This is a genomic window from Phenylobacterium sp. (assembly GCF_036677185.1).
In the GTDB taxonomy this organism is placed as follows: Bacteria; Pseudomonadota; Alphaproteobacteria; order Caulobacterales; family Caulobacteraceae; genus Phenylobacterium.
Genome location: NZ_JAKFEN010000012.1, coordinates 276538 through 332523, shown reverse-complemented (window position 1 = coordinate 332523; position 55986 = coordinate 276538). Strand labels below are relative to the sequence as shown.

Here is a 55986-nt window from a genome sequence, read left to right as displayed (position 1 = left end):
CCTCAAGGAAGCCGGGCTGGGCGAAGGCCTCGAGTTCGAGCTGATCACCACGGGGCAGTTCCCCTCGATCGAACTGGCGCAGCAGTTCCAGGCCGCCGCAGCCTCGATCGGCGTACGCGTCACGCTTCGCCAATACACCGGCAAGCACCTATCGACCCTGCACAGGTCGCGTCGCTACACGGCGGTCGTGAACGATTTCGGTTTCGGTGCGCCGGATGGCTTCTTCGTCCTGTTCTTCTTCGCGACCAATCCCGACAATCGACCGGAGGCCGGCGCCGCCCACCTGCTGAGCTGGCGCGCGAACTGGGAGCCGCCCGCCGAGTTGCAGAAGACAGTCGCAACGCTGGCGGCTCCCGCGCCGTCGACTGCGCGCGAGAGGCTGTTCGCGGAAGCCCAAGATCGGCTGGCGGCGGAATCGCCATTCGTCCCGATCGTCCAGGGCTACAGCACGCTCGCGGCGGGTCGCGACATCGTCGGCCTACGTTCCACCTTCATCGGACCCTGGTACCGTGAGATCGAAAGACGGCCGACCCGCTGATGTGCAAAGGTCTCAGGAGACCCTGACGAGGGCGTCGACCTCGACCGAGCAGTTGAGCGGCAGTCGGTACACGCCCACCGCCGACCGTGCGTGCCGCCCGGCCTCTCCCAGCACCTCGGCCAACAGGTCCGAGCAGCCGTTGGCGACCTTCGGGATGTCCACGAAGTCCGAGCCGGCCTGCACAAAGACGTTCAGCTTCAGGATCTGCTCGACCCGACCCAGATCGCCCAGCTCGCGCACCAGTTGGGCAAGGATATTGAGGCCGCAGAGCCGGGCGCCGGCCGTCGCCGCCGAAAGGTCGACCTCGATCCCGACAACGCCCTTCACCGATCTCTCCGCGGTGGCGGAAAGCTGGCCGGAGATGTGCGCCAGGTTTCCGTCACGCACGCAGGGCTGATAGCTTGCGATCGGTACACTCGGCGTTGGTAGGGTTAGACCCAAAGCCAGAAGTCGGTCGGCCGGCGTCGCCATTCTCAATTTCCCTATGCGCAGACCAGCGGCACGGCCGTGGTTTCCTTGAGGCATTCCATCGCGAAGCTCGAATTCACGTCGGACAGGCCGATCTCATGGATCAGGGCCTGGTAGACCCGGTCGAACTCGCGGATGTCGGCGACGATGACCTTGAGCAGGTAGTCGACATCGCCCGACATTCGGTAGGCTTCGACGACCTGAGGCACGCGTCCGACCGCCCGGATGAACTTCGTCGTCCATTCCTCGGAGTGGTCGTTTGTCCGGATGGAGACGAAGACGGTGCCGCTCCTCCCGAGGCGATCCCGATCGAGCAACGCTACCCGCTTTCGGATGATGCCCTCGGCCTCCAGCCTCTGGACACGTCGCCAGCAGGCGTTCCTCGATAAGCAGATCGCGTCGGCCAACTCGGTCAGCGTGACGGAGGAGTCCGACTGAAGGTGCGCAAGGATCTTTAGGTCGAAGGGATCGAGTTCCACGAAAGCACTCTGGCTTGGGACGGCGTCACCGGCTTCAACGCGCCGCCACCGCAAATTGGGAACTCAGTCCGCACGGACCTCCGTAGCTTCAGGCACGCAGAGGCTTGGAGCTCCAGATGTTAGAGCGCGTGTTCACCGACCATCCGCGGTCAGTGGGGGAAACCTATCGTCAGCATCAGCGGGTGGCCCTTGGCTTCGCCTGGCGGCTGGCCGGCGCCGCCGCCGCCTGCGCGATCCACGCGCTAATTCCCGCGCTTCTTCAGACGCACGCCAGCCGGACGATCACTGACCTGCACAGCAGGATGGTCGCTCATCGGCGAGGCCCGCAGGGCAGCGTGTGACCCACATCGCGTCCCCCCACGCCACAACGCTGGCCCGCTTGAAGTGGGTGCAAGCCGCCACGCCGGGGATTCTCCTCTGCGTCGCCCTCGCTGCTGTCGCGGACTGGCTTGGCGCGGCGACCGGCCTCCCCGGCATGCTGCTGGCGCTTGCGATGGGCTTCCTCGCGTCGGCCGTCGCGGATCGGCCGGCGCTCGCGCCGGGCATCGCCCTTGCGGCCAAGACGCTGCTGCGGCTGGGCGTCGCCTGCCTTGGCGCCAAGCTGACATGGGCGCAACTCGACCAACTGGGGCCCGGCGTCGGCCTGCTGGTCATCCTCGCCGTCGCGGCCACCATCGTCCTGGGCGCCGCTGTGGGCCGGTCGCTCAAGCTGGGTTGGGGCTTCTCGGTCCTCTGCGCCGGCGCCGTCGCGATTTGCGGTGCGTCGGCCGCGCTCGCCATCGCCGCCGCCCTTCCCGAGCGGGAGGATGTCCGCCGCGGCTTGCCGCTGGTAGTCGCCGGGGTCACCGTCCTCAGCACCCTGGCGATGCTCGCCTACCCGCTGCTCGCTGTCCTGCTGAACTACACGCCTCAACAGACGGCCGTGTTCCTGGGCGCGACCATCCACGACGTCGCGCAGGTCGCCGGCGCCGGTTTCGCGGTCTCCGACCCGGTGGGGCAGTCAGCGGTCGCGGTCAAACTGGCGCGTGTCGCTTGCCTGCTGCCGGCCGTCTACTTGATCGGGCTGCTGTTTCGCGATGATCGCACCAGCAGCAGGGCCGCAGCACTGCCCTGGTTTCTCATCGCCTTCGCCGCACTCGCCGCGGCGCGGTCCGTCGGTTGGATCGGTGACGCGGCGGGCGAGGCGATTGGTGGAGCAGGCCGGACGCTCCTGCTTGTGGCCATCGTCGCCCTGGGCTTGCGGACCCGACCCAGGGACCTCCTGAGCGCCGGGTGGCGGCCACTCTCCCTTCTCATCGTCACGAGCGGCCTGCTGGCGGGCGGCGTCGCGGCGGCCCTCTCGCTGGGAATTCCATGACGCCTCGAAGTCCTTTTTCCGCCCTTTCTCAGGGACGGGACGCGTTCCAGTCGCGGATCAGCAACGAACTTGAGGAGCTCGAGGCACAAGGCCTGCTGAAGCCGGAGCGCGTGCTCGCCTCGCCACAAGGCCCCCGCATCCGCGTGGAAGGCCGCGATGGCCTCCTTGAAGTCGTCAACCTCTGCGCCAACAACTATCTCGGGCTGGCGTCCCACCCGGCCGTCTTGGAGGCGGCGACGATAGCGACCGCACAATGGGGTGCCGGCCTCGCCTCGGTGCGCTTCATCTGCGGGACGAACCGTCTTCACAAGGACCTAGAGGAATCCCTCGCCCGGTACCTCGGCTACGAAGATTCCATCCTGTTCCCGGCCGCCTTCGACGCCAACGGCGGATTGTTCGAAACGCTGCTGGGTCCGGAGGACGCCGTCGTCTCGGACGCGCTGAACCACGCTTCGATCATCGACGGCGTCAGGCTTTCGAAGGCCCGGCGCTTCCGGTTCGCGAACCGCGACCTGAATGAGCTGGAGCTTCGCCTCAAGGAAGCGCGGGCGGCGGGCGCGCGGACCATCCTCATCGCGACCGACGGCGTCTTCTCCATGGACGGCTACCTCGCCGACCTCGCGGGCATGTCGGCGCTGGCCGCGCGGTACGGCGCCCTGTTGATGGTCGACGACTGCCACGCCACCGGCTTTGTCGGCCCGGCGGGGCGGGGAACACCCGTCCATGCCGGGGTGCATCCGGTCGACATCCTCACCGGTACGTTCGGGAAGGCTCTCGGCGGAGCGATGGGCGGGTTCGTCGCGGCGGCAAAGCCAGTGGTCGATCTGCTGCGCCAGCGATCGCGCCCCTACCTGTTCTCGAACGCCCTATCGCCATCGATCTGCGGCGCGGCGATGGCCGCGATCGAAATCGCGGGCGGCGAGGATGGTGATCTCCTGCGACAGCGCCTCGGCGAGAACGCGGTGGCGCTTCGCCAAGGGCTCCAAGGCCTCGGGTTCTCGCTGCTCCCGGGCGCCCATCCGATCGCGCCGGTGATGCTGGGCGATGCGAGGCTCGCGCAGCAGATGGCCGCCGCGCTGCTGGACGAGGGCCTCCTGGCGACGGGCTTTTCCTTTCCCGTCGTCCCCCTGGGCCAGGCGCGAATCCGTACGCAGGTATCAGCGGCGCATAGCCACGATGACATCGCCCAGGCCCTGACCGCCTTCGCGAACGCCGGCCGTAGACTTGGAGTCATCCCATGACGCTCTCCCAGACGGACAATGGATCCGCCGGCATGCGCGCGCTGTCGAAACTCGAGGCGCGCAGAGGCGTCTGGATGACTAATACGCCGATACCAGAGCCTGGGCCGGAGGACGTGCTGATCAAGGTGCGCAGCAACGCCATCTGCGGAACCGACATGCACATCTACGGCTGGGATGACTGGGCGGCTGCGAACGTGCGGCCACCGATGGTGTTCGGCCATGAGTTTGGCGGCGAGGTTGTCGAGGTTGGCTCACGTGTGACCCGGCGGGTCGCGGTGGGCGATCGCGTGACCGCGGAGGGCCATATCATCGACCTTGACAGCGACGCCGCCCGCGCCGGCCTGTTCCATCTCGACCCCAATACCGTGGGCCTGGGCGTCAACCGACAGGGCGCGTTCGCGGAGTATGTCTGCGTGCCCGCGTTCAACGTCGTCGCATTGCCTGAAGCCGTATCGATGGACGCCGCCGCGCTACTGGACCCGTTCGGCAACGCCGTGCACACCGCCCAGCAGTACGATCTGGTTGGGATGGACGTCCTGGTCACCGGCGCGGGCCCGATCGGGATCATGGCGGCGGCGGTCGCACGACGCTGCGGAGCCCGAAGTGTCGTGGTCACCGACGTCAACCCTTACCGCCTCGACCTCGCTTCGCGGCTGGCGGATGTCCGGCCGGTGAACGTCGCCACGCAATCCCTTTGCGAGGCGATGACGCTGGAGAAAATGCAAGGCGGCTTCGACGTCGCCCTGGAGATGTCGGGCGCCGCGAGTGCGTTCGGCCAGGCCGTTGACGCGCTCAAGATGGGCGGCCGTCTCGCCTTGCTCGGCCTGCCGAGCCAATCGATCGACACGAACTGGTCGACGATCATCATGAAGGCTCTGACCATCCGCGGCGTCTACGGACGCGAGATGTTCGGCACCTGGCGACGCATGCTCGGACTCCTGCACCAAGGTTTCGACCTTGAGGCATTCATCACTCATCGACTGCCCATCGAGAGGTTCCAGGAGGGCTTCGACATCATGGGGTCGGGACAGTCGGGCAAGGTGGTCCTGCGCTGGTAGGGCGAGCGGCGGTGGCGCTGTCGTGGCAATTTGGGAGCCGTGGCAAGATGGGCGATCCGTTCCAATTTTCCGGACGGCCGCAGCTTCGGTCAAACCCGGAGCACACTCACCCCAAGCCGGAGAGCTACATGCACCCGCTGCAAGGCGGCCTGAAGGTCCAGGCGAACCGGTACGCGGGTGTCACCCGGCCGGTGTCGTTCCAAGCCTAGGGCCCAGTGGGACGAACTCCCGCCGGTCCTCCGAGGCTCGGGGGGGCTGATGTGAAGGCAGCAGCGTTCAGAATCCGCACGAGCGATGAATGGAGCTTCGACACCCACGATCCGGAAATCTGGAGCTGGCGGATTGCCGTGAGCCCGGAGCGCTAGCGGGGCCATGACCAGGGCGGAAGACTTCGGCTGTGGTGACTCCCTGCTTTCCCAGGCCTTCACTGTGCTTGTGGTGGTCGCGCGCACCGGCAGTTTCAGCGCCGCCGCCCGGACCCTGGGCGTCCACCAGTCGACCGTAAGCCGGCAAGTTCGCGACCTTGAGGATCGCGTCGGCGTCTCGCTGTTCGAAAGGCATGGATCCGGGGTGCGGGCGACCGACGCCGGCCGGCAGCTGCTAGCGCGCATGTCCCAGGTCCAGGCCCTTGTACGGACCGCCGTCAGCGAAGCCCGGGATTTTGGCGTGGTTCGCACGGGTTGCTTGCGACTGGGTTTCGTCGGCTCGTTTGCGGCCCCACCGGCGAGGAGCATCCTGGGCCGGCTGCGCGACCTGCACCCCGGCGTGAAGGTTCAGCTGGCTGAGCTTGGGACTACCGAGCTGGTCCACAAGGTGATCGGCCACGAACTGGATTGCGCCTGGGTCGCGAGCTGGCGATCCCCCGATCCTGCGCTGGTGTTCGAGCCGCTCTGGTCCGAGGCTCTCTATTTGGCGGTCCCGGAGGGCCAGGCCAGCAGCGATACCGCGACCTGGGCGGCGCTCTCAGGCCAGATTCTCCTGGCGCGGCCGGAAGCCGAGCTCGACCTGCTCTTTCCGGTCCTCGAGAAGGCGGGAATCCCGCCTCCCGAGGTCCAGTTCCACGACTGCTCGCGCGAGAGCCTCGTCGCCCTGGTCGCCGAAGGCGAGGGCGTCGCCATCGTGCCAGAGAGCCTCGCGCGCATGGGGCGCACCGGCGTGCGGTTCGTCCGCATCGGCGAGCCGACCGCCGAGGTCGCCGTGGCCGCCATATACCGGCGCGATCGGGACAATCCGGCGCTCCGACGCCTGCTGGCGATCGCCCGGGACTGGCTGCGGGTCAACCAGGCGAGGCCGGCGTCGCCTTCCGCCCCCGGGTGAAGGCGCGATCGGTTTCCATGAACCGCGCGAGCATCGGCGCCACGAGCCGGTTCGGCTCGACAGACTGGCCGCTCTCGCGCGCCAGCGCCTCGGCGTAGGCCACCAGCATTCGGTGGGTGTCGGCTGGCAGGTCGACGGCGATGCGGACCGGCTTGTCGTCAAGGACGACGGAGAGTTTGAGCTTGGCCATGTCTCAGTTCCGGGTGGGCTCGAGCACCAGGTCTCGCGTCAGCAGCACCCGCACCGGGAAGCCCGGCCGGATGGTGAGGGTGGGCTGGACGTCGAGGCTCCTGCCCACGACTTGCTGGCCGGTCTGGCTGACCGAGTTGGCCGCGCCTTGCCGAAGCGCGCGGACGACATCGCTGTCGTCGCTTCCGGACCCGAGCTCCGTCCCCACGCCGAGCAGGGTGGAGATCATCGCCGCCGAAACAAGCTGCTTCCAATGTCGGTCGACGCGGTCCTCAAGGCCGGCGAAGCCTTGCGCGTCGCCTGCGGGCTGGCGGTCGAGGATGATCGATCGGCCGCCCGGCAGGATCAGGCGCGTCCAGGCGAGCAGCACCCGGCCCTGGCCGAATTCGACCTGGCTGTCGTAGGTCCCGACCAGCTTTGCCCCCTGCGGGATCAGCAGGATCCGGCCGGTCGGGCTGTCGTAGACGTTCTCGGTCACCTGGGCGGTCACCTGCCCCGGCAGGTCGGACCGGATGCCGGTGACAAGCGCGGCCGGGATGACCGCCCCGGCCTGGAGCACATTGGGTGAGACCGGCGGCTCCAGCCGATGGCTGCTCGCGGTTCGGAGATCGGCCGACGCGTCGAGGAAGGCCTGCTTGCGATCGACCTGGGCGGCCGCTGCGGCCGTCGGGGTCGGCGCTGTCGCGAGGCCCAGGCTGGTCGCGCCCTCCCCCACCGGGGCGCTCTGATCGCTCGTCGCGAACAGGCGGCTGGTGCGCGCGGCCTGCCGCTCCTGGTCGCGTTGCTGGCGCACCGGATCCGGGGGCGAGGCCGCGCTGGCCGGGGGACTACCGATCATCGGCGCGACACCGCCGCCGGCCTGCGCATTGAGGATCGGCCGCCCCAGGTCGCCGGGCAGCGGCGGGCCCAGGCGGGGCGTGTCCTTCGCCAGGCCGGCATAGTCCTTCGGCAGCGCCGCGAGCGCGTCGGCCGGCGGCTTGGCGTCGGTGGCGAAGAGTTCGGCCTTCGGCCCCTTCCCGGACTGGCCTTGCATCGCCACCGCGACGGCGCCGGCGACCGCAAGCACCGCGCCGGTGCTCAACACCATCAGCGCCTTGCGGGACAGGCGCGTAACCCGCGGCGGGTCGCCACGCAGGCGCAGCTCGGCTGCAATGGCCTTCTCTGAGTCATGATCCTGGGTCATGCCGACTACCGAGGCTCGGCGCGGACAATGCGGACGCTCTGCTTGTCGCCCTTGCTGCCCAGGCGAAGCTCCGCGGCGGCGAACAGCCGGTCGACGATCATGCGCCGGCCGCGGACTCGGTAGTTGACGAGTTCGGCCGAACCGCCCTTGGCGCCGAGGACGAAGAGCGGCGGCATCTCCCCCTGTCCTACCTGCGGCGGGAACTCGATGAACACCTGCTGGCCATCGTCGAACACCCTCACCGGCCGCCACGGGGCCTTGCCCTCGATCCGGTAGCCGAAGTTCAGCCTGTCGAGGTCGACGCCCTGGGCGACCGGCGCGGCTTGCTCACTCGCCCGCGCCGACGCCGTCAGCGCGATCAGCTCGTCCTGTGGATAGCGCCAGGACACCGAGGCCATGTAGGTCTCCGGCGTCGCCCGCAGCTCCAGGTGATAGGTCCGCCGATCGGTGTTGATCACCAGGTTGGTGACGAGCTTCGGGTCGGTCGGCTTAACCAGGATGTGGACGCGCCTGGCCACGCCTTCGCCGCTCTCGGTGTCGCCGATGATCCAGCGCACCGTGTCGCCGGCCGCCACCGGCCCGGAGCCGGCGAGTTGCTCGCCAGGCTGCAGGGCGATGTCGGTCACCCGGCCCGGCGACGCATAGACCTGGTAGAGCGCGCCCTCGGCCCAGGGATAGACCTGCACCGCATTGATGTAGCCGGACTGGCTGGGCTCCACCCGCGCCGCCGCGTTCGCAGCAGCCACGCGCACAGCGGGAGCACGGGCATCCGGCGGCGACTTGGGCGTCGGCGCCAGGGGCTTGAGTTGGCCGGGCAGCGGCAGAGGCATCGGGATCGGCACGACCATCAAGCGCCGGGGCGGATCCGGCTGCAACACCGCCGGGGCCTCAGCTGCGAGCGTCGGCTGGGGATGCAGCGCTGCGCAGGCCGACAAGCCGGGAAGCGCCACGGACACGAGAAGCAGGGAGGATAGTCGGCGCATCAGTTGAGCTCCTTGGACCAGTCGAGGGCGTGGACGAAGACGCCGAGCGGGTTCTTGCGCAGGCCGTCGGCGTCGTGAGGGGGTTGCAGGACGATGGTGAGAATGGCGGTCCAGCGCTCCGTGGCGGCGAGGTTGCCCTCCTCGTAGCGGCGCTCGGTCCAGGCCACGCGGAAGCTGGTCGGTGAGGCGCGGATCACGCTGGAGACGTCGACCGCGACCTGAGTGCGGCCGATCTTGCCGAACGGGTCGGCGGCGCGCGCATAGTCGTTGAGCGCCACGGCGCCCCTGTCGGTGGTGTAGTCGTAGGCGCGCAGCCAGTCCTGGCGCAGCACCACGGGGTCCGCCGGGATTCCGCGGACGTCCTGGATGAACTGGGCCAGGTGCCAGGCGATCTGCGGGTCGGCCGGCCGATAGCCATAGGCGGCGGGCTCCACCGCCTGGGCGCGGCCCAGCCGATCCACCTGCACGACCCAGGGCGTCACCGTGCCGCGCGCCGACTGCCAGAGAAGCCCGCCGGTCGTGGCGCTGGCCAGGGCCAGGCAACCGAACGCCATGAGCCGCCAGTTGCGGGCCTGCACGCGGGCCGAGCCGATGCGCTCGTCCCAGGCCTGGCCGGCCCGCTGGTAGGGTGTCTCGGGCGCGGGGGTGCGGCCGTAGCGCACGTCGCTTCGCTTGAAGGGGATCATGGATTTTCCTCGGACAGGGAGACGGAAGTCGCGCCGCCGGCGGTGTCGCCGGAACGGACGGCGTGGGCTGCGGTCCCGACGCCGTGGGTCACGCCCCGCAACGCTTCCAGGCGGCGGGCCCAGGCCGGGACGCCGCGCTCGGAGGCGGTGTCGGATGATGCCGCGCCACCAGCCGGCGCGGACGTTGCTGCACCTTGCGACCGTGGGGCGCCGCCTGAGGACGGAGCTGACCCCGCGGGGCCACCGCCGGGACTGCCCGAAGGCGGACCTGGCGGCGGCGGACGCTGGCTGCCTCCACCGGAGCCGCCTGGCCCGGGACGAACGGCCGACGCGCCGGCGGCGGCCGCGCGGAGGGAGCCAGCGGCGCCGACAGCGGCTCGCACGCCCATGGCGCCGGCCATGCCCAGGCCGCCGACCGTCAGCGCCGTGCCGACCGCGGCGCCGGCGCCCAGTTGCGGCGCGCCGGAGACCAGGCCCGTGGCGATGCCGGGCCCGAAGATGCCGAGTCCCAGGAGACAGATGGCCGCCAGCGCGGTGGCCAGCACCTGCTCGAGGCTGGGCTGGGTCCCGGAGAAAGTTTGCACGAACTGGCTGAACAGGGTCGAGCCGATGCCGACGATGATCGCCAGCACCAGCACCTTGACGCCGGAGGCCACGACATTGCCCAGCACCCGCTCGGCCAGGAAGGCGGTCCGGCCGAAGAGGCCGAAGGGCACCAGCACGAAGCCGGCCAGGGTGGTGAGCTTGAACTCGATGAGCGTGACGAAGAGCTGTACCGCCAGGATGAAGAAGGCGATCAGCACGATGACGAACGCCAGCAGCAGCACGGCGATCTGGACGAAGTTCTCGAAGAACCCCGGAAAGCCCGAAAGTTGCCCGGCGGCTTCGAGCATCGGCTTGCCGGCGTCGATGCCGGCCTGGGCGATCTTGCCGGGGTGGAGGAAGTCCGACGCCGACATGCCGGCGCCGGCGGCCTTCAGGCCGAGACCCGAGAAACTCAAGTAGATGATCTTCGCGAGGCCGTTGAAGTTGCCGATCAGGAAGGCGAAGAACCCGACATAGAGGGTCTTCTTGACCAGCCTGGCCAAGATGTCCTCGCCCGGCGCCCAGGCCCAGAAGAGCGCGGCCAGGACCACGTCTATGGCGACCAGGATCTGGGCCAGCGACGCCACGTCCCCGCGAATGAGCCCGAAGCCCGAGTCGATGTAGCGGGTGAAGACCGCCAGGAACTGGTCGACGACGCCGGTGTCGGTCATGGCCGTCCTCCCGGCACGCTCAGAAACTGCTCGCGGCTCGTCCGCCAAGCCTCTCGGCACAGGCGGTCGCCCTGCGCCGCCGCGCCCAGCGCCCGGCAGCGGTCGAGTTCGGCCGAAAGCGAGGTCGTGGACGCCACGGCGGGGCGGACGCCGGCCGGCGGGGCCTTGCCGCCGACGGCCAGGGCCGCCGCCAGCGCGGCCCCGATGGCGAACGCCAACGCGCCCAGGCGAGCCAGCTTCAAGGGGTCGAGCGGGCTCATGGGTAGAACATCTTCACGGGCTGGGGCTGATAGCCCTGGCCGGTTCCCAGGAAGCGGCGCATGCGCTCTTTGGCTTCCGCCGCGCTCTCGGCCTGCCGCGCCTGCTCCAGAGCTTCGGCCCGCCCCTGCGCGGCCAGCAGGGCCGTCAGGTCGGCCAGTTGCTTGGACTGCAGCGCCAACAACTGATTGCCGGCCTGGGTCGCCTGCAGCGCGCCGACCGCGCCCTGGCTCTCGCCGACCAGGTCGCCCGCCTGGCCCTGGGTCGAGGCCAGCGTTCCGACGACGCCGGCCTGGACGTCGAGGACGTGCTGGAAGGCCTCGATCGAGTTGAGCCAACGGGCCTGAGCCGAAACGGTCAGGGACTGGTCGGTGGCGCTGGCGCTGAAGGCCGTGGGGTAGTTCTGCTGGAACTCGCGCTTGATCGCCTGGACGTCGTAGGCGACGCGGGACGCCTGGCCGAGGAGCCCGGTGATCTGGCTCATGTCCTGCTGGAGAGCCTGCAGGGCCGAGAACGGCAACGTCTGGAGGTTCTTCGCCTCGTTGAGCAGCATGGTGGCTTCGTTCTGCAGCGAGCGGATCTGGTTCTGGATCTGCTCGAAGGCGTGGGCCGCCTGCAGAAGGTTCTGCGCGAAGTTGGTCGGGTCGTAGACGATGCCGGTGACCGCCATCGCCGGTGGGGCGGCGACACCCAAAGATAGGACGACGACGCCTGCCAGGAGGAGGCGGCGAAGAGGACGGTGGGTCATGGCTGAAGCTCCCGGGTTGGATCGGATGGAATGAGGGGGACAGGCGGCAGCAGGTCGGCCGCCCAGGGCAGGCCGCGCCGGCGCAGCCAGGCGGCCGCAAAGCCCACGGCGCCGTGCTCGGCGAGCGTGGCGGCGATGGCGGCTTGGTCGGTCTTGGAAGACGCGGCGCAGAAGGCGAGCGCCACTGGGCCGAGGCCCAGCTCGAACAGCCGATTGCCGCGGCGGGACTGGCAGTAGTAGTCGCGCTTGGGCGTCGCCCGGCTGAGGATCTCGATCTGCCGGTCGTTCAGCCCGAAGCGGCGATAGATGGCGGCGATCTGCGGCTCGAGGGCGCGCTCGTTGGGCAGGAAGAGCCGGGTCGGACAGCTCTCGATGATGGCCGGCGCGATGGCGCTGGCCTCGATGTCGGCCAGGGACTGGGTGGCGAAGACCACCGAAGCGTTCTTCTTGCGCAGGGTCTTCAACCACTCGCGCAACTGCGCACCGAAGGTGGCATCGTCCAGGGCAAGCCAGCCCTCGTCGACGATCACCAGGCTGGGCCGGCCGTCGAGGCGGCCTTCGATGCGGTGGAAGAGATAGGCCAGCACCGCCGGGGCGGCCGCGGAGCCGACCAGCCCCTCGGTCTCGAAGGCCTGGACGTCGGCCTCCCCTACCCGCTCCGTCTCGGCATCCAGCAGCCGGCCCCAGGGGCCGGCCACGGTGTAGGGCTGCAAGGCGCGCTTCAACGCCACGGACTGCAGCAGGACCGAAAGGCCGGTTAGCGTGCGTTCGGTCGCCGGCGCGGAGGCCAGGCTGCCGAGCGCCGACCAGAGGTGATCCTTGGCCTCCGGCGTGACGGCGACGCCTTCGCGGGCCAGCAAGGCAGCGAGCCATTCCGCCGCCCAGTTGCGCTCGGCCGGGCCGTCAATCCCGGCCAGCGGCTGCAGAGCTACGCCAGCCTCGCCCGTATCGGCGAGCGCGCCGCCCAGGTCGTGGAAGTCGCCGCCCATGGCGAGCGCTGCGGCACGGATCGAGCCGCCGAAATCGAAGGCGAACACCTGGGCACCCGGATAGCGCCGAAACTGCAGGGCCATCAAGGCCAGCAGGACGCTCTTGCCGGCGCCGGTGGGGCCGACCACCAGGGTGTGGCCGACGTCGCCGACATGGGTCGATAGCCGGAACGGCGTCGAGCCTTCGGTCCGCCCGTGGAGGAGCGGCGGTCCGCCCAGGTGGTCGTTGCGCTCGGGCCCAGCCCAGACCGCCGATAGCGGGATCATGTGGGCGAGGTTCAGGGTCGAGATCGGCGGCTGGCGGACGTTGGCGTAGGCGTGCCCCGGCAGCGAGCCTAGCCAGGCGTCCACCGCGTTGACGGTCTCCACCATGCAGGTGAAGTCGCGCGCCTGGATCACCTTCTCGACCAGCCGCAGCTTGGCGTCGGCGGTGGCGGCGATGTCGTCCCACACCACGACCGTGGCCGTGACATAGGCGTGGCCAACCAGGTCGGCGCCCAGATCCTGCAGGGCGGCGTCGGCGTCGAGCGCCTTGTTCTCGGCGTCAGTATCGACCAGCGCCGACGCCTCGTTGGTCAGCACCTCCTTGAGGATGGCGGCGATCGACTTGCGCTTGGAGAACCACTGTCGGCGGATGCGGCCGACGAGCCTGGCGGCATCGGTTTTGTCCAGGCAGATGGCCCGCGTCGCCCAGCGGTAGGGGAAGGCCAGGCGGTTAAGCTCGTCGAGCAGCCCCGGCCAGGTCTCCGTCGGAAAGCCGCTGATGGTGAGTACGCGCAGGTGCGCGGCCCCGAGCCTCGGCTCAAGGCCGCCGGCCAGGGGCTGGTCGGCCAGCAGCAGGTCGAGCTGCATCGGCGTCTCGGGCACGCGCACCTGCTGGCGGTTGGTCGAGACCGTGGCGTGCAGGTAGCCCAGGGTCTCGCGGTCGGAGAGCCAGGCCACTTCGGCCGCGAAACCCTCGACCAGCGCCAGGATGCGATCCGTGCGGTCGACGAACCCGCGCAGCACCTCGCGCCAGTCGACCTGACGCCCCTCCCCGCCTTCGTAGAGCCAGCGCTCCGCCGTGGCGGTGCGCTCGGCCGGCGGCAGGAAGAGGAAAGTCAGGAAGTAGCGGCTCTCGAAGTGGGCGCCGGCCTCCTCGAACTGCGCGCGACGCTCCTCGTCGACCAATTGCGACACGGGATCCGGGAACGTGCTCTGCGGGTAGGTGTCCGCCGCCACGCGCTGGGCCTCGACGAACACTGCCCAGCCGGAGCCGAGCCGGCGGAAGACGCTGTTGAGCCGCGCGGCCGCGGCCACCAGCTCGGCCGCCGTCGCCGAGTCCAGGTCCGGTCCCCGGAAGCGCGCAGTGCGCTGGAAGCTGCCGTCCTTGTTGAGGACCACGCCCTCGGCGACCAGCCCCGCCCAGGGCAGGAAGTCGGCCAGGACCGCGGCCTTGCGGCGGTATTCGCGAAGATCGAGCATGGCGAACTCAGAGCGAGAGGAAGGACGGCAACCGCACGTGGCGGCGGGCGACGTCGACGAAGTGCGGATCGCGGCGGGCCGCCCAGACGGCGGCGGCATGGCCGACCAGCCAGACGGCGAGTCCGACGAGCCAGAGCCGGAGCCCCAGGCCCACGGCGGCGGCCAAAGTGCCGTTGAGGATCGCCACAGACCGCGGCGCGCCGGCCAGTAGGATTGGCTCGGTAAGCGCCCGATGGACGGGAGCCATGAAGCCCGGGATGTCGTTGGCGGCATCCATCAGACCAGCGCCCCGCCGCCGAAGGAGAAGAACGACAGGAAGAAACTCGAGGCGGCGAAGGCGATCGACAGGCCGAAGACGATCTGGATCAGTCGGCGGGAGCCGCCGGAGGTGTCGCCGAAGGCCAGGGTCAGGCCGGTCACGATGATGATGATCACAGCGACGATCTTGGCGACCGGCCCCTCGATCGAATTGAGAATCTGCTGCAGCGGGGCTTCCCAGGGCATGGAGGAGCCGGCCGCATAGGCGGGCGCCGTCATGAGCGTGGTGAGCGCCGCGGCAGCCAGGGCGACACGCGAGGCAGTTGAACGGAGGGGCATCAGCAGTCTCCAGAGAGGTCAGGGTTGGGAGAGATGGCGGGGTGGAGGCGGTAGTCGCCGGAGGGCTCCAGTCTCTCGACCCAGGCGAGCTCGACCAGGCGGCGCTCAGCGCCACGGCCGGCGAGGACAGCGATCAGGTCGATGGTCTCGGCGATCAGCGCGCGCGGGACGGTGACGACAGCTTCCTGGATCAGTTGCTCAAGCCGCCGCAGCGCGCCCAGCGCCGAGCCGGCGTGCAGCGTTCCGACGCCGCCGGGGTGACCGGTGCCCCAGGCTTTCAGGAGGTCGAGCGCTTCGGCGCCCCTCACCTCCCCGATCGGGATGCGGTCTGGACGAAGGCGCAGGGCGGAGCGAACCAGGTCGGACAGGGTCGCGACGCCGTCCTTGGTGCGCAGCGCCACCAGGTTGGGCGCGGCGCACTGCAGCTCGCGGGTGTCCTCGATGAGCACGATCCGGTCGCCGGTGGTGGCGACCTCGGCCAGGAGCGCGTTGACCAGCGTGGTCTTGCCCGTCGAGGTGCCGCCGACCACCAGGATGTTGCGGCGCCCGGCCACGGCGCAGGCGAGCACCGACGCCTCGCTGGCGGTCATGATCCCGGCGGCGGCGTAGTCGGCCAGGCTGAAGACGGCCACGGCGGGCTTGCGAATGGCGAAGGCCGGGCCGCTGACGATCGGCGGCAGCAGCCCCTCGAAGCGTTCGCCCGTCGTTGGCAGTTCGGCCGACATCCGCGGGCTTCCGGGATGCACCTCGGCGCCGACATGGTGGGCGACGAGCCGAATGATGCGCTCACCATCCGCCGGGCTCATCCGCTGGCCGGTGTCGACTAGCCCACCGGCCAGGCGATCAACCCACAGGCGGCCGTCGGGATTGAGCATCACCTCGACAACGGCGGCCTCTTCGAGCCACGCCGCGATGCCGGGTCCCAGCGCCGTGCGCAGCATGCGTGCGCCGCGGGTTGCGGTTTCAGTTTGGAGGGGGATGACGCTCACGGGATGTCTCCGGGGATGGCGGAGACAAGGAGAAAGAGCCGGATTGGCTTGAGATCAACAAGCCAAAGCCCAGCGTAGCGGCCTAGCGTAGAGCGACAGGCAACCGGCAGGATGATGTAGTCGAACAGCCCGCCTTGCAGCTGCCGAAGTTGTTTGGCCGTGCGGGGTTCATCGACAACGCGCCAATTCCAGACCCCAAGATGCCGGCGGTGTCCGGACTTTCGCTAGATGTACCGCGCGTAGTCAGAACTGACGTTCTCGCTGGCTACATACTTCAGCACTTCACCCACGGCTCGCGCCGCCCTGATCGGGATCGGCAGCTTCTGATTCATCTGGGTAGAGTTCCAGTTGACCTTCGTGAGCGCCAACACCTCTTTCGCAATCTGCGCGATGGTGCTGTCGCTGCCGGCATAGGGACAAAGCAGGAGCGGCTTGGGATCGTAGAGGCCGGGATAGGTTCCGTAATAGGGGATGCTGCCGTTCGTATAGAGCAGGCCCTTGCCATCAAGCTCGACGAACGTGCCCCGCATCACGGGATAGTTGCCGTCCCGCAGGATTTTGACTGAAGACGATTCCTGGACCCAGACCAGATCGCGCAGTTCGGCTCCTGCTTCGTTCAGCGCCTTGAGGATACCGTCCGCTTCTTCCTCGCGGAATTGCGATGTCTTCAGCACAATCACGCGGGCGGGATAGTTCTTGTGGTGGTTCTTGTAGGCTGCCAGCGCGTCGGCGATCAGTTGGTGCGCGTCCTCCTGCGTCATGTAGGGGTGACGGCCACGGCTTTCGGTTTGGGCGCGCTTTCCCTTGAGAATAAACCCACGGCCCCGCTCGTCGAACATCTGGGCTGCGCTGGTGAAGAGCTGCTGGCCGCCTACCTCGCGGTAGAAGCTGATGCCAATGTAGCAGGCCGTAAACTCGCCATCCTGCGGCATCTTCCGCCACGGAATGCGCCCCGTACCCTTATAATAAACGGTCGTGAGCAGATTCCAGGTCCGGTCAGCCTGGTCCTGAATCTTCCGCGAGCGGCTTTCCTTGATCTTGCGGGGAATGCTGGCGTTTTCGTCGAATACGTCCTCCCACACGATCTGAATGGGAAAACTCAGCCCCATGGCTCTTGCTTTCAGCATGCCACGGAAGTCAGGGGCGTCCGATCCGCCGCTGTCATCCTTCTCGACGGTGCCGTTGGCGTCGACCTTCGCGTTCCATACGCGCTCGATCAGGCTGATGGGCAGCGCCACGATGGCGACGTCGGGCCGGTGGCTGCCCTCATCGAGGGTCTGGAGTTCCTGAACGATCTCATCGACCGCCATTTCGACGGCTTTGCCGTGATGCGGTTCCTTCCTGATCTTGTCGATCTTCGCCTGGGTAATGGCGGCCGTCGCGCTATCCGAAATGTCGAACTTGCAGCGGAAGGGATTCTGGTTGCCGAGGCCGGGAAAGTCGGGGTGCAGGTTAGGGTGCTTCTCGCCCTTGCCCTTAAAGCCTGCCGCGGCGGCTTTGAAGAACACCTTGGTGTCCTCGACGGTTTTCGCACTGCCGACCACGGCAATTTTCACCGCGTCTCCCGCCGGGACTTGCAGTGGCCCGGCCTCGAACAGCCCAAGCCGTGGATCGGGGTGGTGATGCTTGTCGCCGAATTCGAGATGCGGCTCGTCGAATATCTTCGTCTCGAACTTCATCCGAACAGCAACTCCTGCACGTCTTCGGGCTCGGGAGCAGTCTTTTTCGGCGAGCCCCACACATCCTCCGGTACGCGCGTGGCGAGTTCCACCGTAGGCGGCTCGCCGAACCTCAGTCGAGGCGCGGAGGAGGCTTCTGCGAAGAGACTGTCCGCATCGCGCTCGAACTGAGTGAGAAAGCGGTGCCACATAATGACCTGCCCGCGCAGGGAGGCGCTGTTGTCGAGCCGCTTTTTGCCCGCGAGCAGCGCGCCTGGATAGGAGTGCGTGATGAATCCGTTGGTGGTGAAGAAATAGGTCGGGTTGACCACCAGATACCACTGGTCGAAGAGCCGCTCGAAGCGCGGCACAAAGGCGTGGTGCCGGACGAACTCCACGCGCGTCTGGTCAGTTTTGTTGCGCGCGACGTTCACGACCTCGGTGGAGGTCTTCTTCTTCGAAGCTTCGTAGAAGAAGGCTCGGGACGAGTTCTCCGCCTGCGCCCGGAAATAGAACAACTTCCTGTCCTTATTCCAGCCGAGGTCCGCGCGGACCTGATAGTCGAACGCCATCCTCAGAAGGTATGTGAAGTTGTTCTGCTCATCGTGATCCTCGTGGAAAGCGAGGACCGCTGTGTCGATGGCCTCCACCTGGTCGAGGTCCACGATGCGCCTACACGCATTCTCGCGGGGATCTGCGAACGACCAGAACGTGCCGTCCTTGATAACCCAGTCGAATCGAGCGGGCTCGTCGGCGTCGAGCAGGATCGCGGCGGCCTGTTTGGGCGCATAGGGCGTCGATGCGACGAACATCTCCGTGGGCAGCGTCACGGGGAGAATGTTGACCAGCGCTTCTTCACCGCCACCCAGTGGGGGAACATAATAGCCGAAGCCAGCCTTGGGCACGGTCAGCGCGGCCAGCCGGTCCACCGCGTTCGAGTCCAGAATGTCGGTCTGCTTGTTGAAGTGGAGTTTGCGATCCTCGCGCTTCGGATCGACGAGCACTTCGTTCCAGAAATACGTCTCGTCGGATTTGCGGTAGAGGACGAGGATGATCGGGAGATTGGAGCCCTGCCAGTAAGCTAGGTCGTCCGGGCGGAGCAGGTAGGTGAAGCCCGTATCGTCTTCGGAGGAATAGCGCGACGATTCGGTTGCCTTGACCTGCACGGCAATCATCCGGGCGAGCGGCTTGCCGTTGTCCATCACCTCCGCAATGCCATCGACGCCTGCCTCCAGGCGGGAGCGTCCATCAAACTGAAAGCCCATATTGAGGAAGCGCAAACGGACTGCCGTTTCGCCAATCTCACCCAAGAGCTGACTTGCAGTGATGGTTTTGGACATGCGGGGAGGTTAGAACAATACATGAACCCTGTTAAGGGCTCTTCTCTGGTGGGTACCGAGACCCGCGCCAGCGACAAGCAGGGTCTTGATTCTTGATTGGCCCACCCTCCTAGAGCGGACGCTCCCCCAGAGTCAGGAACGGTCAAACGGAGACTGGTCGGGTTCCTCTGGGGTGGAGCCCTGAACGCTCGGCGCCCCAACCGGTTGGACATCACCGAGCACCTCCTGCGCGAAGTTCCGCCCCGCCGCCATGCGGCGACCCAGAGCCTCAACAAACCCCTCATAGCGTTCGCGGCCCTTCGCCTGCGCCGCGGTCTGGGCGCTGTCTGGCAAGGGCGGGGTCGCTGTGAGCCATGCGCGGATAAAGAGGGCGATGGCTTCGTTCGCAACAGTGAGATCCCGCTCCAGCCGCTCGACCTGCCGGCTCATACGGTCAAGCCGGCGGGTCACCGCCGCCTCCATCCGTTCCGAGCCGTCGGGCGACAGGAAGGAAGCCACCGCCGCGCGCACGACCTCCGATTTCGGGCGGCGCGTCCGCGTCGCCATCTCATCGAGCGCCCGGGCGAGGTCGGCGGGAAGGTAGACCTTGGTCTCAATCTTCATGGCGGGCCTCAGAGCGGAATGCCGTCGTCGGGGTCGAGCGAGGCCTGACGGGCCGCCTGGCGGACGCGGCTTCGCAGCCGCGCCGCGGCGGCGGTCTCGGCGTCGGCATCGTCAGGGAAGAGTGGAAGCTCGGAGACCGGTTCTGTCGGCATGGGTTCGACGACATCCGGGGCGCCCAGTTCCGGCTCGCGGCGCAGGCCGCCTTCGGTCTCCTCGTCCATCACGCCGGCCGCGTTGCGGACCCCGGCCTGATGGATCACACCGTCCCAGCCCGTCGCCGTTCCGCTCGCCTCCGAGCCCACCGAGGGCGGTGGCGGCGCCAGGATGCGCCGCTTCAGGCGACCGTCCTCATAGTAGCGAACCTTCGTCGCCCGGATCGGTGGGCAGCCGGAGACCAGCACCAACTCGTCGGTGGCCGCCAACTGCATGACCTCGCCGGGGGTCAGCAGCGGCCGGGCCGTCTCCTGGCGGCTGACCATGAGGTGCCCGAGCCAGGGCGAGAGCCGGTGGCCGGCATAGTTCTTCATCGCCCGCAGCTCGGTGGCGGTGCCCAGGCTGTCGCTCACCCGCTTGGCTGTCCGTTCGTCGTTGGTGGCGAAGGCGACCCGGACGTGGCAGTTGTCGAGGATGGCGTTGTTGGGCCCGTAGGCCTTCTCGATCTGGTTGAGGCTCTGGGCGATCAGGAAGGCCTTGAGGCCGTAGCCGGCCATGAAGGCCAGGGCGCTCTCGAAAAAATCGAGCCGGCCCAGCGCCGGAAATTCGTCGAGCATCAGTAGCAGTCGGTGGCGACGATCCTTGGCGGCCAGGTCCTCGGTTAGCCGACGACCCACCTGGTTGAGGATCAGCCGGATCAGGGGCTTGGTGCGGCTGATGTCCGACGGGGGCACGACCAGGTAGAGGGTCGCGGGCCCCTCCCCCGTCACCAGGTCGGTGATCCGCCAGTCGCACCGCGCCGTGACCTTGGCGACGACGGGGTCGCGATAGAGGCCGAGGAACGACATGGCGGTGGACAGCACGCCGGAGCGCTCGTTGTCGCTCTTATTGAGCAGCTCGCGGGCGGCCGAAGCCACGACCGGATGTGGGCGGTCGCCCAGATGCAGCGTCGCCATCATCGCGCGCAGGGTCACCTCGATCGGCCGGCGCGGATCGGAGAGGAAGGCCGCCACGCCGGCGAGCGTCTTGTCCGGCTCGGCGTAGAGGACGTGCAGGATGGTCCCGACCAGCAGCGAGTGGCTGGTCTTCTCCCAGTGATTGCGGCGCTCCAGGGCGCCTTCCGGGTCGACGAGGATGTCGGCGATGTTCTGGACATCGCGGACCTCGGCGTCGCCGCGGCGAACCTCCAGCAGAGGATTGTAGGCCGCGCTCGCCGCGTCGGTAGGATCGAACTTCAGCACCCGGCCGAACCGCGCGCGCCAGCCAGCGGTGAGGGTCCAGTTCTCGCCCTTGATGTCGTGGACGATCGCCGAGCCCGCCCAGGCGAGCAGGGTCGGCACGACCAGGCCCACGCCCTTGCCGCTGCGGGTCGGCGCGAAACACAGCACATGCTCCGGCCCGTCGTGGCGCAGGTAGTCGCCGGCCAGGCGGCCGAGCACCACGCCATCAGCGCCCAGCAAGCCGGCCCGCGCGACCTCCGCCCGGTTTGCCCAGCGCGCCGAGCCGTAGGTCGTGACATCCTTCGCCTCCCGCGCCCGCCAGACGCTCAGGGCGATGGCCACGACGATGCAGACGATCCCGCCGGACGCCGCGATAGCGGCGCCCTCCAGGAAGATGCGGGGCGCATAGGCGTCGAAGGCGAACCACCACCAGAAGAAGGCCGGTGGCGGGTAGACCGGCCAGCCGAGCACGCGGAACCAGGCGGACCCGAGCTCGGGCTGGAACGCCAGGCGCCACGCCGTCCATTCGGTCGCGGCCCAGACGAAGCCGAGCGCGATCAGGCCGACGATGAGGACTTGGCCCCACAGGATCTTGGTGGCGGACATGCGGATGGACTCCGGATCAGAGGGAGAGGCCGCGCAAGCGGCCATGGGCCCAGTCGACGCCGCCGCCTGGCGTCAGCACGCCCGTGACGGACTTGCCGAGGTGGCGCTCGAGTTGCCGCGACCAGGGGACCAGCTGGAAGCCGAGGCCGTCGTCGATCATCGCGAACCGGCCGGACGCCAGGGCGAGGCGCTGCCGATACTGGCCGGTGATCGCGTCGCCCTCCGCAGTCGGCTTCAAGGCCAGCCCTGACTCAGCGGAGAGCCTGACGGCGACCGTGGCGAGCTCGCGCGTCCGGAGCGTCTGGATGAGGTCCTTGGCGAACACCCACCCCGAGCCGGCGCGGCGGGCGAGCCCCTCCCCTGCCAGATGCTCGGCGCGGGCCTGGAGGGCGGCCCGGACGTCGGCGCCGAAGCCCGTCGTGGCCAGCGGCGCCGGCTCACGCGCGACCAGTTGCCGATCGAGCCAGGTCGCGCCCCCCGCCTTCACCTGATCGGCCAGCTCGAGGTCGCTGCGATGCAGGAGAAGGCCCGGCCCCTTTGCCTCACCGGACGGGCGGAATTCGACCAGGCCGCCGACGGGCGTGTCTCCCGCCGCGTCCAGGCTCGGAAGCCGCACGTGGTGGGCGCGGCCATCGGCGCCGTCGATGGCGACGAACGCCTCCCCGCCGACCTCGTCGTGCAGGCCCCGGCCGGCCAGGCGACCCAGGATCGGGTCGGCCGACTGCTCGCCATGCGGCGCCAGCTCGGCGGCGGCCCGCTGCTCGCCCATCGCCCGGTGCAGGGTTTTGATGATGTCACCCCGCTCGCCAAGGCTCCGGAGCGTCCGCTCGTGGTCGGGCCTGAGCCGCCAGGCCGCCGGTCCTTCCGGCTCGGCCAGGCCGAGCCGCTCCAGGACCTGGGCGCGGCCGACCAGCAGGCGGCGCATGTCGCTGTCCGAGTCTGGCGCACCAGGCCGCAAGTCGACCCGCCCTTCGTTGTGGTCCGCCAGGCGACGAAGCGCCTGGTCGAGCCCCGTCCAGCGCTCGGACGTGACCTGCCGTTCGAGCACCGCGTTGATCTCGCGCTCCGACCGCGGCCCCAGCTCCAGGGAGACCAGCGCCTCGGCCCGGGCTCGCAGCCCGTGGCTGATGTAGTCGCGGCTGATGACCAGGTCGGCGCCGTCGTCCGTCACGCCGCGCACGAGCACATGGACGTGCGGGTTGTCGGTGTTCCAGTGGTCGACGGCGACCCAGTCGAGCCGCGTCCCAAGATCCCGCTCGGCTTGCGCCATGAGGTCCCTGGTGGTCTCCCGCAGGCTCTCGAGTTCGCCGGCGTCCTCGGGCGACACCATAAAGCGGAAGTGATGCCGGTCGTCCTCGCAGCGGGACGCGAAGGCGCGGTCGTCGGCGGCGTCGGAACCGGCGTCGAACATCCGGGCGTCGCGACCTTCCCGGTCGACGCCCTCGCGCTTCAGGTAGCGCAGGTGGAGGCCCAGCGGAGCGGCGCGATAGCGGGCGCCATGGTGGCGCACCACCCGGGCCTTCACTGCCACGCGCCGGTTGGGGTTGCGCAGCGCCGAGGCGATCGCCGCGCCGCGGCCACGGCCGAAGCGCGACCCGGCCGACGCCCTGAGCCCCTGCCCCTGGCCGCCCGCCCGGTTCGCCGCCCGCAGCACCTGGCCGACGAAGCTCCTGGCGCGGGCGCCCGAGCGCCGGCCGCCATCGCGCATGCGGCCAGGCCGGACCCGGAACTCATTGTCACGGCGCATGTCGCGCTCCGAGACGGATGGTCCTGGAAAACCCCTTGAAAGAATTGAGGAAACCCATGACAGCAAGACCCCATCGCGCCATGGGGCCCGGAAAAACCTCAACACCCACAACAGGTTGCGGCCGATCCGGCCCGCGCCTTTTATCTTGCCATCGCCTGGAGCTTCTCCTCGAGCCCCATGACCCCGCTGGCTTCAATTGCCGGGGGACTAGGTTCGGGCGGATTGGAGGCGTCGCCGTCATGGCCGCACCCCGCCGTCCAGACGAACCGCGAAGAGCGGGTCTGCCAGATGTCCTGTCTCTGATTGCGTGGATGGAACTGGAGCGATCTTCTCAGCCGTGACAGGTCCATCGTCCGTCAACACACGCGCGCCGGCAAAGAGCGGCGCGCGCCTCCAGTCGGGAGTGCGCAATGCCGCGACCGCGCCCCGCCCTGAACCGGAACCAAGGCCCAGATCCGACACGACGGCGGTCACATAGGCGCGCGTTTCCTGGGGCAAGGGCCGCCCGGTCGACAGGTGTTCGGCGTATCGGCCTGGGCCTGCATTGTAGGCAGCGAGGAAGCCTGGGACGCCGAAGCGATCGCGCAGTTCGCGCAGATAGGCGGCTCCCGCAATGACGTTGTCGCGCACGTCGAACGGATCATCGCCGAGCTCCAGCCGGGCCCGGAGTTCGGCCCAGGTCCGAGGCATCAGCTGCATCAGCCCCATGGCGCCGGCGCGTGAGACGGCCCGCGGATTTCGGGCGCTCTCAGCGCGCATCACGCTCCAGATCAAGGCCTCCGGCAGGTCGAACCGACGCGCCGCCTCCTCCACCGCAGCCTCGATCCGCGTGCCAAGATCCAGCCGAGCAGCCGCGCCCTGCGGCGAAGGCGCCGGCACACCCTGCGCCTGAGCGGCGACCGGCCAGACCAGCAGAACCGTCGCTGCAACACAGACGCTGCGCAACCGCCGAGCCGAGGTCCCGCCAGAAGCAAGACTGCCGCCGAGCTCGCGGCCGTCCAGGGCAAGGCGCTGGCGCGCCGGCGCAAGGCGCCGCCCTGGACCGCCGCTCCGCGCGACGGCTGCATCGAAGTTGGCCGGGACGGGGAAATGACCCCTTCTTCGACCGAACAGGGAAATGACGTGGAGAGGGAGGCGTAGACGCATCTCAGCGCCCTCCCCGCGTCCAGATCGGGATCGCACGGCCGATCAGATCGGCCCGATGGCTCGGACCGAAATAGCGGCCGTCGAGGCTGTCTGGGGCGCTGTTGAGCAGCAGCAGGTCGTCCCGACCAAGCCGGTAGCAGCCACTCCAGACCGGCAGGCGGCGGCCGAGGCGATCGCGTTCCCTTGCGCGTGCGACGCGCCGGCCATCGACGGTCAGGACCTCGCCCGCGCGGCAGATGCGCTGGCCGGTGACAGCAGCGACGTGCTTGACCAGCGGCACGCCGCGCGGCAGGTAGCCTGCTTCGTCGAACCAGGACGCCAGCGGTTCCGGCGGTCGCGCGACAACCAGGTCGCCGAAGGCCGCACGCTCTGTCGGCGCCAGGCGGTAGAGGCCGACCGGCGCGCTCGCCGTTGTGTTCCACATCAGCCAGGGCGCCGGCGGCGATATGGCCGTGAGCGCCAGCGACATTGAGGCGGTGGACGTGGCGCAGAGCGTCTTCCAAGCGAAGGTCATGCGCCAATCCTCCGGCGCAGCAGCCAGGCGCGGTGACGCCCGGGCGCATAGACACGAGGAGCTTCGCCTGCGCTGATCCGGCTGGCCACGTGCCGCCAGTGGTCCGGCGCCACCTGACAGGGATCGACCCCCGCCTGCTCCACAGCGTCGATGGCTTCGAGCACGCGCTGGACCTTCGGCCAGCCGCCGATGTGCAGCAGCAACTCCCCGCCCGGCGCCACGAAGGGCACGGTGGTGAAGGCCTCGCCAGGCCTGACCGCGCGCAGGATGTCGATCCGGGACTGGGCCGTGCCGAAGTCGTTGGCCTGCCACCGCACCAGGGCGAAGACCGCGCCCGGCGCGAAGGACAGGACGCGCAGGCGGCGGTCGATGAGCCGCTCGGCCGCTGGTCGGCCGAAGCGCACCCAGCGCTCGATCTGGCCCTCCTGCCATAGGAGTTCGACGTCCGTGGACATGGCGCCGGACCTCAGCGGAACGTGCGCGGCGCATAGGCCGGCGAGACGGCCGCGTGCCGCTTGGCGGGCAGGACGGCGCCCTGGCCAGGGTCGCTGGTGGACGTCTTGGCGCCGCGTTCCGCCCAGCCCTGGAGGTCTTCCAGGACGTAGACTACCCGGCCGCCGATCTTCCGGTAGGTCGGACCGGTGCCGTAGGTGCGATGCTTCTCCAGGGTCCGCCCTGAGAGGCCGAGGAAGCGCGCCGCCTCGGGCGTGCGCAGGTAGCGCGGCGGAAAGCCGGCAAGCGGATCGGACATGGGAGGTCTCCGGATGGCTGGGGCGCATGGAGGCTTGGGCCTCGGCGCCTGCTGGACACCCTGGAGGAGCAGCCTCGCGGCGGCTGATGGCGAAGATCGATCCCGGGAATACGCCACCCGGCTTGAGTGGTCAGATCTTCTTGCGCAGCAGCGCCAGGTAACCGCCGCGAACCAGCCGCGCGGCGCCGCGGCAAAGGCGGATGGCGACGTCGCGGACCGCCGACGTCCGCCAGGCCGCCGAGTCCGTGACCGCCTCGCCCAGCACGTGACCGGCGACCTCGCGGTAGGTGGCGCCAGCACCACGCCCGTCGAGCGCGCGGAGCATGCGCTTGAAGCGGCGGCGACGCTGGAACGACAAAGGATCGGAGGGTGACAAACTCGAAGTTAGCAACCGGTGCAGCGCATCGGCGGCCGCCACGCGAGTTGGGAAGTCGCCATCGAGCGGCAAGATGACGGCGAGCGGCCCTGTGATGTCGGCGCCTGGACTTAGGAGAACCTGCAGGCCGCCCTGCAGCAGGAGGTGGACGCCCTCCTCCGCGCTTCTCGCCTCCGCCACGAGGCCGGAAAGCTGCAAGCCTGGAGCATTGCCAGAGCGCGCCTGCTCCAATGCAACGACAGCGGCCGGCGCGATCTCAGGCCGCCAGAAGCAGCCCGTTTCGCGCGCGTCCAGCGCCGGGTCCGCCGGGAAACCGCAACCCCCATCGGGGCGGAAGCCCGCCTCCCGACCCGGGCGTGTCGTGGCCGCCAACGCCCCGTGTGGCGGCCAAGTAGTCGGATTGATATTGCGGATTGCGCCTCAGGAATTCCCACGCCAGGCCGGTCAGGCCTAGCTCGTCGACGTGGTCGTAGTCAGACCCTACACGCCAGTCACGCGGCGGCATTGCTGTCTCCGTGCGACGGCCCAATAGAGTTGGGAACACCCCAGACGCGCAGTCGAACTGACGTACAAACTTGGTGCGCAATTGCGGCGTTCAAGGTGGCGCTGGCGCAGAGCGCCATGCGCCCGGCGCATGACTACGAGCCGCCGGACTTCAGCAGGTCGAGGTAGCCCTGGTCGGTCATCCAGCGGGCGCGCGCCAGATGGGTCTCGTAGCGCAGCCGGGCCCGCTCGCGGTCGCGCGCCGGATCGATGTCGAGCAGTAGTCGGCTGATCTCCTCCCAGGGCGCGCGCTCGGCGTCCGCGTCCAGCAGGCGCAGATAGAGCTTCAGGTGCGCCCGGTCATAGTCGGTGACCGATGGCTCGGCAGGCGCCTGGTCGGCGATGGCGGAAGTCAACCGGCGGCCCTCCACGTCGGCGGCGAACCGTACGCGGGCAGTTCGTCCAAGTCACTCGACCGGGGGGTGCGGCCCGCGACTCGGGGCCTATCAGCGTGTGGTTTCGTCGCGCCGGAAGAACTCGATGGGATCAACATCGAGCGCCGAGGCCAGCTTCGCCAGCATATCGATCGAGGCGGCATACTGCTCGCGCTCAAGGCTCGACACATAGGTGCGATCGACGGACGCACGGTCGGCAAGCTCCTCCTGCGACAGGCCGCGGTCATGCCGCAGGCGTCGTAAGTTCTTGGCCACCACTGTGCGCACTGTCATGCACAGCAAGGGGCCGGGACGTCGAATATACTGCTACGGAGTATACTCTACATAGTGGGGTGCAAAGCAACGCCCGCCGGAGCGTTCTGGCGGGCGTTGCAGGTTCGGCGGACTGACAATGGTCAGTCGGTTCGACGGCTCCAGACCAGCAGGAAGTCAGCGCCGGAGCCGCTCATCAGGCGCGCATAGATCGGCTCCGGCAGCGTGGGATCATCGAGTTTGACGTTGAGCACGCCACCGCCTTTGTCGTCGGTCAGGCTCCAGGCCGCGCCGCATTCGAGGTCGCCGATGAACACACGGTGGTCCGGGGCCTTGTCGTTCGTTCGCGCGGCGGGAGAGATGCGAACCTCGGCGTCGAGGGTCAGCGTCTTGAGGGCGCCGACATAGCCGTCTTCGGCACGTTGAAAGCATCCGAGCTGGATCATGATGGAAGTCTCCGGGTTGCGAGAGTCCCCCGACAGGGCGGCGACTTCGTGGGGGAGGATGGAAGCCGCCGCCCGCCGGCCGCCGTGCAGGGGGATCACGCGGCCGGAACGGGTGCGATCGATGCGCCTTGGGACGGGGGCGGAAGCGCCGTCGCGTGACCCGCTCGGCCAGTGACCACGGCCGTGATATCGACCTCAAGATGGCCAGACTGCCCGTCGCAGAGCGACAGGCAGTCGCGTGGAAACGGCGGATCGGCGCGCGGCTGTTCGGGGCCGGGGGCTGCGATGCGGCGATCGCGAGGGTGGCTCGGTCGGACGTCCGGTGTTGTCAGTTGGCGTGCTGGATGATCTTCACGACCAGGGCGTTTTCGTGGGTGCCAGGTTGCGCGGGATCGGCATCATCCCGGACCCGGATCAGCCCTTGCACCACCATGGTGGGCGTCTGGACGGCGGTCTGGTCGTAGATCCAGTTCGAAAAATACAGGCAGCCGGGATAGCGGACGGCTTCCCGTTCAAGGAGGCGAAACGCTCCGCCGTTGATCTTCCGGTCCTGCGGCACGAGGTTGATGTCCAGGCCGCCGCCGAGCTGGTGGGCGATGGCATGGCCCTTGATGCGACCGCCCGGCGGCTTGGGGAAACCGCGCATCCGAGAGGCGTCCCGAGCGCCGGAAGCCGTGGCGGCGGGAAAGCCATAGGCAGTGATCAGCCGCTCTTCGGTGAGGTCGAAGAGGTTGCTGAAACCGTCCGTCGCGACCTCGACGATCTCGGCGTCCGCCGCGCCCGCGCGGTACTCGGCCAACCAGATCGTGATCAGGGCCGGCAGAATATCCGCTCGGATCATGATGCCGGCCTCCTCGGGCGACGCCGCGCTGAAGCGCATGATCTCGCTGTAGCGGTCCACCTGCGGGCGCTCCGGAAGGGTATCGGTCCGACCTTATCCGAAAGCGCCCGCATATGGATCACGGACCGCCTAAGCGGCCCGCTCACCGACGGTTGGCTGCAAGCCGTGCAGGAAGTCGGCGGCGCGCTGGGCATGCGCGGCGGCGGTGAAGATGAAGCGCCTGTCGTCGTGCAGCACCTGCAGCCAGTTCTCGATGTAGGCGGCATGGTCGTCGCGCGGCGTCAGCTCGAGGCCGAGATCGGCGCAGAGGAAGGCGGCGCCCAGCTCGGCGACGAGTTCCTCCTTGGCATAGCCGCCATCGCCCCAGCGCTTGCGGCCGAAGTCACGGTCAAGGCGGGTCGGGTGGCGGGTCCAGTGCGTGCATTCGTGGGCCAGGGTCGCGTAGTACGACTCCGGGTCTTCGAAGCATTCGAAGGGCGGCGCCTGCACGTAGTCGGGATGGACGGCGTAGTAGGCTTGGTCGCCGCCATGCCGGATGTCGGCGCCGGTGGCCGCGAAGAAGGCCTCGGCGTGATCGATCCGCTGGGCGTCGTCGAGCTTCGGTTCGGCGACCGCGCGGTAGTGCGGCGGCAGGCCCTCGACCTGTTCGACGTTGAAGACGGTGTAGGCCTTGAGGAACGGGATCTGCCGCTCGACATCCTGGCCGTCGTCGCCCGTCTCCGTCCGGCTGATCCGGTTGGCGTAGACCACCGTCGAGCCGTGTTCGCCCTTGCGGACGTGGCCACCGAGCGCCAGGGCCTGGCGGAAGGTGATCCAGATCGGCGCCGTGTATCCGCGGGCGACGGACTCCGCCCAGAGCAGGATGACGTTGATGCCGCTGTAGGGCTCGCCGGTGGAGCGGAGCGGTCGGCTGATCCGGCCGGCCAGGTGCTCGGCGGACCAGGGCCTGGTCCAGGGACGGACGCCGTTCTCAAGGTCGGCGATGATGGCGTTGGTGACCCGGCTGTAGAGGTCCGGGCGTGAGGTCTCGCGAGGGCGCGTCATGGCGGCCTCCTGTGGGTTCAGGTTGTGGGGAAGCGGCGCCCCGCCGGGGTCCGGCGGGGCGCTCTGCGAAGGGTCAGTTCGAGCCGGTGCTGCGCGACCAGATCAGGACGTATCCCTCCTCGGCATCGACCAGGCTGGCGTAGATCGGAGCCGGGAAGCTCGGGTCGTCCAGCTTGACCGAGAGGTAGTCGCGGTTCTCGCGGGAGGTCTTCTTCCAGGCGGCGCCGAACTCGGTCTGGCCGGCGAAGATGCGGAAGTCGGGGGCCTTGTCGTTGTCCTTCTCGACCTGGCGGAAGGTGGCCGACTTGACGTTGAGCGTCAGGGTCTTGATCGCGCCGTTGTAGTTGCCGGCGTCGTCCTTGGTGAAGGTGCCGATGGTGGCCATTGGGAGTCTCCTGGTTCCTCGGACCGCGCCCATCGCGGCCTCGATGGCGATCCCCAGGACGAGGGGCGGCGGCCGCCGCAGCCCGAAGGGCCCGGAGCGCAGCGGAGGACGCCGGCGACGACTTGTTTGGCCCGCGAGGAATTCGGCGAAGCCGAAGGGGAAAGAAGTCGTTGAGCCGGCGTTGCGGCGGCCGGCGGGGCCGCCTTGGCGGCCCGCCCCCCTTGGCCAGATCAGGCCAGAGAGGCCGCATGGGTCGGGGCGAAAATCGCGGAGACGGCGGTGGCCGCCGCCCACCGTCCGAACCCCGCCACCGGCATCCCCGACACACGAAGAAAGGGGCCGCACGCCTCAACGACGCACGGCCCCCAGGTCCAGACGAGCAAGGCCGCAGGCGCGGACCCGCGCCTTACGCGGCTTCTTCGGCCAGGCTCGGCGCCTCCGCTTGAACGTCCGCCTCAGCCGGAACCGGGACCGGCTTGCGGAGCAGGCCCGGCAGCCAGCCCTTCCCGGCCAGCAACGCCTCGGCCTCCGACGCCATGTCGGGCTTCTTCATGCCGCCGATCCGCTCGGCGGCCTCCTCCGACACGGCCTCCCGCACCGCCTCGCCGATCCGGGCCTTGGTGACGCGGCCCAGGTAGCTCGCCACCGTGGGGGTCCAGTAGCCGCTCATGTCGAGGTCCACGGCCTCGGCCAGCCGATCCGCGTGAGCCCAGGCGCCGGGCCTGCGGTCGAAGGGCGCCCGCACCGCGTTCACCGTCAGGCTCGCGCAGTGGGCCAGCAGGTCCAGAAGCTCCGTGACCGGCAGACCTTGGACGAAGGCCCAGAGTTCATCGGCGTCCTTCGGGACCCGGCTCGCCCAAGCCGCATGCCGTTCAGCGACGCTGCGCCCAGCGTGGGTGTCGTCGATGCCCGGCGCATGGCCGTCGAGGTAGGCGGACACGCCCTTGATCTCCAGGCAGGTGGGCCGCTCGTAGGCCGGGTAGAGGGCGGACAGGGCCAGGGCGTGGACCACCGCCGAGAGGGCCACGGTCGCGTTTCCCGCCAGGGCGTTCCTCAGCGCCAGGGTGCGATGGGCCGTCAGGTCGAGGACCAGCCGCTCCGAGAGCGGCGCGCCGGAGTCCTCTTCCGGCTCCTCGGCTTCCGGGCCGGCGTCCTCCCCTTCGCCGTCCGCCCGGACCTCGCCGCCCGGCTCGGTCTCCGGCTCAGGCTCGGGCGCGGGCACGTCCTCGGGCCGGACCAGCCCCCGCTCGATGCGGGCCACACCGTCCTGGCCGAGGATGACGAACACCCCTCCGCGCGCGATCTCCTCCGGGTCATAGGCCGTGCCGTCACCGAACGCGTCGAGGGCGGCGTCGATCTCCGCGAACCGGGCCTCGACCTCGGGCGGAAGCTCTTCGACCGCATCCCACTCGCTGACCAGGGCGTCGTACTCCTCGGAAAGCGCCGTCATACGGGCCGTCTCCTCCTCCGGGCGCTCCACCGGATGCGGATAGACACGGGCGAGGCCGAGTGCGCGCGGGAAGTCGATGTGCGCCTCGGCCCACTTCCACCCTTCCGCCGCCCGCACGCCCTCGGCGATCCCGGCCAGCTTTTCGGCCGCCAGCCGGTCCAGCAGGCCCACGTCCTCCAGCCAGCCGCCGCCGTCCTCGGTGAAGAGGTCGCGCAGGATGGTTCCGCCCGCCTCGCCGTAGGCCTCAGCGCCGACGAGGACCGCGCGCCGGTCGGTGGCCGCGACCTTGGTTTCGGTCATGGTCCGGCGGATCAGGTAGGGCGGTCGATCCGTCCCCAACTGCTCCAGCACCTGCTCCTGGCGGGCATGATCCTCGCTGACGGCATAGGCCATCATCTGGTCGAGGGTCAGGTCGCCCGCCCGGTAACGCTCCATGAGCTTGGGGCTCACGGCGCCCAGCCGAAGCCGCTGCTTCACCACCTGGGCCGAGACGCCGAACCGGGCGCCGATCTCCTCGGCGCCAAGGCCTCGCCGCTCAGACTGCTCGCGGAACGCCTCGAACTCGTCGGCGGGGTGCATGCGGAAGCGGGTGACGTTCTCGTCCAGGCTGATCTCGTGCGGGTCGTTGGCGAGGTCCACGACGCAGCGCACGGGCTCGGTCTTCCTGATCTGCTTGCGCTTGGCGCGCAGGACGAGCGCGAGCCGCCGTCCCTCACCGATGGTCACCAGATAGAACCCGGTCGGCGTGCCCCCCTCGTCGGTCTCGGGCTCTACCACCGGCGCCTGGAGGACGCCCTTCACCGCGATGCTGGCGGCCAGGGCCTCGATGTCGGCCGCCGCGTGCGGAGTCCGCCGCGCGTTGCGCGGCGACTTCTTCAGCTTGTTGAGCGGCACGTCGATGACGTCGCCGTCCTGATGGATGACTTCGGTCAATTGGGTCATGTCTGCCTCCTTGGGGCATGGCTGGCAGGCGCAAGGCGCGCCTGCAGCCTTGCCCGTCGGCGAGACCGGGTGTGCAAGCGGAGTGGGCGGCTTCGCGGGGAACCGGCTGCAGGGCCCCTGCCCTGCGGTTGGAGCCTGCATGCCCTGCGAGGGGACCGAAGCTGGGCGGAAGCCGCTCCGAAGCGCGCCGAGGGCAGCGCCCTAAGTCACGGCCGCGCGCCAGCGCGGCGCAAAGGAGGAGGCCGCAAGGAGCCTGCGCGACAGGCGCAGCCTGGCGCTGCATGGCGGGATGCGCCGTCGAGCGGCCGGCGGCGCCAAGGCGCGCCCAGGGCGTCACGCCCGTAGGAGCCGCGCGCAGCGCGGCGGGACCGAGCGTGACCGCCGGCCGCTCTCAATATTCTCAAAGGGGCGTTGCGGGGTTCCCCCGCTGGAAGGGGTCGGGCGAGACGCCAGGCTCGACCGCAGGGGAAGGCCTTCCCCCATCTTGGAGGCGGCGCAGGAGCGCCACGCGATCGCTTTACGAACTTATCGAACTTGACGAACCTACGGAAAAGCCACACCTTGCGGGGTGAGAGGAATTGTCATGCCGACCGCCAAGCCCGCACCGCCGCCGACCAAGGCCAAGTCCGCTACCCGCGCCAAGAGCCTCGCCGCATCCGCGCTGTCGCAAGCCAAGCCGGGTCGCGTGACGACCAGCGACTTCACGGTCGCGCTCGGGCCCAAGACGCTTCGGACGCTCTCGTCGCGCAAGGCCAACGTCAAGGCCCTGATGGAGGTCCTGGGCGAGACCATCGACGAGAGCCGCAAGAGCGGCCGGAGCATGGGATTCATGGTCGAGGTCGACCGGACGGGACAGCCGCGGATCCTGCCCGCGAAGAATCTTTCGGCGAAGGCGGCCCCAGAGCCGGCCACCCGTCTTGCCGACGACGAGGACGATCTCGACCGCGCCCTGGATGCCGCCCGCGAACGCGGGCGCCTGCGCGCTGCGGAGGTGCTGAGCGGCGAGGAGATGCTGAGCGCCGACGAATTCGCCGAACTCCTCGGGGTCTCCCGCGTGACCGTCAACGCCAAGCGTCAGAGGCATGAGGTCCTGGCCCTGGAAGGGGCCAAGCGCGGCTTCCGCTTCCCGGCCTGGCAGATCGACGAGAACGGTAAGCCGTTCGAGGTTCTGCCGAAGCTGTTCGAGTTGCTCGGCGACAGCCCCTGGACGGTCTACCGCTTCCTGGTCCAGCGCCACGCCGAACTCGATGGCGCCAGCGCCCAGGATTCCCTGAGGCGCGGCCGCGCCGACCAGGTGGTCGAGACGGCTGAGAGCGTCGCGCGCGGCGCCTTCGCCTAGGTGGCGGGCGCCCCGCCGACGCCGGCCTTCGCCGCCGCGACACTCGACCTGGCGCACATCGCGCCCGGTGCCGTCTTCGGTCGCATCTACCGGCAGGTCTTCCCCGATCCCCTCGGCTTCAGCAAGACCCGCAGCCGCTTCAGCGACCCGCGCCGCCGCGCCGAGGCCAACCGCTTCGGCGTGCTCTATCTCGGCTCGTCGCTGAAGGTCTGCTTCCTCGAGGCGGTGCTGCGCGACGACCGCGACGGCGTCGTCGGCGACTACCTGATGGACGAGACAGAACTGGACACCCGCCGCTATGCCGAGGTCGAGGTGCGCGAGGCCTTAAAGCTCATCGACCTGCGCGGCGACGGGCCGGTGAGGATGGGCGTGCCGAGCGATGTCCAGCGAGGCTCGAAGCAGACGCTGGCGCGCAAGTGGTCTGTGGCCTTCCACGACCACCCGGAGCAGGTCGACGGGATCATCTATCCCTCCCGCCTCAACGGGGAGACGAACCTGGCGGTCTATGATCGAGCGGTCGCCAAGCTGGTTGCACGCCGCATAGACGTTCTGCGCCGAGCGTCCGGACTGGCAGGGGTACTCGACGACTTCGCGGTCGCCTTGATCTAGCCACGGGGTCAGATCCACCGCCTATTCGCTTTCGAGATCGCTGATCCGTTTGGCGATCGCCGCCACGAACACGTTTCGCGGATGGAGCGCGTCTTCGTTCCGGCCTTCGATCATGGCGGCCATGACATCAGTCAGATCCTCGCCAGAGGATCGGAAGACCTGGATTGGCTCGCCGTCCCTCTCCAGCCGTCCGGACGCAATTCGTTCCAGCGATCTACGGTCGAGCGGCTCGAACTCCTTGGCCAGTATCCGCAGTTTCTCGGCCACGGGGATCTCGGCTCCTGCGTCCACGTACCCCGATGGAAGGCCAAGCGCGGCGCCCACGTCGGCCAGTGTGAAGGGCAGCGCGGCCATCCCCTCCGGGCTGACTGCGGTCGCCGGACAACATGCGAACGGAAAGGCCTCGGCACATTCGCGAAGCAGCGCCGCCACCTTCACGAGCTGGTCGGCGCACGCAGCGCCGACGTCGACACCCCGGAGCGCGTCCGGAACGGCCTCGCGATTTCCGGCAAACCGGTAGGACCACCGCGGCGTTCCGAGCATCGCGCCGCCGACGTAGGACACGGGCCCCTCGTGCTGAGCGATGTTGCGCAATTCAAGGAAGAACCCCATCGCCGGGTCAGCCCGCATTCTCGCCTGCTGCGTTTCGTACCAGCGCGCAAAACCGGGAACCCCCGCCATCGACTTCTGAAGCGTGAAGGTCGTGCTGCGGCACGCGCTCAGGAAGGCGTTCAGGTTGAACTGAAACTCAAGCCCGTTGCAGGTGCTGACCGCCGCAAGGAAATACTCGGCCTCCTGCAGCTTTTCCATCGGATGACGGAGCGATGTGAAACGATGCGCCATATGGTCCAATCAGGATCCTAATCCGCGCCGCTGCGCTCGGAGGAAAGTCGAAACTGACGCCCTGGAGGCGTCTCCCACAAGTCACGAGATAGCCGACGTCCGGGAGCCCCAGCAGATGGTCTCCAAGAGGCCACTGCAATATAGTGGCGGTTCGACTGCGCCGGCCGAGCCGCCGCCAACCATGTGAGGGCGTGTGGCTCAGACAGCATCGCTGAGACCGAAGGCCAGGATACTTCAGCTGCTCGGCGACGAGCTGATCGGCAGCGCTCGGCTTGCCGTGTTTGAATTGGTCAAGAACGCCTATGACGCGGACGCGACCGAGGTCGTCGTCACGCTGGAAAACCTCGGAAAGACCGACGCTCGAATCGTCGTCCAGGACGACGGTCTGGGCATGTCAGCCGCGATCATCGAGAACGTATGGCTGGTCCCGGCCAATGACCATCGCCGCCGGCAGCGCGAGCGCGGTGATCGGTCCCCACTCGGCAGACTGCCGCTGGGCGAAAAGGGGCTCGGTCGCTTCGCGGTCCACAAGCTCGGGGAACGGATCGAGCTGGTGACCCGGCAGGCCGGCAGCAAGGAGGTGAAGGTCGTTCTCGACTGGGCGGAACTGCTGTCCCACGACTTTCTCGATGAGATCAGGGTGGAGGTCATCGAGCGCGAGCCCGAACTTTTCGTGGGCGACGCTCATGGCACCCGGGTCGAGATCACCCGTCTCCGCGAGGCATGGCCCCGGGGCGCCGTACGCGATCTCCATCGAAGCCTGACGTCGATCGCCGATCCGACTGCCGGTCCCTCCGATTTCAATGTCGTCCTGGACGTTCCTGGCGCCGAATACCTCATCGACGACCTGCCCGATCCCAGGCGCATCCTCGAGCTGGCGATGTGGGACTTCAGCTTTGTCTTCGACGGGCACGAAATCCGGTGGGACTACACCTTCAGACCCTACAGTGGAATCAAGGTCGCACCGGCTCACAAGAGCGGCGCGGAACCGCTGTTGCGCGCCCGCGATAGGGGGCGGGTGGTCGGCGGTTTGGACCTGATCGAGGGCGTAGGACCCGTGTCGGGCAGCTTTCACGTGTTCGACCGTGACCGCGAAAGCTGGAGCTACATGCAGCAGCGCCAGCTGGTCGGCGACTATCTGAAGAACAATGGCGGAGTGCGGGTCTATCGCGACGGCGTGCGGGTCTACAACTACGGCGAGCCGGACGATGACTGGCTGGGGCTTGATCTGCGTCGCGTTAACACCCCCACGCGCCGGGTCAGCCGCAATCAGATTCTGGGCCGCGTAACGCTTGAACTGGCAAGCAGCATCCTGCTGCGGGAAAAGACTAACCGGGAAGGCTTCGTCGAGAACGAGGCGCTGGAGAACCTCAAGGAGGTCATTCTCTCGGCCTTTGCCATCTTCGAGCGGCTGCGAGCCCCGCACAAGGACGCCGTACGGCAGGCGCTCACCGGCGCGAAGCAGCCCGTAGCACGATCGATCGACACCCCCGCGGAGCAGCTCCGCGGCGCACTTGTCGAACACAAGCTCTCCCACCTTCTGCCGGTCCTCGACGAGATCACCCGCGAGTACGACCAGCTCCGCGAGATCATGCTGACGGCGGGAAACGCGGGCCTGCAGCTGTCGCTCATCTTCCACGAACTCGAGCGCGGGGTGCGCGGCCTCTTCGAGGCGATCCGCCGCAGGGAAAGCCTGGAGGATATCGAGCAGCGATCCCGTTATCTCAAGGACCTCCTCGAAGGCTTCGCGACCATCCTCAAGAAGGAGCCGGCCAAGCCCCAGAGCCTCGCAAAGATTGCCCGGGAAGCGATGTTCCTGAACCAGCTTCGGCTGCGCAGCCACAAGGTGGCCGTCGACTTTCCCCTGGGCAAGGAAGAGCAGCCGGACGTCACGGTGCGCGCCTCCCTGGGCTTGGCCATCGGCGGGGTCTCGAATGCGATCGACAACGCCATCTACTGGACACGGGTGCGCTGGCCTGATGAGCCTGACGCTGGTCCGCTTCAGCGCCGCCTCTGGGTCGGCGCGAGCGATGACTTCCCGGAAGGTCCCGCCCTGATCGTGGCGGACAACGGACCCGGTTTCCGCGACCCGCCCGACGACTTGATCCGGCCGTTCCTGACCCGGCGGCCGGGTGGCATGGGTCTCGGGCTCTACTACGCGAACCTCGCGATGGAGCTCAGCGGCGGAAAGCTGATCTTCCCGCAGCCAGGCGACCTGGATCTGCCCGACTACATTGACGGAGCAGTGGTGGCGTTCGTGTTCCAGGGCGCGAAATGATGGAGCTGGGGGGCGCGCGGGTCATCGCCATCGACGACCAGGAGAAGGATCTCCAGGGCATCGTGCGGGCCCTTCATCTCAGAGGCGTCGGCGTCCTGCCATTCCACTATCAGGGCAGCGACTCCTTGAAGAGATGCGGGCCTGGCGTCCGGATCGTGTTCTCGGATATCAACGTCGCACCGAGCGCGGCGCCGCCGCACGCTCAGCATGCTGCGCTCGCGGCGATCTTCGACGCGGTCCTGCACGAGGCCAACGGGCCCTGGGTGCTGGTCGCCTGGACGGCTTCTCCGACCCAGGTCGGGGATCTGCACGTTGAGCTGCAGAAGGCCCTGGGGTCGGAGCGTGCGCCTCTGGCGTCCTTCGCGCTGGGCAAGAGCGGCTTCACCGACGCCCAGGGGGAATTCGACATCGAGGCCGTCGCAGAGGCGGTGAGAACACAGCTTCAGGCCGATCCCGTCGCCGCCGCCATCATGGACCTGGAAGCCCGGGCGTCCGACGCCGCCCACGATGTCATCAGGTCCGTCCTGGCGCTGGCAGCCGAGGCCGGCGCTCCCTCGATCGCGGATCTCCTGAAGGCGCTTTCCATGGCGGCCGATGGGGCCTCACCGCCCAGAGCGGAGAATGTCTTCCAGACGATCGGCCCCGCCCTGCAGGACCGGCTGATCCGCCGGGGGGTGGCCGCGCCGGAAAAGGCCATCTGGGATGAAGCGTTTGCGCGCGCGACGGGCGCCGCCCTGACCGACTCGCAGCGCGCGCGCCTGAACACCACGCTGCACCTGGACCCAAATGGCCGAGCTGGCGAGCGCGGCGCGGTGTCGATCCTCCCTGACAACCTTGCCGGCGCGCTCAAGCGAGCGCTGCGGGTCGCGCCTGAAGGGCTCGTGTTCGAACATTATCTGAAGCGGGACAAGGCGCTGAAGTCGCTCAAGGCGGCCAAGAGGAAGCAGGATCCCCAGGCGGCAGTCCCCGGCGACGACGCGCTGGAAGCCGAGTTCCGCGGCCAGCTGCAGTGGTGCCTGATCGAGGCCGCGGCGGCCTGCGACGCCTCTAACGCCAAGCGTGGGCTGCGGCGGGCGATCGTCGCATTGGCGGTCCCTTCCGCCCTCGGCGAACAGGCGCTCGTCGGAGAGCATTGCTGGCAATCACCTCTGCTTTCGCTTGGTAGCCGGACCGTCCATCTTGTCACCACGGCGCGGGTAACCATCTCTCCGGTACCGAGGGCGTTGGAGAGCCTGCAGCCCAGCGGCCGCATCCGGGAACCGCTGCTCGACGGCTTGCTCCAGCAGGTCGCTGGATCGCAATCGAGACTGGGATGGATCTACTTCTGATCATATCGCGGGATCGCGATGCGGGGCGCCAACGCCGATGACCACCTTCCGCCACCGTGTCTTCGACGTGGAGATCGAAAGGACGGCGAACGCCGCCAACCTGGACTGGCCAGAGGGCGAACGGTTCAAGTCGGACAGCGGCCTCGGCGGCAACCGTCACTACGAAGATCTGCGACGTCAGCCCTGGTGGCTGTACAAGGAAGCCCTGGCCTATGAGCGGGCCTTCATCCGGCAGTTCGAGGCTGCGGCTGACGATGACGCGCGCGCAGACTTGATCGAGGCGCTTGATGAAGACGAGGATGCCGGCTGCCTCTGTGGTCTCGATCCCGGCGTTGCCTCCTGTGTCCTGGCGCTTTCAGCGTCGAGATGTGCGCCCTTCACGAGCTGCAACGCGGGTGCATTTGATGGGGGACACCTGGAGAGCTATCCGCTCGTCTCCTTTTTCGTCCGCCCCCCACTCGTGGTCTCCCTGCTCAGCTGCGCGGAGGAAGCCAAGGTCGGTCTGCTCGGCTACGGCGGCGCCCTCCAGGTCTATGCGCGCCGGATCACGCAGATGATCGACTTCGCGGAAGTCCTCCATCGGAGGCGACGTGAACTGGCGGCCATCCGGCTGGTCCCCGAGCGTGCGGGTTCGAGCGACGACCGCCAGCTTTCGCTGTTCGATGACTGAGGTCCCGTGACCCCGATCACGCCGTGGTCGCGCAGCGAGATCCATCCCGCCCGTCGGTCGTCATGAGCGCGAAGGACCCGAAGCTCCAGGCCATCTTCGCGCACCTCGACGATCGCGACGAGTGGCTTCGTGCCCGGGCGGCTGGTCTGGAACGGCCCCTCCTCCTCAATCTGCTGCGGGCCATCGATGTCGCGGGATATGTCCGGGCTCACGATCCGGGCCGCGTCGTGCCGGGCATGCCTGGCTATCTGGACGTCGGCTGGATGGGCGCCGCTCACGCGATACAGCTGCTGGCGCCGGCCGGAATGCAGGGTCCCGGCAATGTCTGGCATCTTCCTCAGCCGGAGCAGCTCGCATGGGCCACCTCCTTCCTCTATCGCGCGGGCTTGGTCGTCCATCTTCGCCGACTTGCCGAGCTTGTCAGGTACGGGCTCGCCGACGCCGAAGTGATTGGCGATCACTCTGTCCGGTTTCTGATCCGCGCCCGCGACCGCGAGGCCATCGATCGCGAGGCCATTGACTGGTACGCCGGCCACGTCGGCGCCCTCGACGCCCCGGTGCTGAAGGGTTTCCGCGACCGGTACGATGCGCCGGTCCGCGCCGAGCTTGCCGCCAGAGTCAGCGCGGATCCGATGTTCGGAATTCGCTACTCGTCATCCCGAGAACTCGAGGAGTGCTTCGAGTTCGAAGCCGAGCTGAGGGCCCGCACACTGCCCGGCCATGACGCTCTCCCATTTGATGCCAAGCTGGGTCCGTTGACCTTCGGAGAGTACCGAACGGCGGTCGTGACGGGCATGGCCCGTTCGCTCAAGCACGTCGCGTTCGTGGAAGCGCTCCTGGCTCGGGATCCCTCGACCCCTCGGGCGGTCCTCACGATCCACTCACACGAGCGGAAGCTGAAGGACGAGTGGGGCGGCCTTCTGGGGCTCGATGATGCCCACTCCGGAGTGCTGCTCGACGTGATGGGCATGACGCCGAAGGACATCCCCGAACTGCGGAAGGCGTGGGACTGCCCGCAGGCGTTGATCGTGAGAGCCGGAGACGTCTTCTGGCAGCAGCCAGTGTTCGGCGGGCTCAACAACCCCTTCACCTGGGTTACCAGGAAACTGCGCCGTACATTCCGATCCGATTGGGACCGTGCGGTGAACGGGCGCGAGGCCACGTTCCGCGAGGACCTGCGCATAGTCTTCTACGAGCCGCTGTTCTGGTTCGCACCGACAACGCTGAAGCTGCGGGGCTCGGGTGGCGTCAAGACCGACATCGACGCGATCGTGATCGATCGTGTTTCTGGGACGATGGCCGTCTTTCAGCTCAAATGGCAGGACGCCTTCGAGAATTCTCTGACAGAACGCGAGAGCCGGCGCCGCAATCTGGCCGCCGAGGGCAACGCCTGGATCGAGACGGTGCTGTCGCACTGCCACGGCTGCTCGCCCGGCGAAGCGGCGCGCAGGATCGGCGTCCCGGTCGCCGAGGCCGCCAGCGTGAAGACGATGCGGCTGTTCATCCTGACACGCAACGCGGCGCAGTTCTCAGGACCGGCCGACCAGGATCGGCGCGCGGCCTGGTTGTCTTGGTACGACATGCTGCGGCGGTGCAATCGGGCGAGGCGCGAACCCGATCCCCTGTCCACCGCCTGGCGGAGCGGACGCCGGCGAGGTGCGGAGAAGCCTGATCGGAGCGCTCAGGTGTTCGAGGTCGATGGAATCCGGGTGGAATCGATCGAGGCAACCTGACTAGGCTGACGTCATCGGAAACTCGAATCCGGCCTGGATCATCTTTTCCAGCAGGTATTTCAGCGCATTGCGTTCCGCGGCTGGCAGGCGGATGTCGCCGCGGATGAGGCGTCGCAGCGCCGCGTCGGAGTTCGGCGTCAGCATGCGCCGCGACCGGGCAAACTGGACGACCGGGTCAGCGTCACCGAGCAGCCGGACAAGCATGCTGTCGAAATCGATGTCCTTGTCAGCACGCTTGGCAGCGGTGGCCGACTTCCGCGCGCGGTCAGCCTCAGCCGCGTCGATGGTGAAGCCCTCAAGCCGCGCATCGAGCGTGTAGTCAGATCCGGATACGGCAGCCCAGCAGGCCTGCAGCTTGCAATATGAGTCTATGTTCTTCACCTGTGGCGGCGCGGCCTTCACCGTCGCCGCCACCTGTGGCGCGAGCTCGCGGAGCGCGGCCCCGATCTCCTCCGGGAGTTCCTGGCGCTGCCATATGACCTCCAGATCGAGTTCCCTGCCCTCCGCCCTGAGCTTCTCGACGAGCCAGGCGATGGTGTAGGTGACGATCTGAATCTTGAAGCCTCTATCCTGCTGATACCACTCGGACCGCCCCACCATCCTGTCGGTCCAGTGGAAGGCGATCGTCTTGGCGACCGCGCAGCGGAACCAGTGCTCGTTGAAGGTGGCCTCGGATGTCTCCCACATCTTGGCGACCCGCTCGGCAAACTCCAGGAAGCACTTCTGGGCGTGGCGGCTGACGATGTGCGGGAGACACGCGAACGTCATCTCGAACTTGGCCAGTTCGGTCTTGTCGATGAACTGGTCCTTCGGGAACTCCAGCTCAAACCGCCTGCGCTCTGCAGCCGTTCCGTAAGCCAGTCTGTCGCGGTACTGCCCGCGCGCCCGCTCATAGAACCATTTCGAACCGGAGAGCGAGCCTGCCTTCGCCGGCGCGGTCTGGCGGCGGGAGATCTGCTCCAGAACCAGATGAACCGGGTGGCTGGAGAAGAAGTCGGCTTCGCTGACCTTGTTCTGGGTGTTTGCGAACCGGGAAATCTTCGGAACGATCTCCTCAAGGCGGTCAGGTCTTACGACAGAAAGCTTCATCTGGACGAAAACCCCAGCGAGGTCCGCCTTGCGCTGGTCCTTGGCGTAGAGGATTGACGCCGTGGTCTGACCGCCGTTGACGATCTGCAGGTTCTCGATTGACGAAATTCCGAGCGTTCCGTCGGGCAGCTTGGCCGTCGTGACGCCCGATGCCGTGGCTGTCAGGCCGTTGTTGTAGGCAAAGAACATCTCAGGGACGGTTTCGAGCGTCTTGATGATGCCGGCATTCACCTTTGTGCGGGCCTGCAGGAAGGTCCGGACGTTCTGCTCGAGGAGCCTGGCTCCATAGAGGCCGTATATCTCCGACAGCAGCGGCCCTGGAATGGCAATGAGATAGGACGCGTAGTCCCCGCCGACCGTGTGGGCGGGAAGGCATGGCAGCGGTGCGCCGTTGAGAGCAGTGACGTCGATCTCGATGGGCTCGGCGCCGCCATGGGCGTTCTGGATGTCCACGTAGCGGGCGAAATCCAGCACGCTGCAGACGAACGGCACGCCGAGGACTTCACCGGTCATCTCCGGCTTGCGCCGGGTTGCAAGGCGGGCGTTCGAGAGTGCAATTACCCGGATGCGCCGGATCTTCGACCGGTAGGAGTAGATCGTCCATGCGGCCTCGAAGGTCGGGCTGGTTTCCTCGATTCCGTTGAGAAACCCGGGCTGGACCGCCAGCTCGCAGAAGCGGCGCACCTGCTCGAAGAGGGCATCGATCTGGGCGGCATTCAGGGATTCCAGCTGCCGCCCCGGCCGGAAATCCGAGATGGCGAGGTAGAGGTCACCGCGGTCGGCTTCAAGCGCATATCCATCGATCCGGAAGCCGCCACGGCCCTCCTTCCGCACGGGCGCGTAGGCCAGATCGGTGCAGTCTCCATTCTGCGTGGCGAGATCGGAATAGAGCTGGAAGAAGGCGCGCGCCTGCGGTTCGGCGGAGGCCTCGGCCTCGAACAGAAGATCATCCCAGAAGAGCGCGAAGGCCCCGTCGAGGTCCGGCGCGCTCATGCGAATGCCTGCGCCATTGCGGCCTCGAGGTCGACGGCGAACGGCTCGCAGTCGCTGAGGCGGACTTCGTAGCTGACATTCTGGACGCCCGCCGGAAGCATCGCAGCGACAATGCAGGGGAAGCCCTCGGAAACCTCGTAGGCCCGGCGAAGTGTCAGGGTCCAGGCGCCTTCGTCGTATTCCGGGCGCTGAACATAGCCCCAGGCCACGAGCGCAGCCTCGAACGCGTCGCGCGCGGCGTCGCCTGCGTCGGCGAGTGCGTGCTCGATCCCGGCGACCAGCGAATTGAGCGTGAAAGCGCCGTCCCGTTGGGGAGTGGCGGTGGCTACGCACTGGTGACAGAGGAGCAGACGCCCTGCGGTCGCATCCAGCTGTGCTTCGGAAGAGATCATGAGGCGCTGGTCGGAGGTCGAAAGCTGGGTCTTTACCTCGACCTGCCAGTCACCGAAGGCGAAGTCCTGCTCGTCTCGATGGGCGCCGCGCCAGGACAGGACGCTTTCGAGCGGCGGGAGACGGGGAAGAACCTGCTCGCGAAGGAAGAGGAGCTCGCCAGCGAGGCCGATGACCTCCTGGGGCGAGAGGAGATCGTCACGCCGCCGCCGGAGCATGTCATGCCAGTCGCGCAGACGTTGAAGCACGAGCCGCAGACCGGGACCGTTCGTGCCGGCCGGCTCGTTCCGGGTCGCCCTCATGAGGTGATCGCAGAGAGCCCGGAAGATATCGAACTGGCTTCGATCCTGGAGCGTCAGGACGAGCCGAACATCTGATGGCGGGCCCCGTTCGACCGTCACATCAATGCCGTTGAGCTTGGGCGGGTCCGGGAGGGCGGGACCTTCAACCTGAGCCGTCAGTGAGAGAAGATAGCGTCCAGTGAAATCGCGGCCGCGGAAGAAGTCGAGGGGATGCGCTGGGTCAGCCCGGCGCACGTTGTCGGCTTCGGGGCTTCCCGCGGCAGCGATGCGGCTCCAGTCGTCCTCCTCCACCTCAGCCCTCCTCCAGGATCGCTTCGTCATCCTCGGCTTCGCTGTCGGCTTCGAACTCGAGCTGCCGGCGATAGACGGCGTTGACCTGGTAGGTGCGAGCCACCGCCTCGCGGCGTGTCGCCGGCAGGCAGAAGCTGAGTGAGACGATCGGCCCCTCGATCTTCAGACCCTCCGGACTGCCGCCGGTCGTGAAGAGATGGATCAGCAGCAGGGGACGTGTGCGTTGCGCGCAGAACGCCTTGTCTCCGCGCAGACCGCCCTCCCGGCCTTTCTCGGCCCGGGCGTCTGCAAGCTGATCGTCATTGAGGCCGATCTCGGCGTCGTCGGGATCGGCGACCCGGTTCTTGCCGCCGGTCACGCGATAGCCGCCCTCGACGATCGTGCCCGTCCGCCGCTGCCGGAGAGGGAAGCTCTGACCGGACAGCACATTGTCGTTCGGGGTGCCGCTCCGGGGATGGGGGACGGCTACGTCCCATTCGGAGAGTTCGTCCTGCAGACGGTCTGCGAAGTAGTCCGTGAACAGGCTGCTGCCCCCGCTGATCAGGCCGAGATCCCCGTGGGCGGAAGAGAACGAGAAGCCCCTCAGGAGCGCGAGAACCCGAGTTCCCGCGACACCCCGCCAGACAATGGCCTGGTCATCGGTCATCGAGCTCGACGGCAAACCGAGCCCGGACGTGAACCCCTGCACTTCCTCAAGGTTGGCGCGGTTGACCTTGTCGTCGTTGACCAGGATGTAGCCTTCGAGATGACGTACGGAATAGTCCTGGGCCACCGTCATCTGGGTAGCAGAGCGCATCTTGTTGGCTGCGGTGATGCGGATGGCGGTCGGGCTCTGCCGGACCTTCAGTCCGAAGTGCTCCGGAGTCAGCCCAAGCTCCTGCATCCGGCGGACCTCTGACCGCAGCTCCTCGATGGCTTCGTGAATCTCCTGATAGTGGTCCAGCGACGCCTTGGGCAGATAGACGCGGCACAAATCCTCGTAGTCGGGGCGGTAGCCGAACCAGCGCGCCATCTGCATCAGCGTGTCCGACGCTGCGGTGTTTCGCAGGATGTAGGAGACTGTCAGGCCTTCAAGCGTCAGCCCGCGCGAGAGGGCCAGGCCGCCAATGGCGATGACGTGCAGGCCCTTCTCCTTGTTGCGGCTGTATTCCAGAACGCCGCCCTTCATGTTGACCGTGATCGGAACGATGCTCGTCGACGCGTCCCTGAGCGCCTTGAGGATGTCGCCGAAGGGGATGCCTGTGGCGACGAACTCGCGATCGAAATCAACCTTGAGCGCGGCGATGACAGGATCGCCGAGTGCCGCGGCTTCGCGGAGGCCGCCGCTGACCGCAGCGGCATTCTTCACGGTCTCAAGGTAGGCATAGACGAGGCCGTAGACCTTCTCCTGCACCGCGTTGAACCGGCTGACATTGACCATCATCGAGCAGTGGCTGTCGCCTTGGCCTCTCAGGATTCGGATCGCCCGCCCAAGCACGAAGACGCGCATGGCCGTCAGCAGCGACTCCGGCAGCGCCGCGATGGAGAGATCGCTCTTGTGCCGCAGAGGGAGCAGAGCCTCGAAGTCCTTCACGACGACCGTCATCGTCGGACGCAGGTCACCGTCTTCCGCGAAGACGCGCGAGGCCCCGACGTAGTTCGACGGCGGATCGAGGGCCTTGATGAAGTGCTTGGGAAAGAGGTCGTCCTCCAGCATCGCATCTTCCGTATCCGGATCGATGAAGATGTTGGCGAACGGCGTGGCCGTGTAACCGACGTATGACCGGCGGTCGAACAGGGTCAAAATCTGACGGATCACGCCGTTGATGGCGGTGGTGGCCTTCGGATCCTTGGCCGTGTTTATCGACGCGTTGTCGGCTTCGTCGTCGATCAGCAGCAGGGGCGAGGCGATCCTCGCGCCATGCCCCTGCTCGATGAGCCAGTCACGGAGGCGGCCAAGCGGCGCCTTGTTCTTCTTGGTTATGAAGATCATCGGCTCGCTGTGCGCGTCGAGTCCGAAGAACACGCCGGCCGCGCCGCGCGTGAAATCCTGGTCCCGTGAGGTGCCGTAGGCCGGAAAGCGCTTGATGCTGGCGTAGGTCTGGATCGGCAGCGGTTCCTGCGCCATCGCATGGAACACCGACTTCTTGCCGATGAAGGTGTCGTCCAGACGCTCCTGCGTCTGGGACCGCAGGCTGTTGGTGATGCCCGCCAGCAGGATGATCGTCTTGTAGCCGGCGTCCGCCGCCTTGCAGATCAGGGCGGAGTAGTTGGTGGTCTTCCCGGACTGCACATGCCCCATGACCATGCCGCGGCGCAGCCCCACGCCTGGCTTGGTCGGGTCGCCCGAAAAGTCGAGGATCTCGTCTGTGACGGTGTCCAGCGTCGCGACGACCTGCGGGGGCAGCACGGCGCCTTCCAGGTAATACCGCTGGAGGCGGCCCCAGTAGTAGAAATCGATCTCGCCGGCTTCGCGTCGCTCCCGCAGCCAGGGCTTGTGGTCACTGATGACCGAAGCGCCGCGGGTCTGGGTGGTCGTGAAGCTCTGTTCGAGTTCCCGGATCAGCCAGCCCGCCTCCTCCTCGGTCAGCTGGAAGGGACCGCCCAGGACGGAGGAAGCGATCGCGCCTTCAGGCAGGGCGGCGCCCTGGGAGACCTCACTGGCGAAGGTCTGACCAAGCTTGCGGATGAAGTACGCCAGCTCGCTGTCAAGATTCTGCACTCGCCCACCCTTTTTCAGTCAGAACCGCCTGCGTGGTGTTCCAGGACTCGCACCAGGGTTCCGTCTTGCGGAGGAGCGCCGTCAGCGCCTTGAAGTCCCCATCGACCTGGTGGAGGAGCGCTGGCAGTGCGCTGATGAGGTCCCGGCGAAACGCTTCCGGGTCGGACAGCGTCTGGTGGATCGAGTCAGGCTGGGTGGCGGCGTCCTGGCCGAAGGCCACGACAGGAAATGCCTGTTCGATCACCTTCAAGGCGGCGCCGGCGGTCTGCTGCTGCGCCTCGTCACCGCCGTTCAGGAGCGCCTCGATAACGGGGTGCTCACGGTTGATCGAATAGCGGATCTCGCCGCCGCGGGCGTGGCGGCTCCAGACGGACGTCGTGCCGGCTCTGTCCAGGCGCCCGCCGCGCGAGCGGTAGACGCGGGCGGAGCGGCGGCGGAGTCCATCGACGATCTGTTTCAGCCTGGCGCGCAGCAGGGCCGGCAACTGAGCGTCCGACTTGTCGATGGTGATCTTCCAGAGGTGGTCGAGGGCGTTCGGAATGTCGACGCGGACGCGCACCAGCTGCGAGAGCTCGCCATGCCGGATGAGCCGGAACCACGTGCCGCTGATGATGAGCCTGTGATTGCGATAGACGTAGAAGCCCTGGTTCCGGAGGAAGCCTTCTTCTCCCGCCAGCCGCTCGTACTGGGTCGCCTTGAGCTTTGAATAGTGGGGCAGCACGAACGGCAGGATCTCGATCGTGCGCCCGGCGATGGCCAGCGTCTCGAGCTCCAGCTCCTGTGTGGCCTCGTGATCCCTGTGGAAGGGGTCCCATGGCTCGACCTGCTGACCGTTGAGCTCGATGGCAAGCTTGCGGCCGCGGACCTCGCCGGACAGGTAGCGATGGAAGATCAGAGCCAAGCGGTTTCGCGCGTGAACGATCAGCGCGTTGAATTCCTCGGAAGTCAGCGTGCCGTTTTCCGACAGCCGGTCGCACTTGCCCCAGATGATCTCGACACCGCTGCGTTCGCGAAGGTCCGGCGACGCGAGCCCACGTGCCTCTACTTCGTCCAAGACGCCCATGCGCCAACCATCGACGTCGTCGAGATCCCAGACCGCGCCGCTCACTGCGCCGGCCTGGTTGGCCAGGACGGTCAGCCGTTTGCATTGCGAGAAGGACGCCGATTTCATGCCCCACCCGAACCGGCCGAGGTCGTCGGGTGACCGCTCGTTCAAAGGGTGGCCGCTCGCTGGCCGCATGGCCACCCGGAGCTCGTCCGCGCTCATGCCATGGCCATCATCGAGAATCCGGATCGCGGGGTCGCCTGCTCCGAAGAGGCAGCTCAGCGAGATTCGATGGGCACGGGCCTTGATGCTGTTGTCGATCAGATCGGCGAGCGCGCCTGCCAGATCATAGTTGCCGAAGCTGCGTGCCGACGTCATCAGGGACGCGGCATCAGGTGGATTCTCGACGAACTTCATGTACTGGCCTGGGGCGCTGGCCTGTTGCGGCGCGCGATCACGCCCGAATCGATATCGACATCCTGATTCACTGCCCAGCTCCCCAGGGTGACGCTACCCTCCGGTCCCGAGAGCAGCAACCGGCAGTGGCACAGACGAAAGGACACAGTCGGCCCGCGCCCCGGGCGCGGCGGTTACGCCGCCTTCGGCTCGACCGCCTCTGTCAGCGGCTTTTCCTTCGGTGCCGGCGAGCGCATCAGATCCTGCTTCAGCCGGGTTGCGACCGCTTTCGCCAGCAGGGGCGGTACGGCATTGCCGATCTGGCGGAAGCCCGCGTTCATCGCACCCGAGAATCTGAAGGCGTCGGGAAACGACTGGAGGCGCGCCGCCTCGCGCACCGAGAGCGTGCGCTTCTGCGCACTGTCCCAATGGATGTGGGAATACGTATCCTTGCCCATGTGCGCCGTCAGGGTTCGGGACGGCATCTTAGGGTCAAGCTTCCACCACTTGTTCGGGAACTTGCCCGGGTCGTAGGGCGGCACAAACCGTTTGCGCAGCTCCTCGAAGGCTTCAGTGTCCGGCGCCGGACGCGGCGATGCTGCGGCGAGCTGCTCGTCAAATATGGCTCTGGCGACATCGCAGGCATGCGGATAGTCGCCGCCCTGGCGCATGCGGCTGAAGATCGGGAAGTCGCGCGGCGTCAGCCGGACGACATGTCCGTCAGTGGCGTTATGCGTCCTCGCCAGCCCGGGCCAGTTGCGCATCAGAGTGGCGAAGTCGGTGAGGCCGGTGAACAGGGAATAGGGCAGGCTCTCTGTCACCTTTCGCCGCCGCATGGCGACGGCGTCGGCGAAGTGCTCCGTGATCCTCGGCAGATCGGAAAGGGCGTCCTTCACGGTGACGGCAGCCGGCAGGCCCTCGCGCGTCGCTGTCGGAATCGGATGGAATCTTGCACCCTCGTCCGGAACATGCCGGAGCGCGACGGTGCGGGCGCTGGCGTAGCCCGATGGCAGCTTAGTGTTATGCGTCGGCGCGGGGAAACTCGGCGCGAAGCCGAGGGAGGCGTCGATGGCTACGAGAAACAGCCGCTCGCGCATCTGCGGCACCCCGTAGAAAGCCGCGTTCAGCAGGGTGTAGCGGGCGACATAGCCCAGCTCCTCCAGCGTCTCGCAGATTTCCTCCGGCACGTTGTGACCGCCGAAGTTCAGAATGTCGGGCACGTTCTCGATGATGATCGCAGTCGGCTGCACCGCCTCCACGTATTGGAGGAAGCGCTGATAGAGCTTGGCGCGAGGGTCGTTCTTGAAGGCGTCATCATCTCCAGTGACCGAGCGCAGCTTGGAGCGGCCGATCCGGGCGAACGCCTGACACGGCAGACCCGCAGCCAGGATGTCGAACTGTTCGACGACATCGCCCTGCAGACCGATCTCCTTGGCAAGCGTCGCTGGATCCGACGAGATCATGTCGCGCGGCTGCGACCAGGCTTCCACATGCTTCTCGACCGGCGCCTTGAAGTTGAGCGCGTAGCTCGCGGCCGCCGTCTCGTCAGTCTCCACATGCGCGACCAAGTCGAAGCCGGCCGCGGCCATGCCCAGGGACATGCCCCCACAACCCGAACACAACTCGAGCACACGGGGGCGACCGCCGTCGCGGAGACGAAGGAGCTTGGCCTGACGGGCCGCCTCATCGATCTTCATGTCACCTGCCCCCCAGATGAGCCGTTAGTTTCGCGGCGACGAACTCATCGTTCGCGCACTCGCACTCCCAGATGATCAGGGGGTCCCAGCCACTATCGCGCAGCTGGGTCAAGGCCGCCAGGTCACGGCGCAAATTATTTTCGAACTTCTGTGTCCAGAAATCGATGTTCGACTTTGGCGAGTAGGCGTACCGGCAGCCAGGGTGGCGATGCCAGTAGCACCCATGAACAAAAACCACCTTCCGCCGTCCCGGAAATACCAGATCAGGACGCCCCGGCAGACCCGCGCGATGCAGGCGGTATCGGTACCCGAGACGATGCGCGATTCGTCGTACCGCCAGCTCAGGCTTTGTGTCCTTGCCCCGGATGCGGCCCATTATGCGAGACCGCGTCGCCTGATCGACGATGTCCATTGTTCGGGGCCATAGACGCAGAGCTGCCAGATTCGAGCGATACTCGAACAATTCGTGAACTTCCGCAACCCCACGAGAACGGGCGGAGGGACAGCCGCTCGAGTGGGATCGAGAGGCTAGACGCCGTCCTGGACCACGCGAAAACTCACCGACGGCAGGACATGCTCCTCCGGCTCAACACGTATCGGGCGTGCGAGCACATTGGGCATGAAACGGCGGAGCAGCGCGAACAGACCGGGCATCGTCTTGAAGTCGCCCTGCGCCTCCAGTCGGACTACGGCGTCGAAGAATTGCGACATGGTGGCGTAGGCGAAGTCGGGGCTGCTGGAGAGCGGGTGCAGGAAGTGGGCGAAGTGACGAGAGACAGCAACGAACTGCACGCTCCTCACCACCTGCCCCTTCCGCAGCCTCAGTGTCGCGGAGAGTTCCTGTTCGCTGGCCGCAGCAAGCCAATCCCGGACCGTGCCCAGCCATTTTTCGGTCTCGGACATCAGGCGGGCTGAGCGGCTGCCGCGCTTTCGCATATCACCGGCGAACGGATCCTGGTGCTTGAGCTGAAAGAGCATTGCCGTTTCGCTTCTCGCGTCGATGGCGACCAAGTCGATGTCGGTGAGCTTTCTGCCGGCCTTCCGCAGGTTAATGTTGTCCCTGAACTCCAGCCACGGAAGTGCGCCTCCGAGTAGTCGGCGGAGGGAGAGCTGCATCACGGCCTCGCGACTGCGCTGATGCCGGTCATAGTCGCGGGGATGATGGTATCTCAGGGACGACAGGAGGAGCCCAATCGGATCCAGCTGGGCGCCTGAAACTGACTGTATGACCGAGCTGTCGGAGTATTCCACTACGAACGGCACGGTCATCAGCCCGCCCTCCAGCAACGTGGCGTTGGCCCGGCGTGCGGAGAGGGCGCCGTACAGTGTCTCCGCTTCGGCGCGGCCGATAGCAACGTACCCTGTCTCGCCAGCACCCTGTTCGTTCAGGCATCCGACGATGCTGTCGATCAATTCCTCGCGTGGTCCAGTTATGGTGATGACGTTCGCGAGCTCAATGTCGGGATGCTTTGCAGCTAGCGCTTCGCAGAACGCTGCGTGCTTCCACGCCAGCGAGAGAAAGTAGGCCGCGCACAGGACATACGCGATGAACTGGACGCCCCCGAACCTGAGTTCAGGCGAAAAGCTGTCTACACCCGGCCTCAGCTTCAGGTTTGCGAGAGCCTGCACGAAGAAGTACTGATCGATCGTCGGGTCAGCGTTGTAGCCGATGTAGCGCCCACGCCAGACATAGACGTTCTCGCGCAACAGCCTCTGGACCTTCTCCTCCATGCCGGACGTAAACGCCGCGCGAAGCGCTTCATCCATGCGGGTCTGCGCGGCCGCGATATAGTGGCCCTCGACCGAGGACTCGAAGTGGTCGAGCGGCAGGAAATCCGCCGGCAGCCGAAACTCAAAGAGCCGGGTGTCGACCTGCGAGATGCTGCATTCTCCGGCAATGCTCGCATAGGCCATCCGACGCCCGTGTTCGATCAGGCCGAACGCCGCCAATCGCTCCAATGCGCCCCGTGAGTTGTGCTGGTCGCGCGCAAAGGTGACGACCGGGATGTCGAATGCGGCCACGCGCTCAAACGTCCGGCGGACGAGCCGTGGCAGGCCCAGGCGCAGGAGGTACATGTGTTCATGACGCTCCTCCGACGCCTCGTGCCGACGGGCCTGATGGTCGTAGTAGTCCACCTCCCGGATGGCCGAGATGAGACCGACCCCGAGCCGATCACGGGCGAGCCCCCGCGAGACCGCCTCGTCCTCGCGATCAAGTATGTCGAGAAAGGCATTCGCGCAGTCGTGCATATGCCGCGCTCAATCTAGGGAAACGAGGTATCTGCCGCCACCCTGCGGTTCTCCCCTGGTATCCCATGCCCACCCTCACCCGCGAAGAGCTCTACGAACTCGTCTGGAAGGACCCCGTCCGGACGGTGGCGGCGACGTTCGGCGTCTCGGACGTCTGGCTGAAGAAGGTGTGCGCCGGCGCCAACGTGCCGGTGCCCGAGCGTGGCTACTGGGCCAAGCTTCAGGCCGGCAAGCCCGTCATGAGGGCGAGGTTGCCGCTGCGCGATCCCGGCATGTCCGACAGGGTGTCGATCAGCAAGGCCCATCAATCATGGCGCTGGGACCCAGGGGCCGAGCTCGCCGAACCGTTGCCAGACCTTCCGGTCTTCGACGAGCCGATCGAAGCGGTCCGTGCCCGCGTCGTGAAGCGGGTCGGCAAGGTGGCTGCAATCCGCGCCCTTGAGGCTCCCTGGGGTGCCATCCGCAAGCTTCTGGATGAAGACGAGCGCCGGCGGGCCAAGCAGGCGGAGCACACCTGGAGCTCGAGCTGGTATGCGCCTCGGTTTGACTCGCCCTTCGAGCGCCGACGGCTCCGGTTGCTCAACAGCCTGGCGCTCGCATTCGCCCGGTCAGGGGCCAAGCTGGAGTTGCGAGGCAAGGAGGCGCGTGAGCTCACCGTCCATGTGGGAACGCAGCATCTGAGCTTCACTCTCGATCATCCCAGCGCCAAGCCCACGATCCACGGTGAGTGGGCGACCCGCCCCGGGCCTGTCGACATCCTCAAGCTGGAGCTGAAATCCAAGTTCCCCGAAGCCGGCGTGGCCGGGCTCTGGACCGACGGGGACGGCTCCAAGCTGGAAGAGCGCCTCACCGATATCGTCGTCGATATCATCGTCGCCGGCGAAGCGCAGTATCGCGCGGGCCAGTTTTCCCACCACGCCTGGCTTATCAAGCGTCGGGCCGAAAACGAGGCCGAGCTCGTGCGGCGACGAGAAGAAGCCGAGCGCAGGCGTCGTGAGCAGGAATTGAAGGAACAGCAAGAACGCCGCGACCTGCTGTTCCGCCAGGCACGCGACTGGCGCACAGCGCAGGATATCCGGGCGTTCGTCAGCGATGTCCTGTCGGAAAGCGGCGGCGGGGACCGAGACGCCGGCCTTGCTGAATGGCGCGCCTGGGCGCTCGCCGAGGCTGACGAGATAGACCCGGTGAAACGGGGCCTGGAACTCGGCCGCACGGATAGCGACGCCGCCGACGACGATGAACGCAGGTGCGAGTGCGGAATGGAACGCGCTTGCGACTGTGATTGTGAGGCGTGAGTTGGCGGCCGGCGACACGTTGAATCGGTAGCCACACACCGGCCGTGGCTTCGGCGCTGATCTCGCCTGTTGGCGTGCGAAAGACGGCCCCGGCGGATGATCGAGCGAACTATGCGCTCACGGTGCGTGACGATCGGTGCATGTCGGATGAACGAAAGCGGAAGCGAAGTAGAACCTTCGTGTGCAATCCGTGCACACGCCACCGTCTAACTACTTGAAAAGATTCAACGCTCCGTCCAGTCCATCATAGGTGCGACGGAGAGTCTCTGGGGCGAATGGTCGGTCACCGCGCCCCTTTAGCAGCAGAGGGCGCGGATTTCCTACCCACTGGCTTCGGACATTGCGGGCCTCGGAGGCTACCCAAGGACCGCGATTTGGCCTAAGGCGGCGCCCGTGACCTCCCGGATCCGCCCAGGCGCAGCGACCACGCGCGGCATCTTCCTGATGCTGGCCGCGCTGGCCGTGGCGTTGAAGGTGATGATCCCGGCGGGATTCATGACCCGCACGGCCACGAACGACCTGCCCTTCGCCCTTGTGCTCTGCACGGACCAGGGCGCGGTGAAGGTCGAGCTTCAGACCGCGCCCGACCATGGCGACGTCGCCGACCACGACAGCCCCTGCGCCTTCGCCGGCCACGCCACGGCCGCGCCGGCCCCGAGCCCGATCGCCACGGGCGTCGTCGAGTTCGTCGCCTATCGCCGCCACTTGGCGCTCGGCGCGCCGGTTGACCTGACGCCCGGCCGGGGCCTGGCCGCCCCGCCCCTGCCTGCCCGCGGCCCTCCCAGCCTGGTGATCTGAGCCGCCGGCCCCTTGGGCCGCGCATCGGCGCTCGCACGCCTTGCCGGCCTACTGGCTCGGCGACGGGCGCTCCGTCTTCCCCTATCCCTTTCCCCAGCCGCGTGGCCGCGCGGCGTTACAGGCAGGAGCCTGACCATGAAACCCCGTTTCGCCCTCTTGGCCCTGACCCTCGCCGCCGGCTGCGCGCCTGCCACCCAAGCGCCCGCAGCCGTGGCCGTGACCGGCGCATGGTGCCGCGCCGCGCCGGTCGGCGCCCTCACCGGCGGCTGCTACCTGACCCTGACCGCCACCGCCGACGATCGCCTGGTCTCGGTGGCCACGCCCGCCGCCAGGCGCGCGGAGATCCACAGCATGGACATGACCGGCGGCGTCATGCGCATGCGCCAGGTCAAGGACGGCCTGGCCCTGCCGGCCGGCAAGGCGGTCACCCTCAAGCCGGGGGCCGAGCACGTGATGATCATCGGCCCCAAGCAGACCCTGGCCGCCGGCGGGACCGTGCCCCTGACCCTGACCTTCAAGAAGGCGCCGCCGCAGAAGATCAGCGCGCCGATCCGCGACGCCGCGGCCGCGCCGCACCATCACGAGGGTCACTGATGCGCGCCCTGGCCTGGGCCGTCGCGGCGGCCACCCTGACCCTCAGCGCCTGCGGACCGTCGCCGCAGAAGGCGCAGACCACTCAGCCGACCGTCAGGATCGGCGGACCGTTCCGGCTCGTCGACACCGCCGGCCGGCCGGTGACCGAGACGGCGTTGCTGGGCAAGCCCACGGCGATCTTCTTCGGCTTCACCTATTGCCCGGAAGTCTGTCCGACGACCCTGGCGGAACTGACCAACTGGCTGAAGGCGCTGGGCCCCGACGCCGATCGCCTGAACGTGATCTTCGTCTCGGTGGACCCCGAGCGCGACACCCCGGCCCAGCTCAAAACCTATCTCGCCAACTTCGACCCACGCATCCGGGGCTTTACCGGCACGCCGGAGGCGGTCGCCGCGGCGGCCAAGGCCTACCGGGTCTACTACGCCAAGGTCCCCACGGAAGACGGCGGTTACACGATAGACCACTCGTCCGCGATCTACCTGTTCGACAAGGACGGCGGGTTCGTCGAGCCGATCGGCTACGGGACTCCGGCGGAGCGCGCCGTCGGCCAACTGCGCAAGCTGGTTGGCTAGGACCGGAGAAGGCCGATCGCCGCGCCTGGAGCGAAATCCGCCTCGATCGGATCGGATTTCGCTCTAGAATCCTTTGAATTTAGAGCATTTTCTACGCCGAACCGGCATCAACTTCGGCGGAGAATGCTCTAGGCCGCCGCCAGCCGGGAGCGGCGAAGTTCGACATCCAGCAGTCCGACGTCAACGGGCTTTCGGATGACGGCGCAATCTCGGAAACGGTCCTCATGATCCAGCTCTTCGTAGCCGGTGCAGAAGACGAACGGCACGCTTCGGGTCTGCAGCAGTTCGGCCAGGGGATAGACCGGCGTGCCGCCGAGATTGACGTCCAGAACGGCCGCGTAGAGATGCGGCGTGTCAGCGACAAGCCGCGAGGCCTCCTCAATCGTCGCGGCGGGACCGACGACCTGCCAACCGAGTGACAATAGGCTGTTGCAGAGTTCCATGCCGATGAGCGTCTCGTCCTCGACGACGAGGATGCAACCGTCCGCCGCGCCGGCGGGCAGGTGCGCGTCCATTTGCTCGGCCGCCGCATGGTCCATGCCCGTACCGCGGCGATAGGCG

At 67.6% G+C, this 55986-nt stretch carries 56 protein-coding genes (2 of these 56 cut by a window edge); 16 read left to right on the top strand and 40 right to left on the bottom strand.

All coding sequences use genetic code 11. The features are described from left to right. Positions 1-538: the end of an ABC transporter substrate-binding protein gene (locus V6M51_RS03100; protein ID WP_332764540.1), read on the top strand. 1058 nt of this gene lie to the left of the window's left edge; the window shows 538 of its 1596 coding nt (coding positions 1059-1596); the start codon falls outside the window, past its left edge; the stop codon is at positions 536-538. Between the two features lie 12 nt (positions 539-550). Here V6M51_RS03100 and V6M51_RS03095 read toward each other — a convergent pair whose 3' ends face one another. Continuing rightward, positions 551-1009, bottom strand: a complete 459-nt coding sequence (locus tag V6M51_RS03095; protein WP_332764539.1) for a RidA family protein — start codon at positions 1007-1009, stop codon at positions 551-553. An 11-nt stretch (positions 1010-1020) separates the two neighbouring features. After that, positions 1021-1485, bottom strand: a complete 465-nt coding sequence (locus V6M51_RS03090) for an Lrp/AsnC family transcriptional regulator (protein ID WP_332764538.1) — start codon at positions 1483-1485, stop codon at positions 1021-1023. Between the two features lie 116 nt (positions 1486-1601). Here V6M51_RS03090 and V6M51_RS03085 point away from each other — a divergent pair, with 116 nt between their 5' ends. From V6M51_RS03085 to V6M51_RS03065, 5 genes are all read left to right on the top strand, one after another. Further along, on the top strand, positions 1602-1826 hold the full coding sequence (locus V6M51_RS03085) for a DUF6356 family protein (protein WP_332764536.1): 225 nt from the start codon (positions 1602-1604) through the stop codon (positions 1824-1826). A 47-nt stretch (positions 1827-1873) separates the two neighbouring features. Continuing rightward, positions 1874-2842 (top strand): YeiH family protein, encoded by a 969-nt coding sequence (locus V6M51_RS03080; protein WP_332764717.1) that lies wholly within the window; start codon positions 1874-1876, stop codon positions 2840-2842. After that, entirely contained in the window at positions 2839-4083 is a 1245-nt protein-coding gene (locus tag V6M51_RS03075) for a glycine C-acetyltransferase (RefSeq protein WP_332764535.1), read from the top strand. Before V6M51_RS03080 ends, V6M51_RS03075 begins: the two co-directional genes overlap by 4 nt. Then, positions 4080-5141 (top strand): L-threonine 3-dehydrogenase, encoded by a 1062-nt coding sequence (gene tdh, locus V6M51_RS03070; protein ID WP_332764533.1) that lies wholly within the window; start codon positions 4080-4082, stop codon positions 5139-5141. The genes V6M51_RS03075 and tdh overlap by 4 nt, the downstream gene beginning before the upstream one ends. Positions 5142-5513: 372 nt before the next feature. Next, on the top strand, positions 5514-6458 hold the full coding sequence (locus V6M51_RS03065) for a LysR family transcriptional regulator (protein WP_332764531.1): 945 nt from the start codon (positions 5514-5516) through the stop codon (positions 6456-6458). Here V6M51_RS03065 and V6M51_RS03060 read toward each other — a convergent pair. The 29 genes from V6M51_RS03060 to V6M51_RS02925 form a co-directional block, all read right to left on the bottom strand. Further along, positions 6418-6648 carry a DUF2274 domain-containing protein gene (locus V6M51_RS03060; RefSeq protein ID WP_332764529.1) on the bottom strand — a complete coding sequence of 77 codons (231 nt, stop codon included), beginning with the start codon at positions 6646-6648 and terminating at the stop codon, positions 6418-6420. The two genes, V6M51_RS03065 and V6M51_RS03060, sit on opposite strands and share 41 nt — an antisense overlap. Before the next feature lie 3 nt (positions 6649-6651). Further along, positions 6652-7830, bottom strand: coding sequence for a TrbI/VirB10 family protein (locus V6M51_RS03055; RefSeq protein WP_332764528.1), 1179 nt, complete (start codon positions 7828-7830; stop codon positions 6652-6654). Positions 7831-7835: 5 nt separating this feature from the next. Continuing rightward, the gene (gene trbG / locus V6M51_RS03050) at positions 7836-8813 is read right to left on the bottom strand and encodes a P-type conjugative transfer protein TrbG (protein WP_332764526.1); all 978 of its coding nucleotides are present in this window, start codon (positions 8811-8813) and stop codon (positions 7836-7838) included. Then, positions 8813-9499, bottom strand: a complete 687-nt coding sequence (trbF, locus tag V6M51_RS03045; protein WP_332764524.1) for a conjugal transfer protein TrbF — start codon at positions 9497-9499, stop codon at positions 8813-8815. The genes trbG and trbF overlap by 1 nt, the downstream gene beginning before the upstream one ends. Next, complete coding sequence (gene trbL / locus V6M51_RS03040; RefSeq protein ID WP_332764522.1) at positions 9496-10755, bottom strand: P-type conjugative transfer protein TrbL; 1260 nt, start codon at positions 10753-10755, stop codon at positions 9496-9498. Before trbL ends, trbF begins: the two co-directional genes overlap by 4 nt. Then, entirely contained in the window at positions 10752-11015 is a 264-nt protein-coding gene (trbK-alt, locus tag V6M51_RS03035) for a putative entry exclusion protein TrbK-alt (protein ID WP_332764521.1), read from the bottom strand. The genes trbL and trbK-alt overlap by 4 nt, the downstream gene beginning before the upstream one ends. Next, positions 11012-11761 carry a P-type conjugative transfer protein TrbJ gene (gene trbJ, locus V6M51_RS03030; RefSeq protein ID WP_332764519.1) on the bottom strand — a complete coding sequence of 250 codons (750 nt, stop codon included), beginning with the start codon at positions 11759-11761 and terminating at the stop codon, positions 11012-11014. The genes trbK-alt and trbJ overlap by 4 nt, the downstream gene beginning before the upstream one ends. Next, positions 11758-14214 (bottom strand): conjugal transfer protein TrbE, encoded by a 2457-nt coding sequence (gene trbE, locus V6M51_RS03025; RefSeq protein WP_332764517.1) that lies wholly within the window; start codon positions 14212-14214, stop codon positions 11758-11760. Before trbE ends, trbJ begins: the two co-directional genes overlap by 4 nt. A gap of 7 nt (positions 14215-14221) precedes the next feature. Further along, positions 14222-14491, bottom strand: coding sequence for a VirB3 family type IV secretion system protein (locus V6M51_RS03020; RefSeq protein WP_332764515.1), 270 nt, complete (start codon positions 14489-14491; stop codon positions 14222-14224). Further along, positions 14491-14811, bottom strand: a complete 321-nt coding sequence (locus tag V6M51_RS03015; RefSeq protein WP_332764514.1) for a TrbC/VirB2 family protein — start codon at positions 14809-14811, stop codon at positions 14491-14493. The genes V6M51_RS03020 and V6M51_RS03015 overlap by 1 nt, the downstream gene beginning before the upstream one ends. Continuing rightward, a complete protein-coding gene (gene trbB, locus V6M51_RS03010) occupies positions 14811-15752 on the bottom strand; it encodes a P-type conjugative transfer ATPase TrbB (RefSeq protein ID WP_332764716.1) in 942 nt (313 codons plus the stop codon). The genes V6M51_RS03015 and trbB overlap by 1 nt, the downstream gene beginning before the upstream one ends. Before the next feature lie 272 nt (positions 15753-16024). Then, complete coding sequence (locus tag V6M51_RS03005; protein WP_332764513.1) at positions 16025-17479, bottom strand: argonaute/piwi family protein; 1455 nt, start codon at positions 17477-17479, stop codon at positions 16025-16027. After that, the gene (locus V6M51_RS03000; RefSeq protein ID WP_332764511.1) at positions 17476-18798 is read right to left on the bottom strand and encodes a DUF4365 domain-containing protein; all 1323 of its coding nucleotides are present in this window, start codon (positions 18796-18798) and stop codon (positions 17476-17478) included. The genes V6M51_RS03005 and V6M51_RS03000 overlap by 4 nt, the downstream gene beginning before the upstream one ends. Before the next feature lie 132 nt (positions 18799-18930). Continuing rightward, positions 18931-19401 carry a ribbon-helix-helix protein, CopG family gene (locus V6M51_RS02995; protein ID WP_332764509.1) on the bottom strand — a complete coding sequence of 157 codons (471 nt, stop codon included), beginning with the start codon at positions 19399-19401 and terminating at the stop codon, positions 18931-18933. 8 nt (positions 19402-19409) lie between these two features. Next, complete coding sequence (locus V6M51_RS02990; RefSeq protein WP_332764506.1) at positions 19410-21380, bottom strand: conjugal transfer protein TraG; 1971 nt, start codon at positions 21378-21380, stop codon at positions 19410-19412. 16 nt (positions 21381-21396) lie between these two features. After that, the gene (locus tag V6M51_RS02985; protein ID WP_332764505.1) at positions 21397-23127 is read right to left on the bottom strand and encodes a relaxase/mobilization nuclease domain-containing protein; all 1731 of its coding nucleotides are present in this window, start codon (positions 23125-23127) and stop codon (positions 21397-21399) included. A gap of 237 nt (positions 23128-23364) precedes the next feature. Then, positions 23365-24273: a lytic transglycosylase domain-containing protein gene (locus tag V6M51_RS02980; protein ID WP_332764503.1), complete on the bottom strand. Its 909-nt coding sequence runs from the start codon at positions 24271-24273 to the stop codon at positions 23365-23367. A gap of 1 nt (position 24274) precedes the next feature. Next, positions 24275-24787 carry a S26 family signal peptidase gene (locus V6M51_RS02975; RefSeq protein ID WP_332764502.1) on the bottom strand — a complete coding sequence of 171 codons (513 nt, stop codon included), beginning with the start codon at positions 24785-24787 and terminating at the stop codon, positions 24275-24277. After that, a complete protein-coding gene (locus V6M51_RS02970) occupies positions 24784-25242 on the bottom strand; it encodes a DUF2840 domain-containing protein (protein WP_332764501.1) in 459 nt (152 codons plus the stop codon). Before V6M51_RS02970 ends, V6M51_RS02975 begins: the two co-directional genes overlap by 4 nt. 11 nt (positions 25243-25253) lie before the next feature. Next, entirely contained in the window at positions 25254-25538 is a 285-nt protein-coding gene (locus tag V6M51_RS02965; protein WP_332764500.1) for a helix-turn-helix transcriptional regulator, read from the bottom strand. A gap of 130 nt (positions 25539-25668) precedes the next feature. Continuing rightward, positions 25669-26112: a DUF2285 domain-containing protein gene (locus V6M51_RS02960; protein WP_332764499.1), complete on the bottom strand. Its 444-nt coding sequence runs from the start codon at positions 26110-26112 to the stop codon at positions 25669-25671. 58 nt (positions 26113-26170) lie between these two features. Beyond that, complete coding sequence (locus V6M51_RS23840) at positions 26171-26419, bottom strand: transcriptional regulator domain-containing protein (protein WP_442957834.1); 249 nt, start codon at positions 26417-26419, stop codon at positions 26171-26173. Positions 26420-26552: 133 nt separating this feature from the next. Next, positions 26553-26813 (bottom strand): DNA -binding domain-containing protein, encoded by a 261-nt coding sequence (locus tag V6M51_RS02955; protein WP_332764497.1) that lies wholly within the window; start codon positions 26811-26813, stop codon positions 26553-26555. 90 nt (positions 26814-26903) lie between these two features. After that, on the bottom strand, positions 26904-27125 hold the full coding sequence (locus V6M51_RS02950) for a helix-turn-helix domain-containing protein (RefSeq protein WP_332764496.1): 222 nt from the start codon (positions 27123-27125) through the stop codon (positions 26904-26906). Positions 27126-27247: 122 nt separating this feature from the next. Then, positions 27248-27550, bottom strand: coding sequence for a DUF736 domain-containing protein (locus tag V6M51_RS02945; protein ID WP_332764494.1), 303 nt, complete (start codon positions 27548-27550; stop codon positions 27248-27250). 328 nt (positions 27551-27878) lie between these two features. Beyond that, positions 27879-28451, bottom strand: coding sequence for a hypothetical protein (locus V6M51_RS02940; protein ID WP_332764492.1), 573 nt, complete (start codon positions 28449-28451; stop codon positions 27879-27881). 69 nt (positions 28452-28520) lie between these two features. Beyond that, positions 28521-29435 carry an ArdC family protein gene (locus V6M51_RS02935; RefSeq protein ID WP_332764491.1) on the bottom strand — a complete coding sequence of 305 codons (915 nt, stop codon included), beginning with the start codon at positions 29433-29435 and terminating at the stop codon, positions 28521-28523. Positions 29436-29508: 73 nt separating this feature from the next. Continuing rightward, positions 29509-29820 carry a DUF736 domain-containing protein gene (locus tag V6M51_RS02930; RefSeq protein ID WP_332764490.1) on the bottom strand — a complete coding sequence of 104 codons (312 nt, stop codon included), beginning with the start codon at positions 29818-29820 and terminating at the stop codon, positions 29509-29511. Positions 29821-30226: 406 nt separating this feature from the next. Continuing rightward, a complete protein-coding gene (locus tag V6M51_RS02925) occupies positions 30227-32212 on the bottom strand; it encodes a ParB/RepB/Spo0J family partition protein (protein ID WP_332764489.1) in 1986 nt (661 codons plus the stop codon). 583 nt (positions 32213-32795) lie between these two features. On the opposite strand from V6M51_RS02925, the gene V6M51_RS02920 reads away from it, so the two are divergent. Together V6M51_RS02920 and V6M51_RS02915 are read left to right on the top strand one after the other, a co-directional pair. After that, entirely contained in the window at positions 32796-33551 is a 756-nt protein-coding gene (locus tag V6M51_RS02920) for a hypothetical protein (protein ID WP_332764488.1), read from the top strand. Continuing rightward, positions 33552-34160: an RES family NAD+ phosphorylase gene (locus V6M51_RS02915; RefSeq protein WP_332764486.1), complete on the top strand. Its 609-nt coding sequence runs from the start codon at positions 33552-33554 to the stop codon at positions 34158-34160. It abuts the gene before it with no gap. A gap of 21 nt (positions 34161-34181) precedes the next feature. Here the strand turns inward: V6M51_RS02915 and V6M51_RS02910 are convergent, their stop codons facing one another. Then, positions 34182-35003, bottom strand: coding sequence for a hypothetical protein (locus V6M51_RS02910; RefSeq protein ID WP_332764485.1), 822 nt, complete (start codon positions 35001-35003; stop codon positions 34182-34184). Positions 35004-35196: 193 nt separating this feature from the next. Here V6M51_RS02910 and V6M51_RS02905 point away from each other — a divergent pair, with 193 nt between their 5' ends. The 4 genes from V6M51_RS02905 to V6M51_RS02890 all read left to right on the top strand — a co-directional run bounded on the left by V6M51_RS02905 (position 35197) and on the right by V6M51_RS02890 (position 41012). Beyond that, positions 35197-37281, top strand: a complete 2085-nt coding sequence (locus V6M51_RS02905) for an ATP-binding protein (protein ID WP_332764483.1) — start codon at positions 35197-35199, stop codon at positions 37279-37281. Continuing rightward, the gene (locus V6M51_RS02900; protein ID WP_332764481.1) at positions 37281-38609 is read left to right on the top strand and encodes a hypothetical protein; all 1329 of its coding nucleotides are present in this window, start codon (positions 37281-37283) and stop codon (positions 38607-38609) included. The genes V6M51_RS02905 and V6M51_RS02900 overlap by 1 nt, the downstream gene beginning before the upstream one ends. Positions 38610-38646: 37 nt before the next feature. Continuing rightward, positions 38647-39279: a hypothetical protein gene (locus V6M51_RS02895; protein WP_332764479.1), complete on the top strand. Its 633-nt coding sequence runs from the start codon at positions 38647-38649 to the stop codon at positions 39277-39279. Between the two features lie 62 nt (positions 39280-39341). Further along, positions 39342-41012, top strand: a complete 1671-nt coding sequence (locus V6M51_RS02890) for a hypothetical protein (RefSeq protein ID WP_332764477.1) — start codon at positions 39342-39344, stop codon at positions 41010-41012. Here V6M51_RS02890 and V6M51_RS02885 read toward each other — a convergent pair whose 3' ends face one another. The 7 genes from V6M51_RS02885 to V6M51_RS02855 all read right to left on the bottom strand — a co-directional run bounded on the left by V6M51_RS02885 (position 41013) and on the right by V6M51_RS02855 (position 52166). Beyond that, positions 41013-43094, bottom strand: coding sequence for an AIPR family protein (locus tag V6M51_RS02885; RefSeq protein WP_332764475.1), 2082 nt, complete (start codon positions 43092-43094; stop codon positions 41013-41015). Further along, on the bottom strand, positions 43091-44077 hold the full coding sequence (locus V6M51_RS02880) for a PD-(D/E)XK motif protein (RefSeq protein ID WP_332764474.1): 987 nt from the start codon (positions 44075-44077) through the stop codon (positions 43091-43093). The genes V6M51_RS02885 and V6M51_RS02880 overlap by 4 nt, the downstream gene beginning before the upstream one ends. A gap of 1 nt (position 44078) precedes the next feature. Continuing rightward, entirely contained in the window at positions 44079-46778 is a 2700-nt protein-coding gene (locus V6M51_RS02875; RefSeq protein WP_332764473.1) for a Z1 domain-containing protein, read from the bottom strand. Beyond that, complete coding sequence (locus V6M51_RS02870; RefSeq protein ID WP_332764471.1) at positions 46765-48240, bottom strand: ATP-binding protein; 1476 nt, start codon at positions 48238-48240, stop codon at positions 46765-46767. Before V6M51_RS02870 ends, V6M51_RS02875 begins: the two co-directional genes overlap by 14 nt. Before the next feature lie 173 nt (positions 48241-48413). Next, the gene (locus V6M51_RS02865; protein WP_332764470.1) at positions 48414-49916 is read right to left on the bottom strand and encodes a DNA cytosine methyltransferase; all 1503 of its coding nucleotides are present in this window, start codon (positions 49914-49916) and stop codon (positions 48414-48416) included. 1 nt (position 49917) lies between these two features. Next, positions 49918-50328, bottom strand: coding sequence for a very short patch repair endonuclease (locus tag V6M51_RS02860; protein WP_332764468.1), 411 nt, complete (start codon positions 50326-50328; stop codon positions 49918-49920). A gap of 116 nt (positions 50329-50444) precedes the next feature. Then, a complete protein-coding gene (locus V6M51_RS02855; protein WP_332764466.1) occupies positions 50445-52166 on the bottom strand; it encodes a hypothetical protein in 1722 nt (573 codons plus the stop codon). A 65-nt stretch (positions 52167-52231) separates the two neighbouring features. On the opposite strand from V6M51_RS02855, the gene V6M51_RS02850 reads away from it, so the two are divergent. From V6M51_RS02850 to V6M51_RS02835, 4 genes are all read left to right on the top strand, one after another. Then, positions 52232-53461 (top strand): hypothetical protein, encoded by a 1230-nt coding sequence (locus tag V6M51_RS02850; RefSeq protein ID WP_332764465.1) that lies wholly within the window; start codon positions 52232-52234, stop codon positions 53459-53461. A gap of 393 nt (positions 53462-53854) precedes the next feature. After that, positions 53855-54259, top strand: a complete 405-nt coding sequence (locus tag V6M51_RS02845; protein ID WP_332764464.1) for a hypothetical protein — start codon at positions 53855-53857, stop codon at positions 54257-54259. Positions 54260-54394: 135 nt separating this feature from the next. Next, complete coding sequence (locus V6M51_RS02840) at positions 54395-54853, top strand: copper chaperone PCu(A)C (protein WP_332764462.1); 459 nt, start codon at positions 54395-54397, stop codon at positions 54851-54853. Next, positions 54853-55425, top strand: a complete 573-nt coding sequence (locus tag V6M51_RS02835) for an SCO family protein (RefSeq protein WP_332764460.1) — start codon at positions 54853-54855, stop codon at positions 55423-55425. Before V6M51_RS02840 ends, V6M51_RS02835 begins: the two co-directional genes overlap by 1 nt. Before the next feature lie 128 nt (positions 55426-55553). On the opposite strand, the gene V6M51_RS02830 is transcribed toward V6M51_RS02835, so the two are convergent. Beyond that, a protein-coding gene (locus V6M51_RS02830) for a PAS domain S-box protein (RefSeq protein WP_332764458.1) crosses the window boundary here: on the bottom strand, positions 55554-55986 show its final stretch. 1373 nt of this gene lie beyond the right edge of the window; the window shows 433 of its 1806 coding nt (coding positions 1374-1806); its start codon lies beyond the right edge, outside the window — the gene reads right to left on this strand; it ends in the stop codon at positions 55554-55556.

Coding starts and splice junctions, on each gene's coding strand:
- V6M51_RS02950 (WP_332764496.1), bottom strand. CDS start 27,125: ATGACAGTGCGCACAGTGGTGGCCAAGAACTTACGACGCCTGCGGCAT.
- V6M51_RS03060 (WP_332764529.1), bottom strand. CDS start 6,648: ATGGCCAAGCTCAAACTCTCCGTCGTCCTTGACGACAAGCCGGTCCGC.
- V6M51_RS03075 (WP_332764535.1), top strand. CDS start 2,839: ATGACGCCTCGAAGTCCTTTTTCCGCCCTTTCTCAGGGACGGGACGCG.
- V6M51_RS03085 (WP_332764536.1), top strand. CDS start 1,602: ATGTTAGAGCGCGTGTTCACCGACCATCCGCGGTCAGTGGGGGAAACC.
- V6M51_RS03095 (WP_332764539.1), bottom strand. CDS start 1,009: ATGGCGACGCCGGCCGACCGACTTCTGGCTTTGGGTCTAACCCTACCA.
- tdh (WP_332764533.1), top strand. CDS start 4,080: ATGACGCTCTCCCAGACGGACAATGGATCCGCCGGCATGCGCGCGCTG.
- V6M51_RS23840 (WP_442957834.1), bottom strand. CDS start 26,419: ATGCCGCCGCGTGACTGGCGTGTAGGGTCTGACTACGACCACGTCGAC.
- V6M51_RS02850 (WP_332764465.1), top strand. CDS start 52,232: ATGCCCACCCTCACCCGCGAAGAGCTCTACGAACTCGTCTGGAAGGAC.
- V6M51_RS03055 (WP_332764528.1), bottom strand. CDS start 7,830: ATGACCCAGGATCATGACTCAGAGAAGGCCATTGCAGCCGAGCTGCGC.
- V6M51_RS03000 (WP_332764511.1), bottom strand. CDS start 18,798: ATGTCCAAAACCATCACTGCAAGTCAGCTCTTGGGTGAGATTGGCGAA.
- trbF (WP_332764524.1), bottom strand. CDS start 9,499: ATGATCCCCTTCAAGCGAAGCGACGTGCGCTACGGCCGCACCCCCGCG.
- V6M51_RS02990 (WP_332764506.1), bottom strand. CDS start 21,380: ATGTCCGCCACCAAGATCCTGTGGGGCCAAGTCCTCATCGTCGGCCTG.
- V6M51_RS02925 (WP_332764489.1), bottom strand. CDS start 32,212: ATGACCCAATTGACCGAAGTCATCCATCAGGACGGCGACGTCATCGAC.
- V6M51_RS02865 (WP_332764470.1), bottom strand. CDS start 49,916: ATGAAGATCGATGAGGCGGCCCGTCAGGCCAAGCTCCTTCGTCTCCGC.
- V6M51_RS02855 (WP_332764466.1), bottom strand. CDS start 52,166: ATGCACGACTGCGCGAATGCCTTTCTCGACATACTTGATCGCGAGGAC.
- V6M51_RS02870 (WP_332764471.1), bottom strand. CDS start 48,240: ATGAAGTTCGTCGAGAATCCACCTGATGCCGCGTCCCTGATGACGTCG.
- V6M51_RS02995 (WP_332764509.1), bottom strand. CDS start 19,401: ATGAAGATTGAGACCAAGGTCTACCTTCCCGCCGACCTCGCCCGGGCG.
- trbK-alt (WP_332764521.1), bottom strand. CDS start 11,015: ATGAGCCCGCTCGACCCCTTGAAGCTGGCTCGCCTGGGCGCGTTGGCG.
- V6M51_RS02885 (WP_332764475.1), bottom strand. CDS start 43,094: ATGAGCGCGCCGGACCTCGACGGGGCCTTCGCGCTCTTCTGGGATGAT.
- V6M51_RS02900 (WP_332764481.1), top strand. CDS start 37,281: ATGGAGCTGGGGGGCGCGCGGGTCATCGCCATCGACGACCAGGAGAAG.
- V6M51_RS02975 (WP_332764502.1), bottom strand. CDS start 24,787: ATGACCTTCGCTTGGAAGACGCTCTGCGCCACGTCCACCGCCTCAATG.
- trbJ (WP_332764519.1), bottom strand. CDS start 11,761: ATGACCCACCGTCCTCTTCGCCGCCTCCTCCTGGCAGGCGTCGTCGTC.
- V6M51_RS02895 (WP_332764479.1), top strand. CDS start 38,647: ATGACCACCTTCCGCCACCGTGTCTTCGACGTGGAGATCGAAAGGACG.
- V6M51_RS02985 (WP_332764505.1), bottom strand. CDS start 23,127: ATGCGCCGTGACAATGAGTTCCGGGTCCGGCCTGGCCGCATGCGCGAT.
- V6M51_RS02910 (WP_332764485.1), bottom strand. CDS start 35,003: ATGGCGCATCGTTTCACATCGCTCCGTCATCCGATGGAAAAGCTGCAG.
- V6M51_RS02945 (WP_332764494.1), bottom strand. CDS start 27,550: ATGATCCAGCTCGGATGCTTTCAACGTGCCGAAGACGGCTATGTCGGC.
- trbG (WP_332764526.1), bottom strand. CDS start 8,813: ATGCGCCGACTATCCTCCCTGCTTCTCGTGTCCGTGGCGCTTCCCGGC.
- trbE (WP_332764517.1), bottom strand. CDS start 14,214: ATGCTCGATCTTCGCGAATACCGCCGCAAGGCCGCGGTCCTGGCCGAC.
- V6M51_RS02970 (WP_332764501.1), bottom strand. CDS start 25,242: ATGTCCACGGACGTCGAACTCCTATGGCAGGAGGGCCAGATCGAGCGC.
- V6M51_RS02920 (WP_332764488.1), top strand. CDS start 32,796: ATGCCGACCGCCAAGCCCGCACCGCCGCCGACCAAGGCCAAGTCCGCT.
- V6M51_RS03005 (WP_332764513.1), bottom strand. CDS start 17,479: ATGAAGTTCGAGACGAAGATATTCGACGAGCCGCATCTCGAATTCGGC.
- V6M51_RS02935 (WP_332764491.1), bottom strand. CDS start 29,435: ATGACGCGCCCTCGCGAGACCTCACGCCCGGACCTCTACAGCCGGGTC.
- V6M51_RS03020 (WP_332764515.1), bottom strand. CDS start 14,491: ATGGATGCCGCCAACGACATCCCGGGCTTCATGGCTCCCGTCCATCGG.
- V6M51_RS02930 (WP_332764490.1), bottom strand. CDS start 29,820: ATGGCCACCATCGGCACCTTCACCAAGGACGACGCCGGCAACTACAAC.
- V6M51_RS02965 (WP_332764500.1), bottom strand. CDS start 25,538: ATGTCCGATCCGCTTGCCGGCTTTCCGCCGCGCTACCTGCGCACGCCC.
- V6M51_RS02980 (WP_332764503.1), bottom strand. CDS start 24,273: ATGCGTCTACGCCTCCCTCTCCACGTCATTTCCCTGTTCGGTCGAAGA.
- V6M51_RS02890 (WP_332764477.1), top strand. CDS start 39,342: ATGAGCGCGAAGGACCCGAAGCTCCAGGCCATCTTCGCGCACCTCGAC.
- V6M51_RS03015 (WP_332764514.1), bottom strand. CDS start 14,811: ATGCCCCTCCGTTCAACTGCCTCGCGTGTCGCCCTGGCTGCCGCGGCG.
- trbB (WP_332764716.1), bottom strand. CDS start 15,752: ATGCTGCGCACGGCGCTGGGACCCGGCATCGCGGCGTGGCTCGAAGAG.
- V6M51_RS02840 (WP_332764462.1), top strand. CDS start 54,395: ATGAAACCCCGTTTCGCCCTCTTGGCCCTGACCCTCGCCGCCGGCTGC.
- V6M51_RS03065 (WP_332764531.1), top strand. CDS start 5,514: ATGACCAGGGCGGAAGACTTCGGCTGTGGTGACTCCCTGCTTTCCCAG.
- trbL (WP_332764522.1), bottom strand. CDS start 10,755: ATGACCGACACCGGCGTCGTCGACCAGTTCCTGGCGGTCTTCACCCGC.
- V6M51_RS02860 (WP_332764468.1), bottom strand. CDS start 50,328: ATGGACATCGTCGATCAGGCGACGCGGTCTCGCATAATGGGCCGCATC.
- V6M51_RS02835 (WP_332764460.1), top strand. CDS start 54,853: ATGCGCGCCCTGGCCTGGGCCGTCGCGGCGGCCACCCTGACCCTCAGC.